47 protein-coding genes and 2 pseudogenes (1 of these 49 running past the window's edge) are annotated in these 57,671 nt (G+C 69.5%); 15 read left to right on the top strand and 34 right to left on the bottom strand.

Annotation, left to right across the window (positions count from 1 at the left end):
* The 3 genes and pseudogenes from ftsY to B3611_RS00235 form a co-directional block, all read right to left on the bottom strand.
* Positions 1-1,414, bottom strand: the 5' portion of a protein-coding gene (ftsY, locus tag B3611_RS00245) for a signal recognition particle-docking protein FtsY (RefSeq protein ID WP_291313076.1). The gene continues 281 nt to the left of window position 1, outside the view; only the first 1,414 of its 1,695 coding nucleotides appear in the window; the start codon lies at positions 1,412-1,414; the stop codon falls past the left edge of the window.
* 78 nt (positions 1,415-1,492) lie between these two features.
* A pseudogene (gene smc, locus B3611_RS00240) lies at positions 1,493-5,002 on the bottom strand (chromosome segregation protein SMC).
* Between the two features lie 42 nt (positions 5,003-5,044).
* Positions 5,045-5,329 (bottom strand): acylphosphatase, encoded by a 285-nt coding sequence (locus B3611_RS00235; protein ID WP_291313075.1) that lies wholly within the window; start codon positions 5,327-5,329, stop codon positions 5,045-5,047.
* A 48-nt stretch (positions 5,330-5,377) separates the two neighbouring features.
* Between B3611_RS00235 and B3611_RS00230 the strand changes: the two genes are divergently transcribed.
* Positions 5,378-5,719, top strand: coding sequence for a hypothetical protein (locus B3611_RS00230; RefSeq protein WP_291313074.1), 342 nt, complete (start codon positions 5,378-5,380; stop codon positions 5,717-5,719).
* Between the two features lie 78 nt (positions 5,720-5,797).
* On the opposite strand, the gene B3611_RS00225 is transcribed toward B3611_RS00230, so the two are convergent.
* From B3611_RS00225 to gdhA, 6 genes are read right to left on the bottom strand one after another with little or no spacing between them, the layout of a single operon-like run.
* Positions 5,798-7,330: an alanine/glycine:cation symporter family protein gene (locus tag B3611_RS00225; RefSeq protein ID WP_291313073.1), complete on the bottom strand. Its 1,533-nt coding sequence runs from the start codon at positions 7,328-7,330 to the stop codon at positions 5,798-5,800.
* Between the two features lie 44 nt (positions 7,331-7,374).
* Positions 7,375-8,220, bottom strand: coding sequence for a bifunctional DNA-formamidopyrimidine glycosylase/DNA-(apurinic or apyrimidinic site) lyase (gene mutM / locus B3611_RS00220; protein WP_291313072.1), 846 nt, complete (start codon positions 8,218-8,220; stop codon positions 7,375-7,377).
* A gap of 2 nt (positions 8,221-8,222) precedes the next feature.
* Positions 8,223-8,996: a ribonuclease III gene (rnc, locus tag B3611_RS00215; protein ID WP_291313071.1), complete on the bottom strand. Its 774-nt coding sequence runs from the start codon at positions 8,994-8,996 to the stop codon at positions 8,223-8,225.
* Positions 8,993-9,529 carry a YceD family protein gene (locus B3611_RS00210; protein ID WP_291313070.1) on the bottom strand — a complete coding sequence of 179 codons (537 nt, stop codon included), beginning with the start codon at positions 9,527-9,529 and terminating at the stop codon, positions 8,993-8,995. Before B3611_RS00210 ends, rnc begins: the two co-directional genes overlap by 4 nt.
* Positions 9,530-9,561: 32 nt before the next feature.
* Positions 9,562-10,359, bottom strand: coding sequence for a DivIVA domain-containing protein (locus B3611_RS00205; RefSeq protein ID WP_291313069.1), 798 nt, complete (start codon positions 10,357-10,359; stop codon positions 9,562-9,564).
* Between the two features lie 52 nt (positions 10,360-10,411).
* Positions 10,412-11,758 carry an NADP-specific glutamate dehydrogenase gene (gene gdhA / locus B3611_RS00200; RefSeq protein WP_291313068.1) on the bottom strand — a complete coding sequence of 449 codons (1,347 nt, stop codon included), beginning with the start codon at positions 11,756-11,758 and terminating at the stop codon, positions 10,412-10,414.
* Positions 11,759-12,014: 256 nt separating this feature from the next.
* Here gdhA and B3611_RS00195 point away from each other — a divergent pair, with 256 nt between their 5' ends.
* Positions 12,015-13,160, top strand: a complete 1,146-nt coding sequence (locus B3611_RS00195; protein ID WP_291313067.1) for a glycerate kinase — start codon at positions 12,015-12,017, stop codon at positions 13,158-13,160.
* On the opposite strand, the gene B3611_RS00190 is transcribed toward B3611_RS00195, so the two are convergent.
* The gene (locus tag B3611_RS00190) at positions 13,130-13,528 is read right to left on the bottom strand and encodes a hypothetical protein (RefSeq protein WP_291313066.1); all 399 of its coding nucleotides are present in this window, start codon (positions 13,526-13,528) and stop codon (positions 13,130-13,132) included. The genes B3611_RS00195 and B3611_RS00190 overlap by 31 nt on opposite strands.
* Before the next feature lie 31 nt (positions 13,529-13,559).
* Between B3611_RS00190 and B3611_RS00185 the strand changes: the two genes are divergently transcribed.
* The 4 genes from B3611_RS00185 (at position 13,560) to B3611_RS00170 (ending at position 19,202) form a co-directional block, all read left to right on the top strand.
* A complete protein-coding gene (locus B3611_RS00185) occupies positions 13,560-14,879 on the top strand; it encodes a DUF4921 family protein (protein WP_291313065.1) in 1,320 nt (439 codons plus the stop codon).
* A gap of 102 nt (positions 14,880-14,981) precedes the next feature.
* Entirely contained in the window at positions 14,982-16,235 is a 1,254-nt protein-coding gene (locus tag B3611_RS00180; RefSeq protein ID WP_291313119.1) for an amidohydrolase, read from the top strand.
* Positions 16,236-16,344: 109 nt separating this feature from the next.
* Positions 16,345-18,747 (top strand): glycogen/starch/alpha-glucan phosphorylase, encoded by a 2,403-nt coding sequence (locus tag B3611_RS00175; protein ID WP_291313064.1) that lies wholly within the window; start codon positions 16,345-16,347, stop codon positions 18,745-18,747.
* Positions 18,747-19,202, top strand: coding sequence for a nucleoside deaminase (locus B3611_RS00170; RefSeq protein WP_291313063.1), 456 nt, complete (start codon positions 18,747-18,749; stop codon positions 19,200-19,202). Before B3611_RS00175 ends, B3611_RS00170 begins: the two co-directional genes overlap by 1 nt.
* Positions 19,203-19,238: 36 nt before the next feature.
* Here the strand turns inward: B3611_RS00170 and pyk are convergent, their stop codons facing one another.
* The 13 genes from pyk to hisD all read right to left on the bottom strand — a co-directional run bounded on the left by pyk (position 19,239) and on the right by hisD (position 31,510).
* Positions 19,239-20,666, bottom strand: a complete 1,428-nt coding sequence (gene pyk / locus B3611_RS00165; RefSeq protein ID WP_291313062.1) for a pyruvate kinase — start codon at positions 20,664-20,666, stop codon at positions 19,239-19,241.
* A gap of 80 nt (positions 20,667-20,746) precedes the next feature.
* Entirely contained in the window at positions 20,747-21,751 is a 1,005-nt protein-coding gene (lgt, locus tag B3611_RS00160; RefSeq protein ID WP_291313061.1) for a prolipoprotein diacylglyceryl transferase, read from the bottom strand.
* 98 nt (positions 21,752-21,849) lie between these two features.
* Positions 21,850-22,677, bottom strand: a complete 828-nt coding sequence (locus B3611_RS00155; RefSeq protein WP_291313118.1) for an indole-3-glycerol phosphate synthase TrpC — start codon at positions 22,675-22,677, stop codon at positions 21,850-21,852.
* Between the two features lie 109 nt (positions 22,678-22,786).
* A complete protein-coding gene (locus tag B3611_RS00150; RefSeq protein ID WP_291313060.1) occupies positions 22,787-23,524 on the bottom strand; it encodes a TIGR02234 family membrane protein in 738 nt (245 codons plus the stop codon).
* Complete coding sequence (gene hisI, locus B3611_RS00145; protein WP_291313059.1) at positions 23,517-23,888, bottom strand: phosphoribosyl-AMP cyclohydrolase; 372 nt, start codon at positions 23,886-23,888, stop codon at positions 23,517-23,519. Before hisI ends, B3611_RS00150 begins: the two co-directional genes overlap by 8 nt.
* Positions 23,885-24,658: an imidazole glycerol phosphate synthase subunit HisF gene (hisF, locus tag B3611_RS00140; protein WP_291313058.1), complete on the bottom strand. Its 774-nt coding sequence runs from the start codon at positions 24,656-24,658 to the stop codon at positions 23,885-23,887. Before hisF ends, hisI begins: the two co-directional genes overlap by 4 nt.
* A gap of 81 nt (positions 24,659-24,739) precedes the next feature.
* Entirely contained in the window at positions 24,740-25,528 is a 789-nt protein-coding gene (locus B3611_RS00135) for an inositol monophosphatase family protein (protein WP_291313057.1), read from the bottom strand.
* Positions 25,529-25,568: 40 nt separating this feature from the next.
* Positions 25,569-26,324, bottom strand: coding sequence for a bifunctional 1-(5-phosphoribosyl)-5-((5-phosphoribosylamino)methylideneamino)imidazole-4-carboxamide isomerase/phosphoribosylanthranilate isomerase PriA (gene priA / locus B3611_RS00130; RefSeq protein ID WP_291313056.1), 756 nt, complete (start codon positions 26,322-26,324; stop codon positions 25,569-25,571).
* Positions 26,325-26,344: 20 nt separating this feature from the next.
* On the bottom strand, positions 26,345-27,019 hold the full coding sequence (hisH, locus tag B3611_RS00125; RefSeq protein WP_291313055.1) for an imidazole glycerol phosphate synthase subunit HisH: 675 nt from the start codon (positions 27,017-27,019) through the stop codon (positions 26,345-26,347).
* A 57-nt stretch (positions 27,020-27,076) separates the two neighbouring features.
* Positions 27,077-28,381: an MFS transporter gene (locus tag B3611_RS00120; protein WP_291313054.1), complete on the bottom strand. Its 1,305-nt coding sequence runs from the start codon at positions 28,379-28,381 to the stop codon at positions 27,077-27,079.
* A gap of 77 nt (positions 28,382-28,458) precedes the next feature.
* A complete protein-coding gene (gene hisB, locus B3611_RS00115) occupies positions 28,459-29,061 on the bottom strand; it encodes an imidazoleglycerol-phosphate dehydratase HisB (RefSeq protein ID WP_291313053.1) in 603 nt (200 codons plus the stop codon).
* Complete coding sequence (locus B3611_RS00110) at positions 29,054-30,172, bottom strand: histidinol-phosphate transaminase (protein ID WP_291313052.1); 1,119 nt, start codon at positions 30,170-30,172, stop codon at positions 29,054-29,056. Before B3611_RS00110 ends, hisB begins: the two co-directional genes overlap by 8 nt.
* Positions 30,173-31,510, bottom strand: coding sequence for a histidinol dehydrogenase (hisD, locus tag B3611_RS00105; protein WP_291313051.1), 1,338 nt, complete (start codon positions 31,508-31,510; stop codon positions 30,173-30,175).
* A 255-nt stretch (positions 31,511-31,765) separates the two neighbouring features.
* Here hisD and B3611_RS00100 point away from each other — a divergent pair, with 255 nt between their 5' ends.
* Positions 31,766-32,839 carry a YbjN domain-containing protein gene (locus tag B3611_RS00100; protein WP_291313050.1) on the top strand — a complete coding sequence of 358 codons (1,074 nt, stop codon included), beginning with the start codon at positions 31,766-31,768 and terminating at the stop codon, positions 32,837-32,839.
* A 19-nt stretch (positions 32,840-32,858) separates the two neighbouring features.
* On the opposite strand, the gene B3611_RS00095 is transcribed toward B3611_RS00100, so the two are convergent.
* The gene (locus B3611_RS00095) at positions 32,859-33,524 is read right to left on the bottom strand and encodes a hypothetical protein (RefSeq protein WP_291313049.1); all 666 of its coding nucleotides are present in this window, start codon (positions 33,522-33,524) and stop codon (positions 32,859-32,861) included.
* A gap of 35 nt (positions 33,525-33,559) precedes the next feature.
* Positions 33,560-34,249, bottom strand: coding sequence for a hypothetical protein (locus B3611_RS00090; RefSeq protein WP_291313048.1), 690 nt, complete (start codon positions 34,247-34,249; stop codon positions 33,560-33,562).
* 229 nt (positions 34,250-34,478) lie between these two features.
* Here B3611_RS00090 and B3611_RS00085 point away from each other — a divergent pair, with 229 nt between their 5' ends.
* The 6 genes from B3611_RS00085 (at position 34,479) to B3611_RS00060 (ending at position 43,336) form a co-directional block, all read left to right on the top strand.
* Positions 34,479-35,036, top strand: a complete 558-nt coding sequence (locus B3611_RS00085; protein WP_291313047.1) for a TetR family transcriptional regulator — start codon at positions 34,479-34,481, stop codon at positions 35,034-35,036.
* 55 nt (positions 35,037-35,091) lie between these two features.
* Positions 35,092-37,299 (top strand): glycogen debranching protein GlgX, encoded by a 2,208-nt coding sequence (gene glgX / locus B3611_RS00080; RefSeq protein WP_291313046.1) that lies wholly within the window; start codon positions 35,092-35,094, stop codon positions 37,297-37,299.
* A gap of 140 nt (positions 37,300-37,439) precedes the next feature.
* Positions 37,440-38,873 carry an exonuclease domain-containing protein gene (locus tag B3611_RS00075; RefSeq protein WP_291313045.1) on the top strand — a complete coding sequence of 478 codons (1,434 nt, stop codon included), beginning with the start codon at positions 37,440-37,442 and terminating at the stop codon, positions 38,871-38,873.
* Between the two features lie 71 nt (positions 38,874-38,944).
* On the top strand, positions 38,945-39,532 hold the full coding sequence (locus tag B3611_RS00070) for a hypothetical protein (protein WP_291313044.1): 588 nt from the start codon (positions 38,945-38,947) through the stop codon (positions 39,530-39,532).
* A 130-nt stretch (positions 39,533-39,662) separates the two neighbouring features.
* On the top strand, positions 39,663-42,227 hold the full coding sequence (gene treY / locus B3611_RS00065; protein WP_291313043.1) for a malto-oligosyltrehalose synthase: 2,565 nt from the start codon (positions 39,663-39,665) through the stop codon (positions 42,225-42,227).
* Positions 42,228-42,352: 125 nt separating this feature from the next.
* Positions 42,353-43,336, top strand: coding sequence for a GTP pyrophosphokinase (locus B3611_RS00060; protein WP_291313117.1), 984 nt, complete (start codon positions 42,353-42,355; stop codon positions 43,334-43,336).
* A gap of 40 nt (positions 43,337-43,376) precedes the next feature.
* On the opposite strand, the gene B3611_RS00055 is transcribed toward B3611_RS00060, so the two are convergent.
* From B3611_RS00055 to B3611_RS00045, 3 genes are read right to left on the bottom strand one after another with little or no spacing between them, the layout of a single operon-like run.
* Entirely contained in the window at positions 43,377-43,766 is a 390-nt protein-coding gene (locus B3611_RS00055; RefSeq protein WP_291313042.1) for an RNA-binding S4 domain-containing protein, read from the bottom strand.
* Between the two features lie 16 nt (positions 43,767-43,782).
* The gene (locus B3611_RS00050; protein WP_291313041.1) at positions 43,783-44,016 is read right to left on the bottom strand and encodes a hypothetical protein; all 234 of its coding nucleotides are present in this window, start codon (positions 44,014-44,016) and stop codon (positions 43,783-43,785) included.
* Between the two features lie 10 nt (positions 44,017-44,026).
* The gene (locus tag B3611_RS00045; RefSeq protein ID WP_291313040.1) at positions 44,027-44,698 is read right to left on the bottom strand and encodes an IMPACT family protein; all 672 of its coding nucleotides are present in this window, start codon (positions 44,696-44,698) and stop codon (positions 44,027-44,029) included.
* An 88-nt stretch (positions 44,699-44,786) separates the two neighbouring features.
* Between B3611_RS00045 and treZ the strand changes: the two genes are divergently transcribed.
* Positions 44,787-46,535: a malto-oligosyltrehalose trehalohydrolase gene (gene treZ, locus B3611_RS00040; protein ID WP_291313039.1), complete on the top strand. Its 1,749-nt coding sequence runs from the start codon at positions 44,787-44,789 to the stop codon at positions 46,533-46,535.
* A gap of 57 nt (positions 46,536-46,592) precedes the next feature.
* Here the strand turns inward: treZ and ilvA are convergent, their stop codons facing one another.
* From ilvA to lspA, 6 genes are all read right to left on the bottom strand, one after another.
* A complete protein-coding gene (gene ilvA, locus B3611_RS00035; protein WP_291313038.1) occupies positions 46,593-47,876 on the bottom strand; it encodes a threonine ammonia-lyase IlvA in 1,284 nt (427 codons plus the stop codon).
* A 50-nt stretch (positions 47,877-47,926) separates the two neighbouring features.
* Entirely contained in the window at positions 47,927-49,135 is a 1,209-nt protein-coding gene (locus B3611_RS00030) for a cobalamin-independent methionine synthase II family protein (protein WP_291313037.1), read from the bottom strand.
* A 106-nt stretch (positions 49,136-49,241) separates the two neighbouring features.
* Positions 49,242-52,802 carry a DNA polymerase III subunit alpha gene (gene dnaE, locus B3611_RS00025; RefSeq protein ID WP_291313036.1) on the bottom strand — a complete coding sequence of 1,187 codons (3,561 nt, stop codon included), beginning with the start codon at positions 52,800-52,802 and terminating at the stop codon, positions 49,242-49,244.
* An 87-nt stretch (positions 52,803-52,889) separates the two neighbouring features.
* The gene (locus B3611_RS00020) at positions 52,890-53,444 is read right to left on the bottom strand and encodes a hypothetical protein (protein WP_291313035.1); all 555 of its coding nucleotides are present in this window, start codon (positions 53,442-53,444) and stop codon (positions 52,890-52,892) included.
* Positions 53,441-54,319, bottom strand: coding sequence for an RluA family pseudouridine synthase (locus B3611_RS00015; protein ID WP_414646273.1), 879 nt, complete (start codon positions 54,317-54,319; stop codon positions 53,441-53,443). Before B3611_RS00015 ends, B3611_RS00020 begins: the two co-directional genes overlap by 4 nt.
* Before the next feature lie 37 nt (positions 54,320-54,356).
* Positions 54,357-54,809: a signal peptidase II gene (gene lspA, locus B3611_RS00010; protein WP_291313116.1), complete on the bottom strand. Its 453-nt coding sequence runs from the start codon at positions 54,807-54,809 to the stop codon at positions 54,357-54,359.
* Between the two features lie 1,208 nt (positions 54,810-56,017).
* Between lspA and B3611_RS00005 the strand changes: the two are divergent.
* Positions 56,018-57,671, top strand: a pseudogene (locus B3611_RS00005) (ABC-F family ATP-binding cassette domain-containing protein); the annotation flags it as partial.

The raw sequence follows: 57,671 nt of genomic DNA, 5'->3' as shown, positions 1-57,671 counted from the left end.
CCTTGCCCAGCTGGTCCATCAGACCGGTCGCGGTGTGAAGCCTTCCCGCCGTGTCCACCAGGACCACGTCCGCGCCCTGGTCCACCCCGGTGGCGACGGCGTCGAACGCGACGGCCGCGGGGTCGGCACCCTCCTTCCCGCGCACGGTGGTTGCCCCCACGCGGCGGCCCCACGTTTCCAGCTGGTCCGCGGCGGCCGCGCGGAAGGTGTCGGCGGCGCCCAGCACCACGGAGTGCCCCATGGACACGAGCACACGGGCGAGCTTGCCGGTGGTTGTCGTCTTGCCCGTGCCGTTCACACCGACAACGAGAATCACGGCGGGCTTGCCTTCGTTGGGCATGGCCTTCAGGGAGCGGTCCATCCCGGGCCGGCCGGCCTCGACGAGGGTCTCGCGGAGCATCGCCCGCGCCTCGGCCTCGCTGGAAACACCGCGCTCGGCGATCTTCTCGCGCAGGCTATCGGTGATGCGCAGGGTGAGCGAGGCACCCAGGTCCGCCATGATGAGGGTGTCCTCGATCTCCTCCCACGCGTCCTCGTCGAGGTCACCCGCAGTGAGGATCCCGAGCAGGCCCTGGCCGATCGCGTTCTGGGAGCGCGAGAGGCGCCCGCGCAGCTTCCCGATGCGCCCCGCCGCGGGTTCGATATCATCTATGGGCTCGGCAGCCGCGGGCTCGGTGACAATCGCATCCTCGGACACGATAGCGTCCCCGCTGCGGGCCTCCTCAACCGCCTCGGCGGTCACAGCGGCGGCCTCCGCCGCTTCCTCGGCCTCCTCCTCGACCGCTTCGTGCTGCTCGATGAGTTCACCCAGATCGTCCCCGCCCTGCTTGTCGACGTCCCCGCTCACGCGCTCCGGGTTATCGGCGGCGGGTTCCCCGTCACCGATGACGTACGCGGGCTCGTCCACATGCCCGGTTCCCGCTGGCGTGCCAGCCGGGGACGAGCCGGAGTGATCGACCGGCTTCTCGAACTCAGGGTCATCCGGGGCGACGGCCCCCCTGGTCCCCCCGGCGGTCTCGTCAGCGGGCTCGGCGGGCGGCTCCGCCACCGGCTCGGCGGGAACCCGCGGTACCCGGCCCGGCCCGGTTTCCGCTTCGTAGCCGTGCGACGGCACCGCGGTACTCCCGCCGCCGGGAGTCTCCCCGGGGGTCTCCGCGGAGGCCCGGCGGGAAGATTCGCGCGGTACGAGGTCCGGCTGAGCCTCAACGGGGGCGAAGTTGAACCCGCCCTTGGCCTGGTAGTTGCCGGACCTGTCCTGCTGGGTCAGCTCCTTCGGCTCCTCGGGTGCGTCGAAGGAGACGGTCTTCGACTGTTTCCGGCGGTTGCCCGCGACGATGATGCCCACCAGAACGAGCACCACCACCACGGCCGCGATGATGATCCACAAAAGGGTCGTGTTAGTCATGGTGTCCATAGTGCCAGCAACCCCGGACACGGCGCGATCACGGACGATCACGGCACCCTCACCGCGCCGTAAACGCGGCGGCCGGTGTCAACCCCCGGCGGCGGCAGGGGAGGCGGGATTCATCCGCTGCGAGATCACGCGGGTGACCCCGTCACCGCGCATTGTCACGCCGTAGAGCACGTTTGCCACGTCCATGGTCGGCTTCTGGTGCGTAATCACCAGGAGCTGGGAGTCCTGCCGCAGCTCCTCGAGCAGGGAGATCAGGCGGCGCAGGTTGACGTCGTCAAGCGCCGCCTCGACCTCGTCGAGCACGTAGAAGGGGCTGGGCCGGGCCCGGAAGATGGCCACGAGGAAGGCGAGCGCGGTGAGCGACTTCTCCCCGCCCGAGAGCAGCGAAAGGCGCTTGACCTTCTTTCCGGGCGGGCGGGCCTCGATCTCGATGCCCGTCGCCAACAGGTCGCCGGGGTCGGTGAGGATGAGGCGCGCCTCGCCGCCCGGAAAGAGCGTCTGGAAGACGTTGGGGAACTCCGCCTCGACATCGCGCCAGGCATCGGTGAACAGCTGGAGAATCTGGGCGTCGACCTCGGTGATCACCCCGGCGAGGTCCCGGCGCGCCTGGATGACGTCGTCAAGCTGCGTGGACAGGAAGCTGTAGCGCTCCTCGAGGGCTTTGAACTCCTCGAGGGCGAGCGGATTGACCTTGCCCAGGGCGCGCAGGTCCTTCTCCGCCCGGGCGAGGCGGTGCTCCTCTGTGGCGCGGTCGAAGTCGGCGCCCGGGGTGTAGCCGGCGAGGAGGTCGGGGATGGAGATTCCGAGGGACTCCGTGACCTTGGCCTCGGCCTCGTCAATGCGCACCTGGGCCTGGGAACGCGCGATGTCCGAGGAGTGGGCGCTGTCGGTGAGACGCTCGAGCTGCTGGCGGGTCGCGCTGACCTTCGCGCGGGCCTGCTGCTGCAGGGCGCGCAGTTCGGCGACGCGGGCGGTGAGCTCGTCGCGCTCGGCGGTGGCCCGCTCGAGGGCGTCGGTGGCGCGGGCGACGATGTCGCNNCCCGGCGACGACGCGGGCGAGCTCCGCCTCGGCGCGCCTCCTGGCCACCGCCGCCTCGTGGCGTGCCTTTGCCTGCCGTTCGTGTTCCGCCTGGCGGCGCAGCGCGTCCCCGCGCCCCGAAACCGCCTCCGCCTGCTGCTGCGCCGAGCGGGAGGCCATGGTGGCCTCCATCTCCATCGCCTTCGCCTGGTTCAACGCGGCGCTGGCCCGGTCGCGCGCGGCTGTGGAGGGCTCCTCCGGGTTGTCGTCACCCTCGACCCGGGCGAGGCGCTCCCGGGTCTCCGCGAGGTCACCCCGCCGTTGGGCGAGGCGGGCTTCGGCCTCCGTCGCGCGCTGGCTGGCGCGTTCGTGCTCGGCCTTGTTGGCCTCGAACTGCTTGGTCAGCCGCTGGTGGTCGCGCCGCCACGCCTCCAGGTTGGTGTCGTGCTCGCGCAGCGCGGCCTTCGCCCCGGCCGCGGCGACACGCGCGTCCTCCGCGGCCAGCTTGGCGNNCCCCCCCCGGCCGCGGCCCCCCGCGCCCCCCCCGCGCCCGGCTTGGCCCCCGGGGGGGGGCCGGAGACCCCGTCAGGTGGGGCGCGGGCCGTCTCCAGCTCGGCCTCCGCCCGGCTGATGTCCCCGCTGAGCTCCACCGCGGTGGCGCGCCCTGAGCCGGCCGCGACCCATCCCTCGCCCACGAGGACGCCCTCCCGGGTCACCGCGCGCAGGCGGGGGTCGGCGGCGACGAGCGCGCGCGCCTCGTCCGGGGTGGCGGCGAGCGCGACGTCGACGAGCAGGCGCGTCAGCGGGCCGCGGACATCGTTGGCGATGTCGATGTGGTCGAGAAGCCAGTCAACGGGCCGGTCGGTGTCGAGGCGCCACGCTCCCCCGCCGACCGGTTCGACGACGACGGTGCGCTCGGCCGCGGCAAGCTTGTCGACGACCTCTCCCCCGTCGCCCCCCTCGGCGACGAGCGCCTCGGCGTGGGGACCCAGCGCCGCTGCCAGGGCGGCCGCCGTCACGTCGCGCGCCGTTAGCTTCCCTGCCAGGGGCCCAAAGCCCTCACCGAGCACATCGGCCGCCGCCACGGTGGGTGTCTGCTCACGCAGGGTGGCGATGCGCGACTCGAGCGTGAACACCGCACGCTCCCGTTCACGCTGCGCCGCCCGGAGCTGCTCCAGGCGCTTCTCGGCGGCGTCCGATTCGGTGTAGGCGCGAACGTGCGCCTCGTCGAGGGGCGCGCGCTCCGCTTCGATGCCCGCCAGGCGCTCGGCGACCTGAGCGGCCTCCTGCTGCGCGGCCCGGGTGCGCTCGCGGGTCTCCTCGAGCACCTCGGTCAGCCGCGCGATCTCGCTCTCCGCCGCATCGACCGCACCCTTCTGCGATTCCTCCTGCGCGAGCAGGCGCACCACGCCTTCGCGCTTGTCAGCGATAGCGCGCACCTGCGCGAGGTGCTCGCGCTCGGCGTCGTCGAAGGCCTCCTGAAGCTCAGCCACCTCCTCGCGGACGGTCTCGAGGCGCTCCGCGGCCTCCTCCGCCAGTTCCACCGCCTCCGCGTACTGTTCGTCCGCTACGCCGGCGCGTGCAAGGAGCTCATCGGGATCCTGGCCGTGGTAGGCGACATCCGCGCCGGCATTGCTCGCGCGCTCCGTCGCGATGCGCACGGTGGCCCCGGCGCGTTCGGCGAGGGTGGACAGGGCGAACCACACCTGCTGGGCCTCCTCGGCGCGCGGCTGGGTCTCCTGCTGATCCTGTTCGATGCGCTCCTGCTGCGCGGTGGCCTCCTCCAGCGCGGCGGTGACCGTGTCCACCTGCTCCGCGAGGAGTTCGGCGGCCCGGGTGGCGTCGTGAAGCTTCGCGCGGAGGGTGACCACCTGGTCCCCCGCGAGCCTGAGCCGGGCGTCGCGCAGGGTGGACTGCACCGTCGCCGCCCGCTTGGCGGCCTCCGCCTGGCGCGCCAGCGGCTTGAGCTGCTTGCCCAGCTCCTCGGTGAGGTCCTGGAGGCGGTCGAGGTTTCCCTGCATGCCCGCCAGTTTGCGCTGCGCCTTCTCCTTGCGGCGGCGGTGTTTGAGCACGCCGGCCGCCTCCTCGATGAAGGCGCGGCGCTCCTCCGGGCGCGACTCGAGGATCTCGGAGAGCTTCCCCTGGCCGACGATGATGTGCATCTCCCGGCCGATGCCGGAATCCGATAGCAGCTCCTGGATGTCCATGAGCCGGGCCTTCGAGCCGTTGATCTCGTACTCCGAGGCACCGTCACGGTACATGCGCCGGGTGATGGCCACCTCGGTGTACTCGATCGGTAGGTGCTTGTCAGAGTTGTCGAAGGTCAGGGTCACCTCGGCGCGGCCCAGGGGCTTGCGCTCCCCGGCTCCGGCAAAGATGACGTCCTCCATCTTGCTGCCGCGGAGGTTCTTCACGCCCTGCTCGCCCATGACCCACGCGAGGGCGTCCACCACGTTCGATTTGCCGGAGCCGTTGGGCCCCACCACGGCGCAGATGCCGGGCTCGAACTTCATGGTGGTCGCCGAGGCGAAGGACTTGAAGCCCTTGAGCGTCAGCGATTTGAGGTGCATTGCGGTGATTTTAGCGGGTGGGCCCCGCCCGCGTCCCGGGAGCTACCGCTCCTCGAAACCGCGCTCCCCCTTCGGCTCGGAGAACTGTTCGACCACCACGTCCACGGAACCCGGCCGGCCCGCGGTCGAGGGGTTCTCCCGCAGGAGGGCCAGAAGCTTGTCGACGTCATCCTGACCGCCCTCGGCGACGACCTGCACGCGCCCGTCGGAGAGGTTTGTCGCGTGGCCCGTCAGTCCCAGCTCAAGCGCGCGCGAGCGCACCCACCACCGGAAGCCGACACCCTGAACGTGGCCGTGGACGAAAGCAGTCATGCGCGTGGAAGTCATGGGCGCGAGTGTAGTGGCCCCAGGAGCGGCCCGGGATAGGATGCGGACATGCAAATTGAATTCTGGGTGTGCGCCCTGGTCACCGCGGTCAGTGCAGGCGTCAGCTTCTCCTACGCCCTCAGCGGCTGGCGTGAGGCGGGCCCGGCTGGACGGACGGCGTCCATGTACGCCTTCTCGCGCAGCCTCGCCCTTCTCGTTGTCGCTCTAGCAGCTCTGCCCGCCCGATCGACACCGTTCCTCGCCGCGATCGCGCTGGCGATGATCGTGGTGCAGGCCGCCGACGCTGTTGGCGGATCGGTGGAGAAGGATCGGTTGAAAACCTTGGGCCCGGCCGCGACCGCCGCCGCCAACGCCGCCGCCCTCGCGTGGGTCTTCTCGGCAGGCGCGTAACTCAACGGCGCGCCGCACCCCCTCGATGACGAAACGGCCCGCGGTGCACACGGCAGGCCGCCGTCCGTTGGGACGCCCCTATCGCTTACGGGCCTCGCGGCCGGTGCGGGCGTCCTCGGCGTCGCGAAGCGTCTGCTTGTCCTCGATGCTGCGGCGCGTGACGGGGTCGGAGCCGTCCCACAGCTCGACGTTCGGCAGCTCGGGGAGCATGTCGCGGTGGAAGACTGGGTCGATGCCCTGGATGCGCTGCTTGTTGTAGTTCTTCAGCAGCTTGATGGCCACCCCGCCCAGCGGGATGATGGCGATGATGTTGATGGTCGCCATGATGCCGGCCATGGTGTCGCCGAGGGACCAGACGAGCGGGACGGAGCCAAAGGCGCCGAAGAACACGAACGCGATGACGCCCACGCGGAAGATCGTCATCACCGTCTTGGATTCGGAGAAGTACTGGACGTTGGCCTGCGCGAGGTAGTAGTTGCCGATCACGGAGGAGAACGCCAGGAAGAAGAGGATGAACGTGATGAAGTGGGTGCCCCATGCTCCCACCGAGTCAGCGAGTGCCGACTGGGTTAGGGACGCGCCCTGGATATCGTCCTTGCCGTAGTTGACCGCCGGCCCGAGGAGAACGATGAAGGCGGTGATGGAACACACCACAAGGGTGTCGAAGTAAACACCGAGGGTCTGAACCAGACCCTGCTTGACTGGGTGGGACACGGTGGCGGTAGCGGCGGCGTTCGGGGCGGATCCCTGGCCGGCTTCGTTGGAGAACAGGCCACGGCGCATGCCCCACATGAAGGCCATGCCAAGGGTAGCCCCTGTCACCTGGCGGATTCCCAGGGCGTGGGTGATGATGGCGGAAATCATCCCAGGGACCTCACGGATGTTTACCACGACCACGATGACACCCAGGAGGATGTACGCGATTGCCATGAACGGGACGACGACCTGGGTGACATTGGCGATGCGGGTGACACCGCCGAAAATGATCATCGCGGTCAAACTGGCGATTAGCACAGCGACGATGGCTTTGAGAGTGGTGGAATCGTTATTGAATGAGCCACTGACCGCCTCAACAATGGAGTTGGTCTGGATCGCGTTGTAGATGAAGCCGTACGTGATTGAAAGCGCAACAGCGAAGATCACGGCGAAAGGCTTCCAACCCAGTCCGCGCGTCATGTAGTACGCGGGGCCACCACGGTAGGTTCCCTCCGGATCACGCGTCTTCCACAGCTGCGCGAGAGTCGACTCGACGAACGCGGTCGCACCGCCAATGATCGCCATGGTCCACATCCAGAACACGGCGCCCGGCCCACCGACCGAAATGGCAAGCGCGACACCCGCGATGTTGCCGGTGCCCACGCGCGATGCGGCCGAGATGGTGAACGCCTTGAAGGCGGAGATGCCGCCGTACTCTTCGTCGAGGTCGCGCCCCTCGCGGTCCTTGCCCTTGGGGGTCTCGGCGACGGCCTTGAGCATCTCGGGGAACAGGCGCACCTGGACGAAGAACGTGCGCAGCCCGAAGTACAGTCCGGCGGCGATGAGCAGCCACGGGACGATGTTCCAGATGGTCCCGTTGACGGTACCGTCAATGAACTCGGTTGCTTTTTCCATGTGGGGAATCTTAAACGTAAATGGGAGATTCACCACACCGGGCGCTACAGAACCTGGCAAGCCGGGCAGTAATGGCTCGAGCGTCCGTTGACCACCACCCGCCGCATGACGGTCCCGCACGCGCGGCATTCGCTCCCCGCCCGCCCGTAGGCATTCAACGAGCGGGAGAAGTAACCCGAGGCCCCGTTGACGTTGACGTAAAGGGAGTCAAAACTCGTTCCCCCCTGCTCCAGCGCCCGAGCCATGACCTCGCGTGACTCCTCGAGCAGGCGCACGGCGTCGCGCTGGCGCAGAGCCCGGGCGCGGCGGGTGGGTTTGACCCCCGCCGCCCACATCGCCTCGTCCGCGTAGATCGAGCCGATACCGCTGACCAGGGTCTGATCGAGCAGGACGGTCTTCACCGCTGAATTCCGGCGCCTCATGGCGCGGGCTGCGCGCACGGGATCGAAACCCGCTTCGAAGGGGTCGGGCGCGACGTGGGCGACCGTCGCGGGGATTGCTCTGCCTGCGGGGTCCCAGGGGTCGTCGATAAGCTGCGCGTACTGCCATGACCCGAAGGTCCGCTGATCGACGAAGGCGAGCTCCGTCTCCCCCAGCCGTGCCCGGATGCGCAGGTGGGGGCTGGACACCGCGCCCGGCTGCCCGACGAGCATCTGCCCGCTCATGCGCAGGTGGACGACGAGCGCGGAGGAGTCGGAGAGCGTGAGCCAGAGGAATTTGCCCCGCCTGTCGGTGCCGGTGACGGTGAGGCCGGGGAGAACGTCAACCAAGTCGACGGCGTTGTTGCGCACCGCGCGGGGGTGCAGGACCTCGACCCCGTCGAACGTCCGGCCGACGAGGTGGGTGTCCAGGCCACGGCGGACAACCTCGACCTCGGGGAGCTCGGGCACCGCTACTTCCCGGCGGGCAGCGCGACGGTCTCTGGATGGTCGTGGAGGAAGAAGACGGCCTCGCGGGCGGCGTTCTGCTCGGCTGTCTTCTTGTTCTGGCCCCGTCCGGTCCCGCGCGCCCGCGTTCCGATGATGACCTCGGCGGTGAACACCTGCTCGTGCTCCGGGCCCTCCACAGTCGCCCGGTACTCGGGCTGCGGCCCGCCCAGCTCGGCCACGCGCTCCTGCAGAACGGTCTTCCAGTCCTGGGTGCGCTGCGCCTCGTCCATCTTCGTGCCGAAGAGCCGGAGGATGACCCCCCGGGCCGTCTCGAAACCGTGCTGGCGGTAGATCGCGCCGAGGACGGCCTCCGTTGTGTCGGCGAGGATCGAGTCCTTGTCGCGGCCGCCCGTGACCTCCTCGCCCCTGCCGAGGAGGATGTGCTCCCCGAGTCCGATGCCGCGCGCGACGTCGGCCAGCGCGTAACGCGAGACCACCCGGGCCCGCATGGGCGAGAGGTCGGACTCGGGCCGCGAGGGGTAGCGCTGGAAAAGCTCGTTCGCGACGGAGAGGCCGAGAACGGCATCGCCGACGAACTCGAGACGCTCATTGTTGGGAAGCTGGTCGTGCTCGTTTGCGAAGGAGCGGTGGGTCAGCGCGAGACGCAGGAGGTCCGCCTCGAGATCGACGCCGAGCGTTTCCAGCAGCGGGCCGTGGTCGACGGCGGCAAAGGCGGCCTCCCAGGCCTCCTCACCGGATATGCGCTGCTTCCTTGACCGCCGGGACCCCCGGCTCACAGGAACTTCTCCAGCCCCGCCCATCGGGGGTCGACGAGATCATTGTCCTCCCCCGCCAATCCATCGGGCTCGGGAACCGCTGTGTCCTCCGGGCACTCCGGCTCGCAGGTGGGGTTGAAGGGCAGCGTCAGACCCATCTCGTCCACGAAGGCCTGTTCGAGGTTGACGGTGGAACCGACCATGACCGGCACCTCGTCGCCCGAACCGAGGTCCTCGTCGCTGGCGGGGTCACCGACGATGAAGTCCTCGTCACCGGCGAACACCTGGTTGACTGAGGCGCTGAACTCCGGCGTGAGACGGGCGAGGCAGCGGACGCACTCCCCCTCGAGCGTGCCGGTTGCCGTGGCATCGACCATGACCCCCGAGCCAAGCGGGGTAACGAATGCCTCGACGGTGACCTCCCCGCCCTCCGGCAGGGCGATCATCTCGGGTCCGATTCGCGACGGGGACGGGCCGGTCTGCGTCAGCGTGACCGGCATGCCGTCGCCGTTGAGCACCTCGGCGACGTCGAAGACAAAGGGGTTAGTAGCCATAACAGCCACTACCCTACAACGATTCTGCGGGCCTAGTAATCCGGGTCCGCGTCCGCCTGCGGCGCCTGCCCCGTGCGCGGGCGGCGGGTGTATTCGTGGCGCTCCGCGCGGTCCGAGCGGCCGTAGCGCTCGTAGCCGTCCCCCGAGACACCCGCGCCCCGGCGCAGAGCCGAGCGGTCCGAGGACACGGTGCGCAGGACGGCCGAGAGGCTTTCCTCGAACTCCGCGAGCTTGGAGTCCACGTAGTCGTCGCACTCGCTGCGCATGCGGGAGGAATCCGTGTGGGCGCTCTCGACCAGTCGGCGGGCCTCCTCGTCGGCGCGGCGCATCACCTCCGACTCGCTGATGAGGCGCTGCTGGTCAGCGAGGCCGTCGTCCACACTGCGCTGGTACTCCTGGTTGCCGCTTTCCACCAGGCGCTCGGCCTCGGTGCGGGCGGCGGCGACCTCGGCATCCGCCTCCTCATGGGCGCGCGCGATGGTGCGCTCCGCATCCTCCTCCGCGTTGGAGACGAGCAGGGTGGCGCGACTCTGGGCGTCGGAGAGCATGCTCTCCGTCTGATTGTGGACGTCGCGCATGATGCGGTCCGCCTCGTCCTCCGCGTCCGCGACCAGGGTGTTGGCACGCTCCTGCGCCCCCCGAAGGATCTCGTCCTGCTGGTCCAGCACATCCTGTGCATCGTCGATCTCGACGGGCAGCGCGTTGCGCAGGTCGTCGAGAAGCGCGAGCATGTCGTTGCGCGGGACCATGCAGTTTGCGGTCATGGGCACGCCGTAGGCCTGCTCCACCGTGCGGACGAGTTCATCGAGGGATTCAAAAACGCGGTACATAACTTCCAAGCGTACTGGTCTCAGGCGCGGGGCCGCGATGGCACGCGCGGGTTTAGATCACACCCTGAGCGAGCATCGCGTCAGCGACCTTCTTGAAGCCCGCGATGTTGGCGCCCACCACGTAGTCGCCCTCGCGGTCGTACTCCTTGGCGGTCTCGTCGGACATCTTGAAGATGTTCGACATGATCTGGTGCAGCCGCTGATCCGTGTAATCGAAGGTCCAGGAGTCTCGCGAGGCGTTCTGCTGCATCTCCAGTGCGGAGGTGGCCACGCCGCCGGCGTTGGCGGCCTTGCCCGGGCCGAAGCTGACCTTGTTCTCGCGGTAGACCTCGATGGCCTCCGGCGTGGACGGCATGTTGGCGCCCTCGGCGACGTATTTCACACCGTTGGAGACGAGCTTCTTGGCGTGCTCGCCGGAGAGCTCGTTCTGGGTGGCGCAGGGCAGCGCCACATCAGCGGAGAGGTCCCAGATGCTGCCGGAGTCGTGGAAGGTTGCGCCCTGGGTCTCATCGACGTATGCGGTGACGCGCTCGCGGCGGTTTTCCTTGACGTCCTTGAGCAGCTCGACATCCACGCCGTTCGGAGTCTCGACCCATCCGGAGGAGTCCGAGAAGCCGACGACGGTGGCGCCGAGCTCCTGGGCCTTCTCGATGGCGTAGATGGCGACGTTGCCGGAGCCGGAGACGATGACCTTGGCGCCGTCGAGGGACTCGCCGCGGGCCTTCATCATCTCGTCGGTGAAGTAGACGCAGCCGTATCCGGTGGCCTCGGTGCGCACGAGGGAACCACCCCATGTCAGCCCCTTGCCGGTGAGGACCCCGGACTCGTGCTGGTTGGCCAGGCGACGGTACTGACCGAAGAGGTAACCGATCTCGCGGCCGCCGACGCCGATGTCACCGGCCGGCACGTCACGGTACTCGCCGATGTGGCGCCACAGCTCAGACATGAAGGACTGGCAGAAGCGCATGACCTCGCCCTCGGACTTGCCCTTCGGGTCGAAGTCGGAACCGCCCTTGCCGCCGCCGATGGGCAGGCCGGTCAGGGAGTTCTTGAAGATCTGCTCGAAGCCGAGGAACTTGATGATGCCCAGGTTCACCGACGGGTGGAAGCGCAGGCCACCCTTGTAGGGGCCGAGCGCGGAGTTGAACTGCACACGGAAACCGCGGTTGACGCGGATGTTGTTGTTGTCATCCATCCACGGCACGCGGAAGATGATCTGGCGCTCCGGCTCGCAGAGCCGCTCGATAAGGCCGTAGTCCGCGTAGTGGGGGTCCTTCTCCAGGACGATTTTGAGGGAGTCGAGAACCTCGGCGACAGCCTGGTGGAACTCGGGCTCGCCAGCATTGCGCTTGAGGAGCTTGTCGTAGTAGCCGGCTACTTCCTGGTCAATGGAGGGCATGTAATGCACCTTTCTACAGCGGAATCATGAGGTGGGCGCGCCCGGTCGGGCCACCCCGTAAACCGAATACCTAACAAACGGCAGGTTTACAACGACCCCAACAATACGCCCGGGAACCGAATGCGCAACAGGTATTCGCCGAAATACTTCGGCCATGCCTGCCGCGTCCGGCCTTCGTGGGGCCGGGTGCGACGGGGCTAACATGTTCCCACCACACCTTTCATGGGACGGACCGTCCCACAACCCGAAGGAAAGTATGACGCAGATCACTTCCGGCGACGCCACGCGGCCGGCCCCCTCCCCCACCGTCATCATCGCCCCGGACGCCTTCAAGGGCTCCGCGAGCGCCGGGGAGGCGGCCGAATGGCTCGGCGAGGGTGTCCGCAGCATCATCAAGGATGCCGACATCACCCTTGTCCCCATGGCGGACGGCGGAGAGGGAACCTCCGGGCTCTTCTCGGGCGAGCGCGTCACCCTCCCCACCACCGATGCCGCGGGGCGGCTCACGGAGGCCACCTACACCTACGACGCCGCCACCTCCACCGCATTCATCGACGTCTCCGCCGCGAGCGGCCTGCCCGCGGTGAAGGACAATCCCGTCCCGCTGCGCGGCGACACCTACGGCACCGGCGTGCTCATCGCCGACGCGCAGACCCGCGGGGCCACCCGCATCGTCCTCGGTCTCGGCGGCTCCGCCACCATCGACGGCGGCACCGGCATCCTCGTCGCCCTCGGCGCGCAACCGGTCAATGCCGCCGGCTACAACCTCACGCCCGGCGGTGGCGGACTCGTCGACCTCGCCGACTTCGACACCGCCACCCTCAACATCCCGGCGGGGTCCGTGGACTGGGTCCTGCTTGCCGACGCCCTCGTCCCTGCAACCGGCGAACGCGGCGCCGCGCGGGTGTTCGGCCCCCAGAAGGGCGCGGACGACGGGGATGTCGAGCTGCTCGACCGCGGCCTGGCCCGGTTGTGCGAAGTCACCGGGGTCGACCCCGCCGCCCCGGGTGCGGGTGCCGCCGGCGGAATCGCCGTGGGCATCACCTGGCTGTCGCGGCTACTGCACGGAAACGACGACCACGTCAGCGTCGTGGCAGGCGCCAAGCTGATCGCCGAAACCCACGGGTTGGGGGAAATGCTGGAGAACGCCTCTCTGGTGGTCACCGGCGAGGGCCGCTTCGACGACCAGAGCCCGGAGGGCAAGGTCGTCTCAACCGTCCTGGACCTCGCCTCGCGGGCCGGAACGACGGCAGCGGTCGCCGCCGGGTCCATCGAACACGACCTGCCGGAGGGCGTCATCGGGGTCGAGCTCGAGGACCTCGACGACACGGCGGAGCAGCTGCGCCGGGCCGGGGCGCGGATCGCCGTGGATTACCTGAGGATCTCGACCGTCCAGGGGTAAATGGAGGCAACTTCGTAACGCTCCTGGAGCATGAGGGCGGCTGGGTCCTTCGGCAGGCTCGCCTTCGGCGTGAGCACGCGCGAGAGCCCCATCGCCAGCCTGTTGTAGCTGTCCGCCCCGCCCGCCTCGATGCGGAAGCGGTGGGCCCGGGCACCATCCGCGTCGGGGTCCGCCCCCCGGTCTGCGCGGTAGACCTCCCTGAGCTGGGAGAGGATGGGGGCGTCGAGAAGCGGCGGCTCCGCGTGCTCCACGCTCCCCGAGGTGAGCATCCCGCGGCGCACGAGGATGTCGAGGGCGCGCTGGAACGCGGCGGCCACCTCGCCGGCGGCCGGGTCGGGGACGAGGACATCGAACTGGATGATCGGCATGGATCCAGGCTAACCAATACCCTTGAGTGTCATGACTTCCTTCATCCACGGACACACCGAGCCGCTGCTGACGATGGCGGACGGGACCATCAAGCAGATCAACCCGTTCTCGGGCACGGAGGTGTGGACCGTCCCCGGGCGGGGGGACCGCCCGCTGAGCAAACCCGTGACGGACGCGCGCCCGCTCAGCGGGGAGGACTTCACCGACACCTGCGCATTCTGCTCCGGCAACATGCTCTCGACCCCGCCCGAGAAGGCGCGCATCGTGCGCATCGGGGAGGACTGGAAGATCCTCCGCCACCTCCTGCCCAGCCAGGTCGCGGCGGAGCCGGCGGAATTCCGGCGCATCCCGAACCTCTTCGAGATCGTCTCCTACACCTACTGGAACAAGAATTACGGTTACGAGCTATCCGACGAGCAGCGCTGGTGGATGGACTCCTACCTCGCCGATCCGGAGGGCCGGGAGCACCTGCTCAAGATCGCCCGCATGCGCCGGGGCGCGAAGGCCGAGGGAGCGAGCGAGGATGAGCTGCTCGGTCTCGCCCCCTCCTTCTTCGGCGGCGGCCACGACGTGATCATCGGGCGGCGCCACTTCGTCGACGGAGCAACCGACGACTCCCAGCTCGCCTCCTCGGGCACCCTCACCCCGGACGAGCACCACGGCTTCATCCTGCTCACCATCGACGCGATACGCGACCTCTACGACCAGAACCGTTACGCGCCCTACGTGGCCGTGTTCCAGAACTGGCTCGCCCCCGCCGGCGCCTCCTTCGACCACCTGCACAAGCAGCTCGTGGCCATCGACGAGCGGGGGGCGCAGAACGACCGGGAGATCGAGAAGCTGCGCCAGAACCACAACATGTACAACGAGTACGGGGTCAACCACGCCTTCTACAACAACCTCGTCATCGCCGAGACGGACCACGCCATCCTGATCGCCGGGGTGGGCCACCGCTACCCGACGATGGTGGTCTATTCCAAGTCCCCGGCGGCCGAACCGTGGGAGCAGAGCCCCGAGGAGATCCGCGGGTTCTCCGACCTCCTCCACGCCGCGCACGCCGCCACCGGCCCGCGGGTGGCCTGCAACGAGGAGTGGCACTACAAACCAATTGACCTCGACATCTCCATGCCTCTGCGCGTGAACCTGAAGTGGCGGGTGTCCACCCTCGCCGGTTTCGAGGGCGGCACGAAGATCTACGTCAACACGCTCTCCCCGCTCGACATCCGCGACCGCATGGTCACCAGCCTCTACGAGCTGCGCGAGGCCGGGCGCATCTCCGAGAACATCCGCATCGCCACCGAGTGCAACCCCGTGCGCAACTGCCTGCGCTACAACCCGGCGCTAGGTTAGGGGGCGCGCATGCCCCGGGCCCGCCGGCCCGGGGTGCGGATGAATGGACGTCGAGAAGCAGCGAAGGAGCCCACGATGAGCGAGACCCCCGAGACCACGGAGATGCCCCCGTTCGCGGACATTTTCGCGGCGCACGAGATCGACCCCGTGTGGCAGCGCCGCCTCTACGAAATCCTCCATTCGCACCCCGAGCTCTCCCTCCAGGAGAAGGAGACGCACCGCCGCATCCTCGCGGAGCTGAAGCGCTTCGACTGCGAGATCATCGCACCCGTCGGCGGGTTCGGGATCGTGGCCGTGTTCCGCAACGGCGAGGGACCCTCGGTGCTCTACCGGGCGGACTTCGACGGCCTTCCCGTCACCGAGGAAACGGGGGTCTCCTACGCCTCCCACAAGGTGGTGGAGGGAAGCGACGGCAAGCAGGTGGGCACCATGCACGCCTGCGGCCACGACATCCACACCACAGCCCTGCTGGGCCTGTGCGACTTCATGGATCACACCCGGGACCTGTGGTCCGGCACCTTCATCGCCCTCTTCCAGCCCGGCGAGGAGATCGGCGCCGGGGCCGACGCCATGATCGATGACGGCCTGGTCTCCCGCATCCCCCGCCCCGACGTGTGCTTCGGCATGCATGTCATGCCGGGGCGCGCCGGGCAGGTGATGAGCAAGGCCGGCCCCCAGTTCGCGGCGTGCGACTCGATCCGCGTGACCATACCCGGCCGCAGCGCCCACGGATCCATGCCGCACGCCGCCATCGACCCGACCTTCACCGCCGCGATGATCATCGCCCGGCTGCAGGGGATCGTCGGGCGCGAGGTGGACCCGAACGACTTCGCCGTGGTCACCGTGGCCCGCATGCGCGCGGGGTCGACCAACAACATCATCCCCGGCGAAGCGGAGCTGACGCTGAACTGCCGTTTCTACAGCGACAAGACCAAGGCCCGGGTGTACGCCTCCATCGAGCGGGTGGTGCACGCGGAGGTGCTCGCCTCCGGCGTCACCGACGCACCGGCAATCGAGTACTTCGCGCACGGGGAGCTGCTCAGCAACGACGCCGTGGTGTACAACAGGGTCCGCCCGAACTTCGACGCCGTCTTCGGCAAAGACTCGGTGAAGGCGCCGCGCAAGACCGTCTCCGAGGACTTCCCCAACATTCCGCTGGCCTTCGGGGTGCCCTACTTCTTCTGGCTCGTCGGCTGCACCCCCCGCGGGCAGTGGGACGCGGCGGTGCGCTCCGACCGGATCAACGAGGACATCCCCGTCAACCACATGTCCACCTTCCTGCCGGAGTACGAGCCCACCATCGATGCCGCCAACCGCGCGGCCGTCGCCGCGGTGTACACGTACCTGGCCAGGTGACGCGGACCCGGCGCGTCGGCTTCCGCCGGTGCGCCCTGTAGGCTCGGTTAGCGTTTCCGGCCCCAACAACCGTAACAACCGTCCCCGAGGCGACCCACGAGGTAGATGAATGAGTAATCCAGCACGCCCGTCCGCGTTCGACACGACCGTTGCGGGGCACGTCCGCAGCTTCTCTGGCGCCACCCCGCGCAATTCAACGGTGAAGAAGTTCTGGACCGGCATGTCCGCCGCCGTCATGGAGCGTATCGCCGACGACTGGGACGCCACCCGCCGGGCCTACGCCGCGACCCGCCAGCAGGCGTACTTCTCCGCGGAGTTCCTCGAGGGCCGCGCCCTGCTGAACAACCTCACCAACCTCGGCCTCGTCGAGGACGCGCGCCGGGCGGCCGCGGAGAACGGCTTCTCGCTTTCCGACGTCCTCGACGCCGAGCACGACGCCGCCCTCGGCAACGGCGGCCTCGGGCGCCTCGCCGCCTGCTTCCTCGACTCCGCCGTGACCCAGGATTACCCCGTCACCGGCTACGGACTGCTCTACCGCTACGGCCTGTTCCGCCAGGAGCTCGTCGACGGTTTCCAGACGGAGCACCCCGACGAGTGGAAGGAGTCCTTCTACCCCTTCATCGTTCGCCGTGGCTCGCAGCAGCGGATCGTCACGTTCGAGGACATGAGCGTGCGCGCCGTGCCCTACGACATGCCGATCACCGGCTACGGCACCCGCAACGTCGGCACCCTGCGCCTGTGGGACGCCAAGCCGATGCACGAGTTCGACTACGACGCGTTCAACCACCAGCGCTTCACCGATGCCATCCTCGAGCGCGAGGCGGTGCACGACCTGACCCGCGTGCTCTACCCGAACGACTCCTCCTACGCGGGCAAGGTCCTGCGGGTGCGGCAGCAGTACTTCTTCGTCTCCGCCTCCCTGCAGGAGATGGTGGACAACTACATCGAGCACCACGGCGACGACCTGCGCGGGTTCCACACCTACAACTCGGTCCAGCTCAACGACACCCACCCGGTGCTGGGCATCCCGGAGCTCATGCGCCTGCTCATGGACGAGCACGGCCTGGGCTGGGAGGAAGCCTGGGAGGTGACCACGCGGACCTTCGCCTACACCAACCACACGGTGCTCCAGGAGGCGCTGGAGACGTGGGACGTGGCCATCTTCAAGCAGCTGTTCTGGCGCATCTGGGAGATCGTGGCAGAGATCGACCGCCGCTACCGCATCGACATGGAGTCCCGCGGCGTGGACCCCGAAACCGCCGACCACTACTCCCCCGTCCACGACGGCAAGGTCCACATGGCGTGGATCGCGGCCTACGGTTCCTACTCCGTCAACGGCGTGGCGGCTCTGCACACGGAGATCATCAAGCGCGACACCCTCGGCTTCTGGTACGGCCTGTACCCGGAGAAGTTCAACAACAAGACCAACGGGGTGACTCCGCGACGGTGGCTGCGCATGTGCAACCCCCGCCTGTCCGCGCTGCTGGACCGCCTCTCCGGCTCCGACGAGTGGGTAACCGACCTGGACAAGCTCGCCGAGCTGCGCGGTTACGCCGACGACGACGAGGTGATGCGCGAACTGCGCGACATCAAGGCGGCCAACAAGGCCGACTTCGCCACCTGGCTTGCTGGCCACCAGGGCGACGTGGTGGACACCGGCTCCATCTTCGACACCCAGATCAAGCGCCTCCACGAGTACAAGCGCCAGCTCATGAACGCGCTCTACATCCTTGACCTGTACTTCCGCATCAAGGAGGACGGGGAGCGCGACGTGCCCAAACGCACCTTCATCTTCGGTGCGAAAGCGGCACCCGGTTACACGCGCGCGAAGGGCATCATCAAGCTCATCAACGCCATCGGCGAGCTGGTCAACAACGACCCCGAGGTCTCCCCGATCATCCGCGTGGTCTTCGTGGAGAACTACAACGTCTCCCCCGCCGAGGAGATCATCCCCGCCACCGACGTCTCCGAGCAGATCTCCACCGCCGGCAAGGAGGCCTCCGGCACCTCCAACATGAAGTTCATGATGAACGGCGCCCTCACCCTCGGCACCATGGACGGCGCGAACGTCGAGATTGTCGAGGCCGTCGGCGAGGACAACGCCTACATCTTCGGCGCCCGCGAGGAGGAGCTCGACACCCTCCGCAGCGGCTACAACCCCCAGGCGACGTACGAGCAGGTCCCGGGCCTGAAGAGGGCCCTCGACGCGCTCGTCGACGGCACGCTTGACGACGCCGGCACCGGCGCCTTCCACGACATCCGGGGCTCGCTCCTCGACGGCCACGGCTGGGAGACCCCGGACGTCTACTACGTGCTCGGCGACTTCGCCGACTACCGCGCCACCCGCGACCGCATGGCGCGGGACTACTTCGACGACCCCCTGCAGTGGGCGCGGATGTGCTGGATCAACATCTGCGAGTCGGGCCGCTTCTCCTCCGACCGCACCATCCGCGACTACGCCACCGAGGTGTGGAAGATCGAGCCGACCCCGCTCGGGGAGCCGGCGCGCTGATGGACTACCTCACCCGGGCGATCGAGATCGCCGAGAGGTCCGCGCGTTCCGGGGGCGGCCCCTTCGGCTGCGTGGTGGTCACCGCGGACGGTGACGTGTTCGAGGGGCGCAACGAGGTTGTCCCGGCGAGCGACCCCACCGCCCACGCCGAGATCCAGGCACTGCGCGCGGCGTGCGCGGCGGCAGGGTCCCCCGACCTCGCCGGAGCGACCGTTTACGCCTCGGCGCAGCCGTGCCCCATGTGTTTCGCGGCCCTGCACTGGGCCAACGTCTCCGGGGTGGTGTACGCGGCCGCGGCGGGGCAGGCGGCGGCCGCCGGCTTCGACGACTCCGCCATCGCCGACATCGCAGCGGGGCGCGCCGAGGACACCATCCCCTTCGTGCACGACCCGCGCGGAAACGACAACGCCCCCTTCGAGGCCTGGGAGCACAACCCCGACAGGGTCGAGTACTAGCTCCCCGGGGCGTCGAAGGGGGCGTCGTAAAGCGGCTTAGAACCTCGGGTTCGCCGTGTTGTCCCCGAGCTGGTGCACGTGGATCGTGTTCGTCGTGCCCGCGACCCCGGGCGGGGTGCCGGCGACGACCACCATCGTGTCGCCCTCGTGGTAGTTGTCCATGGAGAGCAGGCACTCGTCGACGACCTTGATCATCTCGTCCGTGCTGCCCACGGACGGGCAGAGGAAGGTCTCCGCGCCCCACGTCAGTGCCAGCTGCGAGCGCACCTGTTGAACCGGGGTGAACACGAGCAGCGGAAGCTCCGGGTGAAGGCGCGCCACGCGACGGGCGGTGTCGCCCGAGGTGGTGAAGGTGACGATGGCACGGGCGTTGAGGCGCGAGGCGATGTCGTTGGCCGAATAGGAGATGACGCCCCGCTTGGTGCGCGGGATGTGGTTCAGCGGGGGCACGAAGCCCATCGACTCCGCAACCCGGACGATGCGGCCCATGGTGCGCACCACGTTGTGCGGGTCCACGCCGACGGAGGTCTCACCGGAGAGCATGACGGCGTCCGCGCCATCGAGCACCGCGTTGGCCACGTCCGATGCCTCCGCTCGGGTCGGGCGGGAGTTGTCGATCATCGAGTCGAGCATCTGGGTGGCCACGATGACCGGCTTGGCGTTCTCGCGGGCGATCTGGATCACGCGCTTCTGCACCAGCGGTACCTGCTCGAGCGGGATCTCCACACCGAGGTCGCCGCGGGCGACCATCACGGCGTCGAACGCGAGGATGATCGACTCGAGCGCCTCGACGGCCTCGGGCTTCTCCAGCTTGGCGATGACCGGCACACGGCGGCCGACCTCGTCCATGATCTCGTGGACCAGGTCCACGTCGGAGGGCGAGCGCACGAAGGACAGGGCCACCAGGTCGACCCCGAGCTGAAGGGCGAAGCGCAGGTCGTCCTTGTCCTTCTCGGACAGCGCCGGCACCGAGATGTCCATGCCGGGCAGGGAGACACCCTTGTTGTTCGACACGGGCCCGCCCTCGGTGACCTTGGCCACGACATCGTTGCCGTCGACCTCGGTGACCACCAGTGCCACCTTTCCGTCGTCGACGAGGAGGCGGTCGCCCGGCTTCGCGTCCTTGGCGAGGTTCTTGTAGGTGGTGGAGACGCGGTCATGCGTGCCGGGGACATCGTCCACCGTGATGCGGACCTGCTCCCCGGTCTCCCAGAAGGTCGAACCTTCGTCGAAGCGGCCGAGGCGGATCTTAGGGCCCTGCAGGTCGGCGAGGATGCCGACCGCGTGGCCGGTCTTGTCGGTCGCTTCGCGCACCCACCGGTAGTTCTGCTCGTGGTCCGCGTGGTCGCCGTGCGAGAAGTTCAGGCGGGCGACATCCATGCCGTCGCGTACGAGGCCGAGGATGGCCTCCGCGTTGCCCACCGCGGGCCCGAGGGTACAAACGATCTTGGTTCTTCTATCCACGATGCTCCAACTCAACTAGCTTGTGTTCTGTGGCGTTTCGGGAACGTTTTCGGGGACGTCCCGGGAACGCGTTCGTCCGTCTATTTCCGCCGTCCACGGTACCCGGCATCGCGGTGTTGCGCCGTGGCGGCCGGTCCGGCGGTGGCCCGCCCGCCGGTCTCACCAGTGCGCTGCCCCGGAGCCGCGACGCCCGTGAAGGCCCCGTGCTTCGTGGGGTCCGGGTTGAACGCCGGGTCCACCTCGTAGGGGGTCTCGCGGCCCGGGCGCAGGCGGAGGAAGCACACCAGCGCCACGACGAAGAGGATCGCGCTGACCCACGTGTTCACCCGGAGGCCGAGGATCCTCGTGGCCTCGTCGGCCCGCATGAGCTCCACGCCGAAACGGCCCAGGGTGTAACCCGCGACGTAAAGCGCGAAGACACGCCCGTGGCCCAGCCGGAAGCGGCGGTCGGCCCAGATGAGCAGAGCGAAGACCAGGACGTTCCAGATCAGCTCGTAGAGGAAGGTGGGGTGCACGCTGGCGACCACCTCGCCCGTGGAGTGCCCGGACACCGGCGCGAAGCGGCCCTCCGGGTCAACGCGGTAGTAGATGTCCAGCGCCCACGGAACATCCGTGGGCCGGCCGTAGAGCTCCTGGTTGAACCAGTTGCCCAGGCGCCCGATGCCCTGTGCCAGCACGACGCCCGGGGCCGCCGCGTCGGCGAAGGGCGCGAGGGCGATGCCCTTGCGGCGCAGCAGCAGCCACACTCCCAGGGTTCCCAGGGCCACCGCGCCCCAGATGCCCAGCCCTCCCGCGCTGACGTTGAGAGCGGACCAGGGGTTCCTCCCGGGCCCGAAGTACTTCTCGTGGTCCGTGATCACGTGGTAGAGCCGGCCGCCGACGATGCCGGCCGGGATGGCGACGATCGCCGCGTCCCACACCACCTCGGTGTTGCCCCCGCGCGCCCGGTAGCGCCGGGAGGTGATCCACAGCGCGACGAGGATGCCGACGATGATGCACAGCGCGTACGCGCGGATGGGCACGGGACCGAGGTGCCACACGCCCCGCGGCGGGGACGGAATGTTGGCCAGGATCGTTGTTTCCACGCCCCATAGTCTGCCTCACGGCCAGGGCCGGCGCGGGAGGCGGGTGCAGGGCGGGCACGGGCGGGTTTAGCGCGGGGGCATCGCGCGGCAGCCGGGGATCAGGAGCGCGAGGGGCAAGCGGGGTGCTGACCCGCCGCGGCAAGCCGGCGCGTGGCGGCGTAGATGTCGTCCTGGCTCATCACAGCCTCGGCCGCCAGCACCGCGTCGGCGCCGGAGGCCGCGGCATCGATGAGATCGCGCGCGCTGCGCACCCCGCCCAGGCTGATCTTCAACACGTCCGTCGGCAGGCCGGGCGAGATTTCCGCGAAGGCGTCGCGGTTCAGCGCGTTCGTGTTGAAGGTCCACGAGTTCACGGCCACGATGCCCGCGCCGGCGCGCAGGGCCCTGTCCGCCTCCCCGGCGGTGCGAACCTCCGCCATCACGGCCATGCCCAGGCTCTCGGCCCGGTCCAGCAGCGACTCGAGGCGCGCCTGACCGAGTATGGCCACCTGCAGGGGGATCATGTCGGCGCCGAAACACCGGGCCTCGTGGATCTGGTACGGGTCGACGATCACGTCGCGGCAGACCATGGGCAGGTCGACGGCTGCACGCGCCGCGGCCATGTCCGCCAGCGAGCCGTCGAAGCGCAGCCTTTCGGTCTGGCAGGCGATGAGGTGCGCCCCTCCCTCCTCAATGGCGCGGGCCACGTCCTCCACGGTCAACCCGGAGGCGGAGAAGGGGGCGGTCGGCCCGTGGACCGGGGAGGTGCGCTTGATCTCGACGATGACGCCGCACCCTGGGCGCAGCAGCGCACCGCGCACATCGCGCGTGGGCCCCATGTCGCGGGAGCGGGCCTTGATCTCGGTGAAGGGGAGCTCAGCCTCGCGACGCGCGACATCGCGAAGCACACCGGTGACGACACTGTCGACCGCTTCTGCCGCCTGCATCTCCACCACCCCTCCCGTCAGAGGCAACGAATTCGTCCTTGCCTTTAGCGTATCCGCAGGCCAGGAACCGGCGAAATCAAACGGGGGTAGACAAAAGGCGAGGGCCCGCTTATCGACGCCCCTCCGGCGCCCCGCCTGAGGTGTCCGTCGGATCCAGCTCGGCGTCGAGGGCATCCCACATGACGCGGCCCGAGTCCGGGCTGGTGGCGAGGTCGTCCTCGATCTTCTCCCGGCGCACGGCCTCGGTCTCGTATTTGTTCTGCTTTGCGGTGTCTTCGCCGGGGCGCAGGGCGACGAGCACACCGCCGACGGCCGCGAGGACGCAACCCAGCGCCGCAAGTGCCGGGTTGAGCTGGTGCACCGACACATCGGTGACCTGGGCCCAGCTGGCGACTGCATCGGAACGGGCCTGCATGTCCTCGTATCCGGCGGTGAGCAGGGTGTGGACGCGCCCGTAGTCAGGCCCGGAGACGAGCAGCTTCACGGGCGTGTACGCGGCGGCGAGGGCGGCCAACGCCGCGACGCCGCCGACAACCCGCCGGCCCAGGCGGCGCAGCACGAGCGCCGCGATGGCGGCGACGATGAGCAGCAGGGAGACGGCCGAAGCCTCGGTGGACCAGTCGGAGCCGCTGACGTCGGCCACCCCACCACCGGCGCGGTCGTCGTAGTACTGGGCCGTCATCCACGTCAGGCGGGTGAAGCCGGCGACCGTGAGCCCCCCGAGGCCCAGGAGGGCCGCCCCGAGGCGGGAGAAGCGCTTGCTCGCGGGCGCGGCCGCCCGATCACCCCTGCCGGTCATGTCCCCGGCGCTTCTTCCGGTGTTGTCCGCCGTGCCTTTGTCAGTCATCCGATTCCCCCGTGAGCAGCTCGTCGGCGTCGAAGCACGTGTGGTTTCCGGTGTGGCAGGCCCCGCCCGTCTGACGGACGGTGAGCAGCAGGGTGTCGCCGTCGCAGTCCAGGCGCACAGCGGTCACTTCCTGGGTGTGGCCGCTGGTGAGGCCCTTGATCCAGTACTCCCCGCGGGAGCGCGAGTAGTAGGTCGCCCGGCGGGTGGCCAGGGTGTGGGCGAGGGCGTGGTCATCCATCCACGCCATCATGAGCACGTCGCCGGTGCCCTCCTCCTGCGCGATGGCCGGGATCAGGCCGGCGTCGTTACGCTTCAGGCGGGCCGCGATGGCGGCATCGAGCTCGAAGCGTGCGGGATCACTCATCGCACGACCTCCCCTGCCTCGCTCAGCGCGCGCTTCACGTCGCCGATGGACACCTCACCGAAGTGGAAGATGGAGGCCGCGAGCACGGCATCCGCGCCGGCCTCGACGGCGGGCGGGAAATGCTCCGCCTCCCCGGCCCCGCCGGAGGCGATGACGGGGATGTTCACCGCCGCGCGCACCGCCCTGATGAGCTCGAGGTCGAAACCGGTCTTGGTGCCGTCGCCGTCCATGGAGTTCAGAAGGATCTCACCCACGCCGAGGTCCTGGCCGGTGCGGGCCCACTCGACGGCGTCGATACCCGCCGAACGCGTGCCTCCGTGGGTGGTCACCTCGAAGCCCGAGGGCTGGGGCCGGCCGCCCTCCGGCACGCGGCGCGCGTCGACGGAGAGAACAATGCACTGGGCCCCGAACTCCTCGGAGAGGGTGCGCAGCAGCTTCGGGTCGGCGATCGCGGCGGTGTTGACGCTGACCTTGTCGGCCCCGGCGCGCAGCAGTTCCCTGACATCGTCCGGCGTGCGCACCCCGCCGCCGACGGTGAGGGGGATGAAGACCTGCTCGGCGGTGCGCCGGACCACCTCGAGCATGGTCCCCCGGCCCTGCGTGGAGGCCGTCACGTCCAGGAAGGTCAGCTCGTCCGCGCCCATCTCCCCGTAGCGGCGGGCCAGCTCGACGGGGTCGCCGGCGTCGCGGAGGTTCTCGAAATTGACACCCTTGACCACGCGCCCGTTGTCCACGTCGAGGCACGGGATGACACGTACGGATACTCCCACGGCGGTCACCGATTCCTTCCACAAAAGTTGCCGGGCCCGTCCTCACCGGTCTGGCCCGGGCGGTCGCTGGCGTTGCCCCGCTCAGGGGGCGACGGACTTCATCGTACTCAGCGCGATGGCGTGGGCCCTTTCCGTGCCGGCGATTGCGCCGATTGAATCCATGGTCCACGGCTCACCGTCCGGCCCGGTCACCACGGCTCCGGCGCAGCGGGCGAGGAGGATTCCCGCGCTGTTGTCCCACAGGTGCGGCGAGAAACTCACCGCGGCCTGGTAAATGCCCTGCGCGACGAAGGCGAAGTCCACCCCGACGGACCCGGAGATGCGCGGGCGGAGGTTGGTGTCCGAGAGGGTGGACATGATCTGCAGGCGCACGGCCGCGGGGAAGCGCTGGGAATCCGGTGAGCGCATAGACCCGATTCCGACCTGCGCGGCCGAGCGGCACTCCTGCCCGAGCGGGGGCAGGGCACGCCCGTTGAGGTGGACGGGCCCGCCCTCGACACCGGAGAGGCGCATGTTCATCAGCGGGATGTCGGTGACCGCGACCACCGGTTGGCCGTGCTGGATCAGCGAGACGAGGATCGAGCAGTTCGGGTTGCCGGACGAGTAGTTCGACGTTCCGTCGATGGGGTCGACAACCCAGCAGGCGTCTGCGTTGAGCTCGCCGCCCTGCTCCTCGCCGTAGACGGGGATCCCGGTAGCCGCGGTCAGGCGCTCGCGCAGGAGCGTCTCGATCGCCACGTCGGCCTCGGTGGCGAAGTCCCCGCCCCCCTTGAACAGAGCCGGCGCGGATCCGAGGTGCGACACGAAGACTTCGCGTGCCTCGTCGACGATCTCTTCGGCGATCTCGAGGAAGCGACGTGTGGAATCCATAAGCACACCTTAACCTCTCCACCCCATTTATAGGGGCCTTTTAGGCCGGCGCGCCCCGGGACGCGCCACCCACGGCGGCCAGCGCGTCACGCAGCGTGAAGCGCTTCTCGTAGAGGGCCTTGCCGATGATCACGGAGTCGATCCCCTCGTCCGTGTAGCGCGCCAGCGAGGTGACATCGTCGAGCGTGGCGACGCCGCCGGAGGCCGTCACGGCCGCCTCGGTCGCCGCGGAGACGCCGCGCAGAAGGTCTACGTTGGGGCCCGTCAGGGTACCGTCCCTGCTGACGTCGGTGACCACGAAGCGGGCACACCCGGCCCCGTCAAAGAACTCCAGAACCTCCCACAGGTCGCCGCCGTCGGTGGTCCAGCCGTCACCGGAGACGCGGAACTCCCCGTCCTCCTCCCGCACCGCAATATCCACCGCGATGCGCTCGCCGTGGCGGGCGATCGCGCCCGCGGTCCAGTCCGGGTCGCGCAGGGCCGCGGTGCCGATGTTGACGCGCTTCGCCCCCGTGGCGAGCGCCCGCTCGAGCGAGGCGTCGTCGCGGATCCCTCCGGTGAGCTCGACGTTGATGTCCAGCCGCCCGGTGATCTCGGCCATCAGGTCGTGGTTGGAGCCGCGGCCGAAGGCGGCGTCGAGGTCGACGAAGTGCAGCCACTGCGCACCCTGCTCCTGCCAAGTCAGTGCGGCATCCAACGGGCTGCCGTAGCTCTTCTCGGTGCCGGCCTCCCCCTGGTCGAGCCGGACGGCCCGGCCGTCCACGACATCGACGGCGGGAAGAAGTGTGAAATCCATGGGTCAATCCTAACGAAGGGCTAACTCAGCGTCCCCACCCAGTTCTCCAGGAGCGCCAGCCCGGCATCTCCCGACTTCTCCGGATGGAACTGGGTCGCCCACAGCGGCCCGTTCTCCACTGCTGCGACGAAGCGGCTGCGCCCGTGCTCGGCCCACGAGACCTTCGGCGGGGCGATGAACTCGTCCTCGGCCATCTCCCAGTCCTGCACGGCGTAGGAGTGCACGAAGTAGAAGCGGGTGTCCGGGTCGCACCCCGCGAACATCGCGGAGCCCGGGGCCATGTCGACGGTGTTCCACCCCATGTGGGGGAGAACGTCGGCATCGAGCTTGTCGACGACCCCGGGCCACTCCCCCAGGCCCTGGGTGTCCACCCCGTGCTCGACGCCGCGGTCGAACATCACCTGCAGGCCGACGCAGATGCCCAGGACGGGCCGCGAGCCGGCGAGGCGCTGGCCCACGATGCGCGGGCCGTTGACGGCACGCAGGCCGCGCATGCACCCGGCGTAGGAACCCACGCCCGGCACGACCAGGCCGTCGGCCTCGACCGCGAGGGCCGGGTCGCGGGTGACCACCACGTCGGCGCCGACGTGCTCCAGGGCGCGCTGGGCGGAGCGGATGTTGCCTGCGCCATAGTCGAGGAGCGCGACGTGCGCCCTGCCGGAGCCGGTGGACTGGGTGGGGTGCGTGCCTGTCATGGTTGCGTAGTTTAACCCGGGCGCGGGGCGGGGGCCGTCGATAAGCGGGTGCGCGCTCTAGCGCCCGCCGCGCTTGTAGAAGCGCGGGGCCTGCACCGAGCGCAGTCGAACCGCGAGGTTGTTGACCTCGACGACGCGGTTGCGGCCGAGGAAGCGGTCGGTGGTGGTGACCATCACCCCGATGAGGATCACCCCGCCCGCGATGCCGAACATCGGGCCCACGGTCATGGTGCCCAGCAGGAAGCCGTAGAACATCGAGCCCATGCCGGTGCCCGAGTCGAAGGCGATGTTCCACATCGCGGAGGCCTCCGAGATCTTCGACTTGGGCAGGCGGTAGAACAGCTGCGTCAGTGACTCGTTCTGCACCGCCCCGAAGCCGGCGCCGTAGAGGATGGCTGCCGGGACCAGCCACCACACCGAGGCGTCGGCGAGGAGGACGCCGGAGATGAGCAGGATGCCGGCGGCCGCCGCCATTTGGAAGGGGATCATGACGGTGCCGGGCAGGCCGCGGCGGTCGAAGACCATGCCCGCGAAGTAGCGCGCGACCATGGCGGCGAGGTTCATCACCGACAGCAGCACGCCGGCGAAGGCGGCCCCGGAGGCCGGATCGAGGACGCGGACGCTGACCGGCAGGAAGTTCGTCACCGCGCCGTAGGCGGTGGTGACGAAGGTCAGGGCGATCATCGGGACCGCGACGAGGCGCCACACCGGCACCTTGACCGCGGTGAGCTCCTTCTCCTCCGCCGCGCGCGGCGGGATCGTGGGGATGAACGCGCACACCACGAGCCCAACCAGGCCGATCGCGGTGGCGAGGACGTAGACGACCGGGTAGCCCACCTCCCCGGCGAGCCACAGGCCGAGCGGCAGCGCCGTCATCTGGGCCGCACCGACGCAGGCGCCAAAGATGCCCGTGGTGCGCCCGAGCAGGCGCAGGGGCACGAGCTCCGCGATGATGGCCGCTTCGGCCACGCTGAGCGCGCCGAAGCCGACGCCGCGAACGACACTCACCGTGATGACCACCGCGGCGTCCATACCCAGCAGGAACCCCAGCGCGGGCAGGCTGAGCAGCAGCGACGAGACGGCAATGACGGTGCGGTAGCCGAAGACGCGCAAGAGGCGGGGCACGAACACCTGGGTGATCACCGTGGCCAGCATGAACATCCCGGTACTGGTGCCCGCGAGCGATTCGGAGCCGCCCGAGTCCACGATGGCGGTGGGCACTACCGGAAGCAGCAGCGACCACGCGCCGAACGCGGCGGCGATGGCCACGAGGGTGGGTTTGAGGCCCCGGGCCCTCCAGGGCGTGGTGACGGATTCGACCTCGGCGGGGGTGAGAACCCCCGTGGCACGTCCCCGCAGCATCAGAACACGGTTCCGGGCGGGGCTGCCGGGGCCGCGGCGGGCACCGCGGGGCGCGCGGTGCGGGGATCAGGAATCAATTAGAGGGCTCCCTTCGTGGATGGAACGCCCCGCAGCTCGGGGTCGCTGTGCACGGCCTCGCGCAGCGCGCGGGCCACGGCCTTGTACTCGGCTTCGGTGATGTGGTGCGGGTCGCGCCCGTAGCGCACGTTGAGGTGCAGCGTGATCCGGGAGTTCGCCGCGAGGGTCTCGAAGAAGTGGCGGTTGATCACCGTGGCGTAGTGGCCGCCGATGATCTGCCACTGCAGGTGCTCCGGCTCGCCGTTCATCACGAAGTACGGCCGGCCGGAGATGTCCACGACGCCCTCGACGAGCGTCTCGTCCATGGGCAGGAGTGCGGAGCCGAACCGGCGGATCCCCCTTTTATCCCCGAGGGCGTCGAGAAGCGCCCAGCCGAGCGTGATCGCGGTGTCCTCCACGGTGTGGTGGGCGTCGATGTGGGTGTCGCCGTGGGCGCGCACCGTCAGGTCGAAGGCGCCGTGGGTGCCGAAGGCCGAGAGCATGTGGTCGAAGAACGGCAGGCCCGTGTCGACCTCGACCCGGCCGGTGCCGTCGAGGTTGATCTCCACGGAGATGTCGGATTCGGTGGTGGTGCGGGTTGCCCGCCCGATGCGGTTAGCCATTGCGCACGTCCTTCGCTGCGTCGAGGAAAATGTCGTTTTCGCGGTCCAGGCCGATGGTCACCCTCAGGTGGCCGGGCACGCCCACGTCGCGAATGAGCACGCCCCGGTCGAGGAAGGCCTGCCAGGCCGCGTGGGAGTCGTCGAAGCGACCGAAGAAGAGGAAGTTCGACTCGCTGGGAACCACGCTGTACCCGAGGTCGTCGAGGCCCGCCTGCACCCTGTCGCGTTCGCGCGCGAGCTTCTCGACGGTCGCCAGCGTCTCCCCCGAGTGCCGCAGCGCGACCCGGGCGGCCGCCTGGGAAAGCACGGAGAGGTGGTACGGCAGGCGGACGAGCATGACCGCCTCCACGAAGGCCGGCGCGGCGACGAAGTAACCCAGCCGGCCCCCCGCGAAGTCGAAGGCCTTCGACATGGTGCGCGAGACCACGAGCTTGGAGGGGTAGCGCTCCAGCAGGGTCACCGAAGAAGGCGAGGGGGAGAACTCGGCGTACGCCTCGTCCACGATGACGATGCCGGGCGCGGCATCCAGGATGCGTGCGATGTCGGCCAGGTCCGTCACGTCGCCGGTGGGGTTGTTCGGGGTGGTCACCATCACCACGTCCGGGCGCTGCTCCCCGATGGCCGCCAGCGCCACGTCAATGTCGATGCGGAAGTCCTCCCCGCGCGGCACGGCCAGAAACTCGGTCTGCGTTCCGGCCGCGAGCAGCGGGTGCATCGAGTAGCTCGGCGTGAAGCCCATCGCGGTGCGGCCCGGCCCGCCGAATGCCTGGAGGAGCTGCTGCAGCACCTCGTTGGAGCCGTTGGCCGCCCAGAGGTTGTCGCGGGAGACCGCGACACCCGTCTGCGAGGTGACGTAGGCCGCGAGGTCCTCGCGCAGCTCGACGGCGTCCCGCTCCGGGTAGCGGTTCAGCGTGGAGGCGAGCCGGGCGGTTTCGGCCACGAGGTCGTCCACCAGCGCCTGGGAGGGCGGGTACGGGTTTTCGTTGGTGTTCAACGCCACCGGCACCTCGAGCTGGGGCGCGCCGTAGGCGGACTTCCCGCGCAGCTCGCAGCGCAGCGGGAGCTCGTCAAGCCCGGTGCCGGCCGCAAGGGTGTTTTCCCGGAATTCCATCTACTTCCCCTCCCCGTCGGTGGCTGAGCCGGTGCCGATCCCGCGGGCCTTGATCGCCTCACCGTGCGCGGGCAGCTGCTCGGCCGCGGCGAGCGTGATGATGTGCGGGCCGACCTCCGCGAGGGCGTCCCGGTCGTACTCGATGATGTTCACGGGCTTGAGGAAGGTGTGGGTGGTCAGACCCGCGCTGAAGCGCGCCGTGCCCGAGGTGGGCAGGACGTGGTTGGACCCGGCGGCGTAGTCGCCGAGCGGCACCGGGGAAAACGGCCCGACGAAGATCGCGCCCGCGTTGGCGATGCGCCCGGCGACCCCGCGCGCGTCGCGGGTGTGGATCTCCAGGTGCTCCGAGGCGTAGGCGTTGGCGACATCGACTGCGGTGTCCATGTCGTCGACCAGCACAATGCCCGACTGGGCCCCGCCGAGGGCGGAGCTGGCGCGCTCCGAGTTGAGGGTGGCCGCCGCCATGCGCTCCACCTCCGCGGCAACCCCGCGCGCGAGCTTTTCCGAATCGGTGATGAGCACCGAGGCGGCCTGCTCGTCGTGTTCGGCCTGGGAGATCAGGTCGGCCGCGACGTAGGTGGCGTCCGCGGAGTCGTCGGCAAGCACCGCGATCTCGCTCGGGCCGGCCTCGGAGTCGATGCCCACCACGCCGTTGACCACGCGCTTGGCGGCCGCGACGAAGATGTTTCCGGGGCCGGTGATCTTGTCCACGGGCTCGAGGCCGGCACCGTCGTCGCCGTAGGCCATGAGGGCGACGGCCTGCGCCCCGCCGACGGCCCACATCTCGTCGATGCCGAGCAGGGCGCACGCGGCGAGGGTGGTCGGGTGCGGCCACCCCCCGAACTCCTCCTGCGGCGGGGTGCACACCACCATGGACTCCGCACCCGCCTCCTGGGCGGGGATGACGTTCATGAGAACGCTCGACGGGTAGACGGCCTTGCCGCCCGGGACGTAGAGGCCGACGCGGCGCACGGGGGCGAACACCTCGGTGACCGTCGCCCCGGGGCCGAGCGTGGTGGTGTGCGGCTCCGGCTTCTGCTCAGAGTGGACCGCGCGGATGCGGCGGATGGACTCCTCCAGCGCGACGCGAACCGCGGAATCCAGCCCGGCGACGGCCCGCTCCACCACCTCGGCCGGCACCCGCACCGCAGTGGGGCGCACCCGGTCGAACTTCTCCCCGTAGTCGAGGGCGGCCGCGGCGCCGCGCTCGCGCACCTCCTCGACGATGGGCGCCACGGTGGAAAGGACGCCGTTGACGTTCACCCCGCCGCGCGGGAGCACCCGCCGCAGCTCGGAGGTCGAGGGCGTGTGCCCGCGCAGGTCTATGAGATTGAGCAACGTGTCCTCCCGCGGTGGTCAGGTGATTTCCCCGCCATTGTAGGGTGGCGCGGGTGCCCGCGCGCCGTCGGGGCGCGCGGGTTACCCGCGGGCGGTGCCGCTGCCGAACCGGCTCGTTGGTAGCGTGCGGGGACTAGGATCACGACGTGGGGCTTGCGTTGCGGGGCTCATGTCGCGGGCGGGCCCGGCCCCGCGGCGGGGAGGTTCCGCCGCGTGCCGCAGCGCGCTCCACAGACACGACCCGAGGAGGCTGAGATGAGCAGGCACCGAGCTCAGGAAGGGCCCGAGGGAATCGGGGAGGTCCCGGCCGAGGTCACCCTCGAGCGGGTAGCGGATGCCCTGCGCGGGCTCGGGTTCGACCCCCTCGAGGCACCCGACAGGCTGGTCGTGTCCGCCCCCGGTTACGTCACCACCGTGTGGGTGGACCACGAGAAGCCGCTCACCCTCGTGGCGGACTGCCAGCAGCGTGTCCCCGTCGAGTTCGAGTACGGCTCCCCACTTGCACGCTTCATCAACACCTGGAACCACGACAGGGTCGGCCCCGTCGCCTCCTACCGGCTCACGGATGCCGGGGATCTCGACGTGCGCCTGCGCGCGGGGATACTGGCCAAGTTCGGGCTCAGCGACGAGCAGCTTTTCCAGGAGCTTGTCGACGCCTTTGAGCACATGGCCGCGTTCTCCGTTCAGCTGCGGGAGAAATTCCTTCCGGTGGAGTTCGACCACCCCCTGCCGCCGACGCTGACCCGGGCGCAGGACACCGACGCCCTGCTCGGAGCGCACCCCTCGGCACGGCACCTGCCGCGCGGCGGTCACCGCGATGTCTCGGCCGCCCCGGACGAGTACACCCACGGGTTCTTCGGCGGGGCCGAGGGCTCCCCCGCCGCGGAGGTGACGGCCGAAGTGTGCATCACCGATCTCGCGGAAGCCCTGGACATGCTCGACTTCTCCTACGGCCTCACCCCGGAGGAGGTCATCGCCACCGGCGTCAACGGCGTGCCCTTCGCGGTGTGCATCGACGGCGAGGCCTACGCGCGGGTGACCGCGATGTGGGATTCGGGCCGCGATGCCGACACCGGGTTCCTGCCCCTCTGGTTGATGTGCAACAGCGTGAACGAGGAATCGGGCAACCTGAGGGTGTACCTGCACGAGTTCGATGGGGTCCTCCACGTGCACGTGGAGACGACCTGCGTGATCAGCGCCGGGCTGTCCCGCGACCAGTTGAACAACTACGTCATCTCCTCGCTGGTGGCCATCCTCGGGGCCGTGGACACCATCAGCACCCAGAGTCAGGGCACCTCCGTGGTGAACTGGCCCGCCGGCGAAGGGTGAGTGCGGCGCCGGTAAGGGGTTACCCTTCCCGCCCGACGCCCTCCGCGGGGGGTTCCGCGGCGGCCGGCTCCGGTCCGTCGTCGGGCGCCCTCTCCGGGGTGACGAGCGCGAGAAGCCAGTAGGACAGCGCAGCCGTGAATGGAGCCGCCAGCCAACCGATTCCCGGGTGGAGGGCGGGGATGACGTGGAAACGCGCCCCCTCGGTGAGATCGACGTGGCCCGGGGTGTCGGAGAAGAACCCCGCCGCCCACGTTCCGAACGTGAAGACCGCGAAGGAACCCGCGAGCGCGGAGACGATGACCCAGAGCATGGTGCCCGGCGACACCCGCCCGCCCGCACGCGAGTACGCCCGGACGGACAGGACGAGGCCCAGGACACCCGTTATGAGTGCGAACCAGGCGAAGGAGGAGAACTCCACGCTGGCCGGGCTGGCCGCCTGGTCGACGACCGCACCGCCGTCCTGAACCATCACCTCGTATCCGGGGCGCAACGCGCCCCAGACAACTCCGGCGACACTTCCCGCGACGAGCGCGAGCACCAGCAGACCCGCCCCCGCGCCCACCTGCGACCGGCGCCCACCCGGTATCCCGCCGCGGCGCAGGCCGGGAAAGGGAGCTGAATGCACGGGGGAGCCCTTCGTGGATACCGCGGTCGAGCCGGACCCGCCGGAGATGGAGGAAGTCATGGTGCCCTACGCTACTGCGCCCCGCGGCGGCGGGGTTAGTTGCACAGCTTCCAGCGCCCGTCCTCGCGCTCGAAGATCTCCGTCTGGGTCTTTGTTCCGTTGGTGCTGGTCGCGGTGACAGAGGCGGATGCCCGGTTGCCGTCGACCCTGACGTCGTCGAGCGAGACCTCGGTCCGGGGCATCTCGATCCCCTGGCCCGACTGCTGCAGCCGCGCCGCCTGCTCGACCTGGTCGATGTTCATCCCCATCCGGTCCATCTCGGCCTGCACCGAGTCGGCGACCTTGTGGCAGGAATTCTCCAGCAGAACGCGGGTCCACTTGTCGTAGCTGCCGGGGTTCATCGAGTCGTACACCGTCCGCTGCATCTCCTCGCGGTCGGCGGCGCTGGCGGGGTTGCCCTTGTCGAGGGGCCGGAAGGTGGAGCCGGAGTTCGGGTTCCCCAGAGGGTTCGCCAGCGACGGCGCGGCGGCATCGGAACCCCCACCCGGGGCGGCGTCTCCAGTCTGTTTCCCGTCCTGGGCGGCAGTTGCGCCACCCTGGCCCGCAGCACCGGCACCGCCGCCGTGCGCGGCCGATGTGGCACCCGGCGCGCCAGCCGCGGTGGACAGGCCCCCCGATGAGTCCTCGTCACCTGCGCCGCAGGCCCCGAGCCCGCAGGAGAACACGGCGACTGCCGCCGCGGCGAACATGCGGGGGGCGCGGGCGGGGCGGGTGCTGGGTGTCACGGTTGTCTCCTCTTCGGTGGGTGTCCCCCGCGCGGTGCCCGGAGCCCTGGTTCGGATCCCCGGGCCGCTCGCGTGAAGAACGCCACTTTGCGGGCCACTTGGTAGCTCACGCCATCTAACAAGGGCAAACTGACCGGCCGTTTAGCCGGCCGTGACAATATTCTGGGCACTTTCTGTGAGAACAACCGGAGAAATGGCGCGCCCGCACAACCCAGTAAGGTCGTGACACATGCAGCTTTCCCGCGGAGCGATCACCCGCGTCGCCCTCGACATCCTGGACGAGTACGGCCTCGCCGACGTGTCCATGCGCCGCATCGCCACCGTCCTCGGTGTGGCGCCGGGCGCCCTCTACTGGCACATCCAGAACAAGCAGGAGCTGATTTCCAACCTCGCCGCGCTCGTCATCGCCCCGCTTGTCGACGCCCCGCCAGCCGAGCCGGCCGAGGTCTGCGCGCGCCTGCGCGCCGCGCTCCTCGCCCACCGCGACGGCGCCGAGGTTGTCATCGCCGCGGTCAGCCAGCCCGACTCCCCGGTCGGGGCACAGCTGGGTGCCGTGATGCTCGGGGCTTTGGGGGCGGAGTCGGAGGGGGCGTCAAAAAGCGACAGGCTCGCCGCGGTGGAGGGTCTGATGTACATGACGCTGGGCGCGGCGTACGTCCACCAGTCGACGGCGCAGCTTGCTCAGGCGACGGGCGGAGCGGCGGCGGAACGGGCGCCGGGGGACGCTCGGGCCGTAAACCGCGCGATCGGTTTTCTGCTAGCCGGACTGGGCCCCGGCGTCGAGTAACTGGCGCGTGCGTCCGGTGCGGTGAACAGGGTCGGTTCATATACGATTGACCGTCATGACTGACCTGAACTCCACACCGGTTCCGACCCACCTCGTCTGGCCCGGATCCGCCTACCCGCTCGGGTCCACCTACGACGGCGCGGGAACGAACTTCGCGCTGTTCTCCTCCGTCGCGGAGAAGGTGGAGCTGTGCCTCATCGACGACGAGGGCGCCGAAACCCGCGTCCCGCTCGAGGAAGTGGACAACTTCGTCTGGCACGCCTACCTGCCCGGGGTCACCCCGGGTCAGCGCTACGGCTACCGCGTGCACGGCCCCTGGGACCCCTCCAACGGCAAGCGCTGCGACCCCTCCAAGCTGCTTGTCGACCCCTACGCGCGCGCCTTCGACGGTGACTTCGACCAGCACACCTCGCTGTTCTCCTACGACGTCAACGACCCGGAGCCGGGCCGGGGGCGCAACGAGGAGGACTCCCTCGGCCACACCATGCTCTCGGTGGTGATCAACCCCTTCTTCGACTGGGGCGACGACCGCAACCCGAACGTCCCCGACGAGGAGACGATCATCTACGAATGCCACGTCAAGGGCATGACGCAGACCCATCCGGACATCCCGGAAAACCTCCGCGGCACGTACGCCGGCATGGCCCACCCCGCGATGATCGACTACCTCACCGACCTCGGTGTGACCTCGGTGGAGCTTCTCCCCGTGCACCAGTTCCTGCAGGACGACCGCCTGCGCGACCTGGGCCTGCGCAACTACTGGGGTTACAACACCTTCGGCTTCTTCGCCCCGGAGAACAACTACGCCTCCACCGACAACCCGGGCGATGCCGTCGCCGAGTTCAAGGGGATGGTGCGCGCGTACCACGAGGCCGGCATCGAGATCATCCTCGACGTGGTTTACAACCACACCTCCGAGGGCAACCACCTCGGCCCCACCATCGCCTTCCGCGGCATCGACAACGAGGCCTACTACCGCCTCGTCGACGGCGACAAGTTCCACTACATGGACTACACGGGCACGGGCAACTCCCTCAACGTGCGCGACCCGCACTCCCTGCAGCTGATCATGGACTCGCTGCGCTACTGGGTCACCGAGATGCACGTCGACGGGTTCCGCTTCGACCTCGCCTCCACCCTGGCCCGCGAGTTCTCCGACGTCGACCGCCTGGCCACGTTCTTCGACCTGTGCCAGCAGGACCCCGTCGTCTCCCAGGTCAAGCTCATCGCCGAGCCCTGGGACGTCGGCGAGGGCGGCTACCAGGTGGGCAACTTCCCCGCCCTGTGGAGCGAGTGGAACGGCAAGTACCGCGACACCGTGCGCGACTTCTGGCGCGGTGAGCCGGCGACCCTGGGCGAGTTCGCCTCGCGCCTGACCGGTTCCTCTGACCTGTACCAGCACAACGGGCGCCGTCCCACCGCGTCGATCAACTTCATCACCGCCCACGACGGCTTCACCCTCAACGACCTCGTCTCCTACAACGAGAAGCACAACGAGGCCAACGGGGAGGAAAACCGGGACGGCGAGAGCCACAACCGCTCCTGGAACTGCGGCGTGGAGGGCCCGACGGAGGACCCCGAGGTGCTGCAGCTGCGCGCGCAGCAGCGCCGAAACTTCCTCACCACCCTCCTGCTGTCCCAGGGCACCCCGATGATCGCGCACGGCGACGAGTTCGCCCGCACGCAGAACGGCAACAACAACGTTTACTGCCAGGACAACGAGCTGTCGTGGATGAACTGGGACCACCTGGACATCGGCAGCGAGCTGCATGACTTCACCCGCCGCCTCATCGCGATCCGCAAGCGCCACCCGGTGTTCCGCCGCCGCCGCTTCCTCGAGGGAGGTGCCCTGGGCACCGACGTGATCGGCCGTGAGATCGCCTGGCTCGTGCCCTCGGGCAAGCTGATGACCCAGGAGGACTGGGACTTCGCCTTCGGCAAGGCGCTCATGGCCTACCTCAACGGTGACGCGATCACCGAGGCGGACCGCCGCGGCCAGCGCATCACGGACGACTCGTTCATCCTCATGTTCAACGCCCACTACGAGGACATCGAGTTCACCCTGCCGGACAAGAGCCTCGGCTCGAAGTGGGAGGTGCTCATCGACACCACCGAACCCCTCGGTTACCCCGCCGAGAAGGAGAACATCGACGCCGGCGGCACCAAGATCGTCCCGGCGCGCTCGACGGTGATGCTGAAGCAGATCGAGCCGCCGGTCACCGAGGAAGCCGGTGAGGACACGGAGGAGCTCGCGGCCGGGTAGACACCGGTGCCGATCCGGCCGGGACGCGGTCGATGCCGCCCCCGGGCCGGTGACCCCCGCGGGTAGGATGAGCCGGGAACGGCCACGTCCTGCCCGCGGCCGTGTGTACGCCGGATCCGACCCCTCGAGGAGCAGCCCACGTGATTTCCGCCCACGGCGCCACCGTCTCGGTGACCAACTCCGCCCTCATCCTCCAGCCCTCTCCCCTGGAGGCAGCCCTGTCCGGCTCGTCCGGTGGGCGCCGGATCGAGATCGGGGACATCACGGGTGCGGCGGTGGCGCGCGAGGGTGATGCCTGGGACGGTGGCACGGTCGAGGTCAGCACCGGTGGCGCCACGGTGGTCATCGCCTTCACCCCCGGGGATACCGGGGGACCCGCCGAGCTCCTCTCGCTCCTCGACGCAGCCCGCCGCGGCGACGCTCCCGACCAGGCCTCCCCCGCCGGGCGGGCGGGCATCCCGGGTTTCAGCTTTGTCGGATTCGACGTGGAGACCGCCAACCAGCGCTGGGGGTCGATCTGCCAGATGGGCCTGGTCAAGATCGTCGACGGCGAGGAGGTCGAACGCGCGGCGTTGCTGTGCACGCCCCCGGAGTCCCTGGGGGAGTTCGATCCCTTCAACGTCTCCATTCACGGGATCACCGCGGAGGACGTCTCCGGTCAACCCTCCGTGGGCGAGCGCGTCGCCGAGTTCGTCGACTTCGTGGGTGACCTGCCGGTTGTCGCCCACAACGCGCAGTTTGACGCCTCCGCGCTCCGTGACGCCTGCCTCGCCACCGGCCGGGACGTTCCCCCGGTGATGTTCGCCTGCACCCTGGCGCAGGCCCGCGCCACCCGTCTCGAGGTACGCGACCACAAGCTTCCCACCCTCGCCGAGCACTTCGGAGTCCCCCTCGACAACCACCATGACGCGTGCGCCGACGCCGCGGCATGCGCCGGCATCATGGTCGAGATGGCCCGGGCCGCCGGCCACGAGGGCTCGCTCATGAGCTTCGTGCACGACACCGGCTTCGCCCTGGGGGTCATCGCCCCGGAGCGCGTCACGCCCGTGCTGCGGGACCGCTCGGGTGCCACCCGCGCCCTGCAGGCCGAGGCCGTGCGCGGGCCGGTCCCGACCGCGGTGGCCGCCGCTGCCGTGGAGCCCCGGGGCAGCAATCAGGCCGGGCCGGGATCCGGGCAGCCGGGTGCCCGTGTGGAAGCTGACGAGCCCACCGAGAAGCCCCGTCCCGCACGCGGGCCCGCCCCCTGGCAGTCCGTGGCCACACCCGACACGGTCCCGGAGCCGAATCCCGAAGCCGACCCCTCGTCCCCCCTGTACGGGCAAAACGTCACTCTGACCGGCGAGTTCGATCCCTACGACAAGGGCACCCTCTGGGCCGGGATCGCCGACCAGGGCGCCACCGTGGGAAAGAACGTGACCAAGAAGACGACGGTCCTGGTCACCGGCGAGTGGGCCACGATGACCTCCAAGGAAAAGCGCGCCCGCGAGCTCATGGACAAGGGTCAGGAAATCGAGATCTGGACCGCCGCGCAGCTTTACGACGTCCTCGGCCTCTCCGCGGAAGCACCATTCTGATTCACCGCCGCCGGGCGGCAGGTACGCACTACCGCGGAACCACCCGGGGGTCACTGCCGTCTAAATAGGCCATGACGACCGCCACCGCACCCGCCCCCGCTGCCCCCGCTGTCCCCTCCCCGGGCTTCTTCCCGCCGGATGCCCCGTTCCTGCCCCGCCTGGCCCTGCGGAGGGACGTGGCGGGCGGCGGGCGCGGGTTCGCCTCCTCGGCGGCCTTCATCGCGCTTTCGCCCGCTCTGGTGTGCGTGCTCGACTCCCCAACCGCCTCCGCCGCGACGCACCAGGAGATCGGCGCCGCAGGGTTCACCGTCCACCAGGCGTGGAACCGGGCGGCGGAAGTGCTGCTCGAGGCGGCCAGCGCCTCCGCCGGCGCCGAGTTCTGGGTGCGCGGCGCCCAATCGGTTCTGGGTGATGCCGCCCCGCCCGGTCTGCAGGTCCGCGGTGACGCCGCCCGGTGGCTCGCGCACCCGCGCCTGTTCAGCGTCCTCCATTCCCATTTCAGCGAGGTCCTGCGCCCGGAGCGCGGGTTGACGTACCTGACCCGCGACTGTCGCGAGCTGTTCGTCTTCGACGCCCCGGCCGGGGCACTGGCGCGGGTCGCGGGATCCCCGTCCGTAATGCGCTACTCCCTCGGTTTTCCTCTCCTGTTGGCCGCGTGACGCAACCCCCGGCGGCGCCCGGTGGTGGTGCCCCGCGATGACGCACCGTGCGGGTGGGAGCAACTAGGGTTGCTAGGGGCGCCCGGAACGGCCGGGCACACACTCCCGGAAGGAACACGGAGGAGACAACATGCGCCGCCCGATTACCTCGACGTACCGCCTGCAGCTCAGGGGTGCCCACGCGGACCCCTCGGGGAGGCGCTTCGGTTTCGAGGAGGCGAAGCAGCAGATCCCCTACCTGCGCTCGCTGGGGGTTTCCCACCTCTACCTGTCCCCGATCTTCGCCTCCGTCAAGGAGTCGAACCACAACTACGACGTGACCAACCCGACTCTGGTCAACCCGGAGCTGGGCGGGATTGACGGCCTGCGGGAACTCGCCGCAGCGGCCCACGAGGCGGGGCTGGGGATCATCCTCGATGTCGTGCCCAACCATCTCGGCGTGGAGACCCCCATGCTCAACAAGTGGTGGTGGGACGTGCTGAAGAACGGCACCGACTCGGAGTTCGAGATGTACTTCGACATCGACTGGCACGAGGACAACGGCGCGGGCGGGAAGCTCGGCCTCCCCGTTCTCGGCCGGGAGGGCGACGAATCCGAGTTCGCACTCGTTCACCACGACGAGATCGACGAGGATGTGCTGAAGTACTACGACAACTATTTCCCCCTCGCCCCCGGGTCCTACTCCGGCCTCGGTGACGATCCGCGCGAGGTGTACGAGCGACAGCATTACCGTCTCATGTACTGGCGGGACGGTGTGATCTCCTACCGCCGTTTTTTCTCCGTCAACGGTCTCGCCGGCGTGCGCCAGGAGGACCCGCTGGTCTTCGAGCAAACCCACAGGGTCCTGCGGCAGCTCATCGGCGAGGACCTCATCGACGGCATCCGCGTCGACCACCCGGACGGGCTCGCCGATCCCTTCGACTACCTCACGCGCCTGCGCGACCTCATCGGCGAGGGCCGCTGGCTGGTGGTGGAGAAGATCCTCGGGGTCAACGAGCCTTTGGACCCCCGCCTGTCGGTGGACGGCACGACCGGCTACGACGCGATGCGCGAGCTCGACGGGGTCTTCGTGGACCGCTCCTCCGAGGACCACTTGAGCATGCTCGCCCTGCAGCAGACCGGCTCCACCTGGGACGAGGCCGCCATCAACGCTGCCGAACACCAGCTCAAGCGCGACGTGGCGCGCAGCGAACTCGGGGCCGAGGTGCGCCGCCTGACCCGCGCCATCCGACGCGACAACTTTTCCACCGCGGGCTCCACGGTGTCCGACGAGGAGCTGACCTCCACCGTCATCGAGCTCGTGGCCGCCATTCCCGTCTACCGCGCGGATTACATCTCCCTGTCCCGCATCACCTCCTCGGTGGTCGCGGAGATGTCGCGCAGGTTCCCGTCGAGAAGCGATGCGCTTGATCTCATCTCCGCGGCTCTGCTGGCGAACGGCGAGGCGAAAACGCGATTCGCCCAGGTCTGCGGAGCCGTGATGGCCAAGGGAGTCGAGGACACGCTGTTCTACCGCGCGAGCCGCCTCGTCGCGCTGCAGGAGGTCGGCGGGGCACCCGGGCGCTTCGGCGTCTCCGCGGCGGAGTTCCACCTGCTCCAGCAGGAGCGCTGCAACCTCTGGCCCCACGCGATGACCGCGCTGACCACGCACGACACGAAGCGCACCGAGGACACCCGCGCGCGGATACTCGAGATCACCGAGGCCCCCAGCGACTTCGCCGAGCTGGTGCGCCAGGTCAGCGCCATCGTCCCCGCTCCCGACGCCGCGGCGGGGCACTTCCTCCTGCAGAACATCCTCGGGGTCTGGCCGCACGACGGCAACGTCACCGATGCCCTGCGCGAGCGCCTGCACGTCTACGCGCTCAAGGCCAGCCGCGAAGCGGGGGTGAACACCACGTGGTTCGACAACGACCAGGGGTATGAAAAGGCGGTTCTCGACTGGGTCGACGCCCTGCTCTACGGGCCGGCGACCAGCGCGATCACCGAATTTGCCGCGACACTTCACCGCGGGGCGATTCAGGTTTCCCTGGGCCGCAAGCTCCTCCAGCTCGTCGGCCCCGGCGTCCCGGACACCTACCAGGGCCAGGAGTTCTTCGACCTCTCCCTCGTCGATCCGGACAACCGGCGCTTCGTGGACTACACCAACCGCTCCCAGACGCTGGACCGCTACCTGGAGCTCAAGAAAGAGGGCGGCAACGCACTCGAGTCCTTCCTGTGCGAGGCCGCGGAGGCGGACACCGCGGGTGACGACGGCGCACCCGGCAACGAAAACCACCGCGAGGCGCCCGGAATGTACCCGGACCTCGCCGAGGTGGTCGACCGGGCCAAGCAGGTCGTCGTGCGCGAGGCGCTCTCCCTCCGGCGGGAGCACCCGGATGTCTTCCTCTCGGGGGACCACCAGGCCGTGTTCGCCGTCGGCGACGCGGAGTCGCACCTCGTGGGCATCGCCCGCGGGGACGGGGACGTGCGCGGGGACGCGGGGTTGAGCGTGATCGCACTTGCCACCCGCATGCCGCTGCAGCTTGAGCAGTGCGGTGGATGGCGTGAGACCACCGTGACCCTCCCCGAGGGCACCTGGACCGATCGTCTGACCGGGCGCGCCTTCGAGGGCGACGCGCTGGTCGCCGACATCTTCGCCACCCTTCCCGCCGCCCTCCTCGTTTCCGAGCGCCTCGACAACGCGGTGTCGTTGTAGCGGGGTGCGCCAGGGTGACAAAGAACGAGCGCGGGCGCAGGCCCGCCGGAAAGGGGGACGGTGCCCCCGAGAAGCGCGCCGAGAAACGCCCCGACAAGCGCACCGACCGGGTCCCGGACGCGGTCATCGCCCGGCTGGGCTCGACGTACTTCGCGTGGCTGGAGAAGCATCCCGATGCCCAGACCGCCTTTGAGCAGGTGCTCACCGAGCTGCTCGGCGATGCCGGGGTGAACTTCGACCGCATTGACGTGCGCATCAAATCCTGGCCCTCGCTCAAGGCGAAGGCGCGCAAAACCCGCGACGGGGCCCCGGTCTACCCCGACCCGTGGCACGACATCCGCGACATTGTGGGCGCGCGCATCACCGTGCTGCACTCGACGGAAATCCCGTCGGTGCTCACGCTGCTCGCGGGCGCCTTCGACGTGCTGCGCAGCGTGGACAAGGCCCAGGAGACCCGTGTCTCCGGCGGCTTCGGCTACGGTTCGCACCACCTCGTGCTGCGGGTTACCGAGCGCACCGAGAGCCTGGAGAGTTACGCGGGCACCGTCTTCGAGGTGCAGATCCGCACCGTCCTGCAGCACGCCTGGGCGGAGTTCGAGCACGACATCCGCTACAAGCGCGCCCGGGGCACCGCCCCGGACCCGCAGGTGGACCGCGCCTTCACCCTCGCCGCCGGACTCATCGAGCTGGCGGACCAGCAGTTCGACCAGATCGCGGGCGTGACCCACCCCCAGCCCAAGGTGGACGCGGGTGTGGATGCGGAACTCACCCCGGAAACCCTGCCCGGTGTGCTCACTGTTCTGCTGGGCAGCCGTTTCCCCGTCTCGCGACTGGAGGACTACCGCTTCCTGCTGGAACTCCTGCGGGCGCACGGCATCGAGAAGGTCTCGCAGTTGGCGGAGCTGACCAACGCCGCCGACGTGGAGGCGGTGTCCAACACCCTCGACTACGCCTTCGCCCCCGGCCAGGTCCGCATCGTGGACGACCTCTTGCTCAACCGCTACGGCCAGGAGCACATCCAGCGCACGGTCGACTCGGGCAACCGCCCGAAGCTGCGCCGCAGCCGCCTGGCCAACCGGCTGGCCACACTTCGCCCGGGGCGGGACTGAGCCAGCCCGGCCCCGGCGGGCTGCCCGGTTCAGCGCCCGCCTACTCCGCTCCCCGCAGACGGTCGATGGCGCGGCGATCCTTCTTCGTCGGTCGCCCCGCGCCACGGTCGCGCACGGGCAGGGAGGCGAAGATGTCGCGCGGGGGCGGCGGCGGGGACATGTCGATGTAGAGCGTTCGCGCCACGGGTGCTCCGACGCGTTTCTTCGTCGTCCCCGTGATCTCGTACTCGAGGTAGCGGTGGTCCTTCCACACGCGCACGTGGTCGCCGGGCACGACCTGGGCAGCGGGTTTGACGGTCTGGTCGTTGAGCTTCACATGCCCCGCGCGCACCGCCTCGGCGGCTTGGGAGCGGGTCTTGAACACGCGGACGGCCCACAGCCACACGTCGACGCGGACCGTTCCGCCGTTGTCGGGCACCCCGTTGATCATGCGTGCCTCCCGCCGCCTAGTACTGGTCGCGGTGGTTGATGATCTTCTGCACCTTGCTGTAGTTGATCCACCCACCGGCGACGGCGGCGACGAGGCCGAGGGTGAGGAAGAACCACGAGCCGAAGAGGAGCGAAAGGGCCGCGCCGCCGACAACGCCTCCCCCGACCCACACTGCGGCGTTGCGGGAGTAGGTGCGCACAGCCTGCTTGCGCTGTTCAATCGGGTTGTTCGGGCGGGGCTGGAGAGTCATGTGGGTGATTTTAGCCCGTTTCTTCCTCCACCCAGGTGCGGCCCGCCCCGGTGGCGGGTTCGGGGGCCAGGGCGGCGCTGCCGTGGGTGGAGGCGGCGAGGAGGGCGTCGACAAGCGGGCGATCCCCCGGCTCGAAGGCGAGCGTGTAGCGGGCCGCGGGACCGTACTCGACGGCAAGGACCGTTACCCCCGCCGCGCGCAGCTCGGCCTCGATGCGCCCGGCGTCGGCGTGCGGCAGGTCGGCGGTGGCGGTCTCGCGCATGCGGCGGGTGGCGCGGGGCACGTCGGCGAGAGCGTGGGACACTGAAGTGGAATACGCGCTGACCAGCCCGCCGGTGCCGAGCTTGGTTCCCCCGAAGTAGCGGGTGACCACGGCGGCGACGTCGAGAAGCCCGGAGCCCCGGAGGACGTCGAGCATGGGTTTCCCGGCTGTCCCGGAGGGCTCCCCGTCGTCGGAGGAGCGCTCGACGGGCTGGGCGCCGTCGACCCGCAAGATGTAGGCCGAGCAGTGGTGCCGCGCGTCGGGGAAGTCGGCGCGGGCGGCGGCGATGAAGGCCCGGGCCGTCTCCTCCGTCTGCGCGCGGCCCACGCGGGCGATGAACCGCGAGCGCTTCACCACGTGTTCCCGCTCGACGGTCGCGCCCGCGCGGGGGAGCTCGTAGCTGATGGGGTGTTCGGCCATGGTGGAACCGATGCTACCTGGGGCCCGGGTGAGCCCCCTCACCTCCCGCGATTGGTACCCGGGCGGGTGCGTCCATAAGGTGTGCTTTATGGCTACACCGGCGCAATTTGATATCTGGGCCCCTTTCGCGCACGACATGCGCATCACCGTGGACGGCCAGTCCTTCCCCATGCACCGCGACGACGCCCGCACCGGGTGGTGGGTGGCGGCGCCCGCCGATGTCGCGCCGAGAGCAGGGCAGCGATACACCTTCTCCCTTTTCAACGGCACCGAGTGGTCCAAGCCGCTGCCGGACCCGCGCACGCGCGCGCAGCCGGACGGGGTGCACGGCCCGTCCGAGGTCGTGGACACGCGGTTCAACTGGACCGACCGCGAGTGGCACGGCCGCCAGCTGCGCGGGCAGGTCATCTACGAGCTCCACGTGGGCACCTTCAGCCCCGAGGGAACCTTCACCGGGGTGATCGACAAGCTCGACTACCTGGCCGAGCTTGGTGTCACCGCGATCGAGCTCATGCCGGTCCAGCCCTTCGGCGGCACGCGCAACTGGGGCTACGACGGGGTGGACTGGTTCGCCGTCCAGCAGTCCTACGGCGGGCCGCAGGGGCTCAAGGAGCTCATCAACGCCGCCCACAACGCCGGGCTGGGGGTCATCCTCGACGTGGTGTACAACCACTTCGGCCCGGACGGCAACTACAACGGCCAGTTCGGCCCGTACCTCACCGCCGGGCGCACCGACTGGGGCGACGTGATCAACCTCTCCGGGCCAAGCTCGGACGAGGTGCGCTCCTACATCCTCGATGCCGTGCGCCAGTGGTTGGGCGAGTTCCACGCGGACGGCCTGCGCCTCGACGCGGTGCACGCCTACGACGACCGCCTCGCCTACTCCATCATGGAGGAGATCCGCGCCGTCTCCGACGACGTCGCCGCCGCGACCGGCATCCCGCGAATCATCATCGGTGAGACCGACCAGAACGACCCCCGCATCATCAACGACGAGACCGTCGGCGGCTACGGCCTGTCTGCGCAATGGCTCGACGACGTCCACCACGCCATCCACACGCTGGTCACCGGGGAGCGCCAGGCGTACTACGTCGACTACGGCACCATCGAGATCCTCGCCGACTGCCTGGCCAACGGTTACCGCTTCCGCGGCGATTACTCGGAGTACCGCCGCCACACCCACGGCCGGCCCCTCGACCTGGACAAGGTCGCCCCGTGGCGGCTGATCACCTACACCACGACGCACGACCAGACGGGCAACCGCGCCTCGGGCGACCGCCCTTCGCAGAACCTCACGCCGGCCCAGCTGGCGCTCAAGGCGGCGGTGGTGCTCTTCTCCCCGTTCACGCCGATGCTGTTCATGGGCGAGGAGTTCGCGGCGAAGACGCCGTTTCCCTTCTTCATCTCCCACACCAACGACGACCTGAACCGCCTGACGCGCGAGGGCCGCTTCGCGGAGTTCTGCCGCCTCGGCTGGAAGCCGGAGGATGTGCCCGACCCGGCCGACCCGGAAACCTTCGAGAGCGCCCGCCTGGACTGGCAGTTCGATGCGGACCAGGACGAGCTCTTCGAGACCTACCAGGCGCTGATCGGCATGCGCGAGCAGTACGAGCTTGCCCGCGACGACCTGCGCGAGCTCACCGTGGAGCACGGGAAGACGTGGCTGACCATGGGATACGACCACATCCTGCTCGCCGCCAATTTCAGCGACTCCCCGGCCACGGTGCCGGTAGGCGGCACGCTGGTCTACTCCTTCAGCGACCCCGAGGTGGGCGAGGCGGAAACCACCCTCGGGCCCTGGGAGTTCGCGGTCATCGAGCCCGGCGCGCGCCACTAATCGACGCCCCCGCCCCCGCCGCCGGAAGCGCGCCCGCGGGACCGTCCCGGCGGGGGCCTAACCGGAGACGATGAACTCGTATTCGTCGGTGCCCGGCATGAGCCGGCGGCACTCGATGGGCGAGGCGTCCATGCGCTCCAGCAGCGGGCCGAGATCCTCCGCCCGGCTGAGCTCCAGGCCGACAAGGGCCACGCCGGTTTCGCGGTTGTTCTTCTTCAGGTACTCGAACAGGACGATGTCGTCGTCCTCGCCGAGGATGCTCGTCAGGAACACCCGCAGCTGACCCGGCTCCTGCGGGAAGTTGACCAGGAAGTAGTGCTTCAGGCCGCGGTGCACCAGCGAGCGCTCCATGACCTCCGCGTAGCGCAGCACGTCGTTGTTGCCGCCGGAGACGACGCACACGACGGTGCTGCCCGGCTCGAGCTCCGCACCGTGCAGGCCCGCCACCGACAGCGCGCCGGCGGGCTCGGCGATGATGCCCTCGTTCTGGTAGAGGGCGAGCATCTCGGTGCAGACCTCGCCCTCCTCACTGACCAGCAGGCTGATGCGACCGAGGTTGGCGGAGATGATGTCGTAGGGGAATTGGCCCGCGCGTTTGACCGCCGCTCCGTCGACGAAGGGATCGATCGATTCGAGGGTCACGGGCCCGCCGTTCTGCAGTGCCGCAGCCATCGACGCGGCGCCGGCGGGCTCCACGCCGACCACCGAGGTCAGCGGCGACATGTCCGCGAGGTAGGAGACCATCCCGGCCGCGAGGCCGCCGCCGCCGACGGGGACGATGAGGGTGTCCAGCTCCCGGCCCAAGCCCGTTAGCTGTGTGAGGATCTCAGCCGCGACGGTTCCCTGGCCGATGACAGTGGTGCGGGCGTCGAAAGGCTCGATGATGGTTGCCCCGCGCTCGGCGGCGTCGGCGCGCGCGGCCTCGGCGGCCTCGTCGAAGGTGTTTCCCGTGACGACGAGCTCGATGCTGTCCCCGCCGTGGACGCGGATCCGGTCGCGCTTCTGCTTCGGGGTGGGTTTGGGCACGAAGATCCTGCCCCGGATTCCCATGGCGCGGCACGCATAGGCCACCCCCTGCGCGTGGTTGCCGGCGGAGGCGGCCACGACACCCGCGGCCTTCTCCTCCGGGGAGAGGGAGGCGATGCCGTAGTAGGCGCCGCGGATCTTGTAGGAGCGCACGTCCTGCAGGTCCTCGCGCTTGAGGTACACCTCAACCCCGTACTGCTGCGACAGACGCGGGCAGTACTGCAGCGGGATGGGCTCAATGACGGAGGAAATCTTCGCCTGGGCCGCCTGGATGTCCGCCGCGTGCACTGCCTGGGTCGTGGTGGGTGAACTCATGGTGCACCAGTCTATCCCCTGCCCCCGCCCCCCGGACCGGTACCGGCCGACTACCCGAAAAGCTCCGCCGACGCGATGCGCGCACCCTCCACGAGCGAACCCAGCTTCGCCCACGCGATCTGGTGGTTGAGGCGCCCGCCCAGACCGCAGTCGGAGGAGGCGATGACGTTCTCGGGCCCGACGACCTCCGCGAACTGGGTGATCCGGTCGGCCACCAGCCGGGGGTGCTCCACCGCGTTGGTGCTGTGGGAGATCACCCCCGGGTAAATGACGCTGCCCTCGGGCAGGCGATGGTCGCGCCAGACGCGCCACTCGTGGGCGTGGCGCGGGGATGCCGCCTCGAAGGAGAATCCGCCCACCTCGGCGCGCAGGATCTCCTCGGCGATGTCTGCGAAGGCCACGTCCGTGACGTGCGGGCCGTGCCAGGAACCCCAGCAGATGTGCAGGCGGGTGCGCTCCCGCGGGAGGCCGGCGAGGGCGGAGTTGATGGCGTCGACGCGCACCCGCAACCAGGCCCGGTAGTCCTCCAGGGTCGGCTCCGGGTTGATTTGGTCCCACGACTCGGCGAGATCCGGGGCATCGAGCTGCACGGTGAAGCCGGCGTCGGTGATGGCCCGGTACTCCTGCGCCATGGCGCCCGCACAGGCCTGCACCAGCTCCCCGTCCGTGGCGTAGTACTCGTTCCTCAGCCGCGCCGCCGACCCCGGTGACAGCGCCGCGACGAAGGCGTCACCCGCGCCCGCGCCGTTCACCGCGCGACGCAGGAGGGCGGTATCGCGCGCCACCTCGTCGCCTCCCGTGTAGGTGACGGGACCGGTGAACTTGGGGTTTCCCACCTTGGCCCTGCCCGCGAAGATGCCGGAGTGCGGGTCCTCGTAGGCCTCGGAGAACAGGTGGCGGTCCCGGCGGTCCCTCATGCTGGTCAGCCTGATGTTGCCCGGGGTGGAGCGCACCTCCTCCCGGCTCGCCCAGCGGTCCTCGTCGGTCATTGTCAGCCCGCCGAGACGCGAAAACGAGTAGTTCCACCACGCGCCGTAATCGACCGCTCCGGATGTGATGTGGCCGTACTCGCCGTCGTTGACGATGTCGATGCCCAGCTCCACCTGGCGGGCCACCACGTCGTCGACGGCGTCCCGGAGGATCGCCTCGAACTCCTCCCCGCCGATCTCCCCGGAGGCGCGGCGCAGGTTGGCGTCGAGAAGCTCGGGCGTCCTCGGCAGCGAGCCGACGTGGGTCGTGCGGATTCTGTTCTGAGCCATGGGACCCTCGTTTCTGTTCGGCGATAGTTTCAGGGTGTCGCCGAGCCTAACGGGGCCCCTCGGGGCGGGCCAGGAAACGGGCGGTTTATATTCACCGCCCGCCGCCTCAGGCCAGGATCCCCGCCCCCATGTTCGCCTTGAGGTCACCCATGAGGCTGGCGGAGCGCTCCACGCGCAGGTGGTCGCCCAGCACCATGAGCTGCGCCTGGTCGCCGTGGACGAGGTTGAGGTAGACGTCCGAGTCACCCGGGTTGGCGGTGAGGACGCTCTTCAACCGGCGGATGTTCTCCAGCGTGCACTGCTCCGTGCGCATGGTCAGCCGCAGGGGCAGGCCGGCGCCGTTGCCGGGGCCGAGCTCGGGCACCTTCACGTCGTCACCGAACAGGCTCATCCGGTCGTCGCGGATGGACACGTGGGCCTTGACCAGGATGATGTTGTCCTCCACGATCTGCGGCGCGACCAGCGCGTAGACCTTGTTGAACAGCAGAACGTCCACCTGGGCGCCGTGATGGTCCTCCACCGTGACGATGGCCCAGGGCGAGCCGTCCTTCTTGGAGAACCGCCTGTCGACGCTCGAGATCAGCCCGCCGATGGTCACCTCCGCCCCGTTGCGCATCTCCCCGGAGAGGATGTCCGTGAGCCGGGTGTCCGTTTGCGCGTCCAGGGCCTCCTCGTAGCCGTCGAGGGGGTGGCCGGAGACGTAGAGCCCCAGCATCTCGCGCTCGAGCGCGAGCTTGTGCTTGCGGTCCCACTCGTCCTCCGGGATGTCGATGGCGAAGGCCGAGGGGCTGTCCCCGGCGTCGCCGCCGAGGCCCGCAAAGAGGTCGAACTGCCCCTTGTCCGCGGCCTTCTTCGTGGTCAGGACCGAATCGACGGCGTCTTCCTGGATGAGCATCAGCCCCTTGCGCGGGTGGCCCAGCGAGTCGAAGGCACCCGCCTTCACCAGCGATTCCGTGATGCGCTTGTTGCACGGCAGGAGGTCGATCTTGTCCAGGTAGTCGGAGAAGCTGGAGAACTGCCCCTTTGTCCGGCGGGTTTCCTTGATGGACTCGACCACCTCCAGGCCGACGTTGCGCACGGCGGCCAGCCCGTAGCGGATGTCCTCACCGACTGCCATGAAGTTCTCCTCCGACTCGTTGATGTCGGGCTGGAGGACGCTGATGCCCAGGTGCCGGCAGTCCGAGAGGTAGATCGCGGACTTGTCCTTCTTGTCGCCCACCGAGGTCAGGAGCGCCGCCATGTACTCGGCGGTGTAGTTCGCCTTCATGTAGGCCGTCCAGTAGGACACCAGCGCGTAACCCGCGGCGTGGGACTTGTTGAACGCGTAGGAGGCGAAGGGCTCGATGGTTCCCCACAGCGCGTCGACCGCGGCCTTGGAGTAGCCGTTCTCCGCCATGCCCGCGGAGAACTTGGTGTACTCCTTGGCCAGCACCTCCGGCTTCTTCTTGCCCATGGCCTTGCGGAAGCCGTCCGCCTCGCCGGCCGTGTAGTTCGCCACCTTCTGCGAGATCCTCATGATCTGCTCCTGGTAGACGATGAGGCCGTAGGTCTCGTCGAGGATCTCCCGCAGCGGCTCCTCCAGCTCCGGGTGGATCGGGGTGATGGGCTTGCGCCCGTTCTTGCGGTCCGCGTAGTCCCAGTGGGCGTTCACGCCCATCGGCCCCGGCCGGTAGAGGGCCAGGGAGGCGACGATGTCGCTGAAGCCGGTCGGGCGCATGCGCTTGAGCAGCTCCTGCATGCCGCCGGAGTCGAGCTGGAACACGCCGAGGGTGTCGCCGCGGGAGAGCAGGTCGTAGACGGCGGCGTCGTCAATGTCCAAGGTCTCGAGGTCGATGCTCTCCCCGCGGTTCTTCTTCACGTTCTCGAGGGCATCGCCGAGCACGGTGAGGTTGCGCAGGCCGAGGAAGTCCATCTTCAGCAGGCCGATGGCCTCGCACGCCGGGTAGTCCCAGCCGGTGATGATCGCCCCGTCGGCGGGGCGCTTCCACATCGGGATGTGGTTCATCAGCGGTACGGACGCCATGATCACCGCGCAGGCGTGTACGCCCGCCTGGCGCACGACGCCCTCGAGGCCGCGGGCGGTCTCGTAGATCTTGGCCACGTCGGGGTCCGTCTCGATGAGCGAGCGCACCTCCGCGGCCTCTGGGTAGCGCTCGTGCTCCGGGTTGGTGATGCCGGACAGGGGAATGTCCTTCGCCATGATCGCCGGCGGCAGCGCGCCGTTGATCCGGTCGGCCATCTGGAAGCCGGGCTGGCCGAAGTTGACCTTGGCGGCGTCCTTGATGGCCTGCTTCGTCTTCACGGTGCCGAAGGTGATCACCTGGGCGATCTTGTCCTCGCCCCAACGCTCGGCGGCGTAGGTGATCATCTCACCGCGGCGGCGGTCGTCGAAGTCGATGTCGATATCGGGTGCGGAGGGCCGCTCGGGGTTGAGGAACCTCTCGAAGAGCAGGCCGTGCTCCATCGGGTCGATGTTGGTGATGGTCAGCGCGTACGCCACGAGGGACCCCGCCGCCGAGCCACGGCCCGGCCCGACCCGGATGCCCACCTCACGGGCGTGCTTGATCAGCTCGGCAACGATGAGGAAGTAGGACGGGTAGCCCTTCATGGCGATGACGTCGATCTCGTAGTCGGCGCGCTCGGTGTACTCGGCGGGCACCTCGCCGCCGTCGAAACGCTCCTTCAGGCCCCGGTGGACCTCCTTGCGCAGCCACGACGTCGGGGTCTCCCCCTCGGGCACGTCCGCGATGGGCATGCGGTCGTGCGGGTGCTCCTCCCACAGCTCACCGTAGTCACCGACGCGCTCGGCGATCCACAGGGTGTTGTCGCAGCCCTCGGGCACGACGGAGTCCCACAGCTCGCGCATCTGCTGCGCCGACTTGATGTAGTAACCGGTGCCGTCGAACTTGAAGCGGTCCGGGTCGAGCAGCGTCTTGCCGGTCTGCACGCACAGCATCGCCTCGTGCGCGGGCGCCTGGGACTCGAGGACGTAGTGGCAGTCGTTGGTCACCAGCGGCGGCAGGTCCAGGGCCTGGCCGATGCGCAGCAGATCGTCGCGCACCCGGCGCTCGATGTGCAGGCCGTGGTCCATCAGCTCGAGGAAGTAGTTGTCGCGGCCGTAGATGTCCTGCCACATCGCCGCGGCCTCGAGTGCGGCGTCGTACTGGCCCAGGCGCAGGCGCGTCTGCACGTCACCCGAGGGGCAGCCGGTGGTGGCGATGATGCCGTCGGCGTGCTCGGCGATGAGCTCCGCGTCCATGCGCGGCCACTTGCCCAGCTGGCCCTCGTAGGAGGCCAGGGAGGAAAGCCTGAAGAGGTTGCGCAGGCCCGTGGCGTTCTCCGCCAGCATGGTCTGGTGCAGGTATGCACCCGAGGCGGAGACGTCGTCGGACTTCTGGTCGGGCGTGCCCCACAGCACGCGCTTCTTGTTGAAGCGCGACTCCGGCGCCATGTACGCCTCGATGCCGATGATGGGCTTGACCCCGGCATCGACCATCCGACGGTAAAAGGCGTTCGAGCCGAACATGTTGCCGTGGTCCGTCATTCCCACCGCGGGCATGCCCTGGCGGACAACCTCCTCGGCGAGCAGGTCCACCTTGGCCATTCCGTCGAGCATCGAGAACTCTGTGTGGTTGTGCAGGTGGACGAAAGAGGAGTTTTTGGCCATGCGCGTCATCATATCCGCGCGCGAGCACCGCCCGAAACCCCCGAATCACACAGGTGTGGGCCGGCGGAAATGCCCGGCCGGGCGGACCTAGTGGGCCGTCGGCGCGATGCCGAACGCACCCCACACGGCATCGGCGGGCAGCGTCTCGACGGCACCCACCCCGGCACGGCCCGCCACGCTGCGCAAGGTGTCGCCCGTGTCGTGGACCACCGCCGCGCTCATCGCGTCCGGCGTGTAATCCGCCCCCGCCGCACCCGCCGCCCGGCCCGCCTGCCGCGCCTCGCGGGCGAACACGCCCGCGCGCCCCTCGCCTGCGACGGGCTCCGGGACGGCACGCGCCGCCATTACGGGAAAAACAACCGCGTCGACGCGCCCGACGCCGTCGAGCACGGCCGCGGCGTCGGCGAAACCCGCCGGGCGGTCAAAGGTGACCAATGCAAAGACCGGGGTTCCACCCGGCACCCCGCCGAGCGACGCCCCCGCCCTTGCTCGGTAGTCGTCCCAGCTCTCCCCGTGCTCCATGCCCAGGTGGTCGCCGGCGGGAACGGAGTCGTGCTGCGCGTGTGCCCCGAGGACCCCCAGCCCGGCCAGGCCCGCCAGGGCCGCGAAGGCGGCTGCGGCGGGTGCGGCGAGCCCCCTCACCGGCGCAGCACCTCCAGCGCGTGCGTGAGGTCCTCCGGGTAGGGGGACTCCACCTCCATCCACGTGTTGGTGCGCGGGTGCATGAACCCCAGCCGGGTGGCGTGCAGCCACTGCCGGATCAGCCCCACGCGTGCGGAGAGGTTCGGGTCGGAGCCGTACATCGGGTCGCCGACGCAGGGGTGGCCGATGGCGGACATGTGCACGCGGATCTGGTGGGTGCGCCCCGTCTCCAGGTGCACCTCCAGCAGGGAGGCCTCGCGGAACGCCTCGAGCACCTCGTAGTGCGTCACCGAGTGGCGCCCGTCGGCGGTGACGGCGAACTTCCAACCGGATGAGGGGTGGCGCCCGATGGGCGCGTCGACGGTGCCGACGATCGGGTCGGGCAGCCCCTGGACCACGGCGTGGTACGTCTTGTCCACGGTGCGCTCGCGGAAGGCGCGCTTGAGCACCGAATAACCCTGGACGCTATTGGCCACGACCATCACGCCGGAGGTGCCCACGTCCAGGCGCTGCACGATGCCCTTGCGTTCGGGCGGCCCGGCGTCGGGAAGCTCGAAGCCCATGGCCTGCAACCCGCCGACGACGGTGGGCCCCTCCCACCCCAGCGTCGGGTGCGCGGCCACGCCGACCGGCTTGTCGACGGCAATGACGTCCGCGTCGGAGTAGAGGATGTTCAACCCCTCGACGTGCTCCGCCTTCGGCGCGGGCGGGGTTTTCGGGGCGGGCAGGGTCGCCTCGAGGAGGGCACCGGCGCGCACGCGGTCGGACTTGAGCACCGGCGTGGCGTCGACAAGCACGGCGCCCTCGGCGATGATCTCGGCCGCCGCGGCGCGGGAGATGCCGAAGAGCTTCGCGACGGCCGCGTCCACGCGCATGCCGTCGAGACCCTCCGGGACGGGAAGGGCGCGAAACTTACCGTCCACGGCCGCCCTCTTCCTCGTCTCCCCCAGCGAACAGCGCCAGGATGAACACCGCGACACCGACGGTGATCGCGGCGTCCGCCAGGTTGAACACCGCGAAGCGCCCCACGGAGATGTAGTCCACCACGTGGCCGAACCAGAACCCGGGCGGGCGAACGAGCCTGTCGGTGAGGTTGCCCAGCGCCCCGCCGGCGATGAGCGCGAGCCCGGCAGCCTCCCACGGGTGGGTGATGCGCGGGGCGGCGACGAGCGCGCCGACGACGAACGCCAGCTGGATCGTGGTGAACAGCCACGTCGTGCCCTGCCCCATGGAGAAGGCCGCGCCGGGGTTGAACAGAAGAAGCAGGCGGAACCAGGAGCCGACAACCGCGACGGGCTCCCCGGGTTGCAGCGTCGAGAGCACCAGCTGCTTGACGGCCTGGTCCGCCGCCGCGATCGCGAGCATTGCACCGACGATCGGCCGAACGAACCGCCGTCGCGCGCCTTCTGTCCCGTTGTGCGCCCCGGTGGGCGAAGTCTGCTCTTCCATCGACTGATTACTGTAGCCCCACCGCCGCGCGCCGCACCCCCTGGCTGGTGCGGTAGGTTCAGAATGTGATTTCCCCGCGCACCCGCCCCCCCGCCCGCCGCGCCGCCCCCCCGCCCCTCACCACCCCGGGANNCCGCCGCCCCGCCCGCCGCGCCGCCGCGGCCCTCACCCTCGCCGCCCTCATCCCGGCCACCGGCCTGGCCGGGTGCTCCCGCGGCGGGGATGATGCCCTCAAGGGCGTGCCGGCTTTTCCCGTGGACGGCTCCCGCGTCACACTCCTCAACGCCGGCCGCGATGCCCGGGTTCTCGCGTTTTCCGCCTCGGAGGTCAGGGACCGCGAAACCAGGGTGGCCGTCTCTCACGGCATCGCGCAGAACGTCGCCGCGGCGGACGCCGTGGACACAACCGCGCCCGCGGGCGGTGACGTGGGCACCACGACGCTCCCCCTGTCCGTCAGCGCCGGCAAAGCACCCGCGCCGGGCAAGGGCGAATCGGATACCGACCGCATAGTGACCCTGCGCGCCGGCGCGCCGGAGTTCTCGGACCTGGCCGCGGGGAAGGATGCCTCGGGCGCCGAGGGCTTCCTCATGTCCTGGCGGGCCGCCCTGAGCGGCGCGGTGGGCACCGTGAAGCTCCTCGCCCCCGAGAAGGCCCCGGAGCAGGGGCGCCGTGCCGTGGAATCGGCGCTTCTCACCGTGATGTCCACCAATGTTGTCTTTCCCACCCAGCCGGTGGGCGTGGACGGGTCGTGGACGGTGGAGAACCGCGTCACGGGTGACGCCCCGATGGTGCGCACCGCGACGTACCGCATCGACCGGATCGACGGGGACCGCGTGACCCTCGACGTCAGCGTGGAGGAGAGGCCCACGGAGCAGAGCGTGGACATCGGCAACTCCGCCGCCGGCGCCCTCAACGGCCAGAAGCTCACGGTCGAGCACGCGTCGACCACCTCGGAGGGGCGCATCGACGTCGACCTGGGCGACCCGCTGCCCGTGGGCGGCCACGTGGATGCCACGACGCGCGTCGTGTACGCGGGCCCGCAGGCGGCCGGGGCGGTGGGGACCGCCAACAGGGTGGTGCAGGACATCACCACCGCCGTCGAGTACGGGAAGTAGACTTTTCCCATGGTTGCACCACTGCACATCGGGCTTGACGGAGTCTCCTTTTCCTACCCGGGGGGCCGCCGCGTGCTCACCGACGTCTCCTTCGCCGTGCCCTCCGGTTCGGTGACCGGCCTCATCGGGGAGAACGGCGCCGGGAAGTCGACGCTGCTCGCCCTCATCGCGGGGGACCTTCAGCCGGACGCGGGCACCATCATCACCCCGCCGGTGACCGGATTCATCGCCCAGGAGACCTCCCTGCCCTTCTCCGAACCGGCGTCCGCCCTCGTCGAGGCGGCCGTTGCGGAGCTGCGCAGCATCGAAACCGACATCACCCGCCTCTCCGAGGACATGGTGACGGACCCCTCCGCCGCGGACGCCTTCGACCGCGCGCTGGCCCGCGCCGAGAACTCGGGTGTGTGGGAGCTCGACGCCCGCATCTCCACGGTGCTCGCCGGCCTGGGCCTGGCCAACGTCCCCCTCTCCACGCCGCTGGGCGAGATGTCCGGCGGGCAGCGCCGCCGTTTCGCGCTGGCCACCCTCCTTCTGCGCCCGGTGGACGCGATGGTGCTCGACGAGCCCACGAACCACCTCGATGACGAAGCGGTGGACTTCCTCGTCGGGGAGCTGGACGCCTTCACCGGCCCGGTGCTGGTGGCCAGCCACGACCGCTACTTCCTTGACGCAACCTGCGACGGCCTCGTCGACCTCGACCCCGGCCTCGGCCCCGAGGGGGGCTTCGGCGAGGAAACCCGCCAGGGCGCCCGCTTCAGCGGCACCTTCTCCGACTACCTGAAAGCGCGCGAGGCCCGCCGCCGGCGGTGGGAAACCGACTACGCCGCGCAGGAACACGAGCGCGAGCGCCTGGAAAAGGCAGCCGCCACCGGCGCGGAGGACGTCTTCCACTCCCACGAGACGAAGAGCGAGACCCGCGCCTCCGCGAAGTTCTACGCCGACCGGGCGGCCAAGACCGTGGGCAGCCGGCGCCGCTCCGCGGAGAACAGGCTGGAGGCCCTCGAACGAACGGAACTTCCCGCTCCCCCGCAGCGCCTGCGCTTTCGCGGGCTGCCTCCCAGCACGGCCACCAGCCTCGGCCTGCCCGCCGTCGTCGCCGAGGACGTCGCGGTGCCGGAGCGCCTCGCGCCCCTGACATTCAAGCTGCAACCCGGCCAGCAGCTGCTGGTCGAGGGCCCGAACGGCTCGGGAAAGTCCACGCTGCTCAAGATCATCAGCGGCGCGCTCACCGATTTCGGCGGCGAGCTCCTCATGCCCGAGGAAATGACCGTCGCCCGCCTGGAGCAGGACGACCAGTGGTCGGATCTCTCCCTCACCGCCGCCGAGATCTTCGCTGCAAGCACGCCCGACAACGTGCCCGACCTCGTCGAGATGGGCCTGTTGTCCGCCGAGCAGGCGAACCAGCCCCTCGGCGACCTCTCGCTGGGCCAGCGCCGTCGCGTCTCCCTGGGCATCATCCTCGCCTCGCCCCCGGACCTGCTGCTTCTCGACGANNCCCACCAACCACCTCTCTCTCGTCCTCGCGGAGGAGCTCGAGGAGGCCCTGCTGGACTTCCCCGGCACGGTGATCATCACCAGCCACGACCGGTGGGTGCGGCGCAACTGGCGCCGCCGCATCGAGCGGAAAGACAGCCGCGCCAAGCTCCTCACGCTGTCCACTCTG

Origin of the sequence: Corynebacterium sp. UBA2622 (assembly GCF_002339505.1) — a bacterium.
GTDB lineage: Bacteria > Actinomycetota > Actinomycetes > Mycobacteriales > Mycobacteriaceae > Corynebacterium.
The sequence above is the reverse complement of the archived record's forward strand: the minus strand, read 5'-3'. Positions and strand labels throughout refer to the sequence as shown.

Coding starts and splice junctions, on each gene's coding strand:
- B3611_RS00235 (WP_291313075.1), bottom strand. CDS start 5,329: ATGACTTCCACGCGCATGACTGCTTTCGTCCACGGCCACGTTCAGGGT.
- B3611_RS00230 (WP_291313074.1), top strand. CDS start 5,378: ATGCAAATTGAATTCTGGGTGTGCGCCCTGGTCACCGCGGTCAGTGCA.
- B3611_RS00225 (WP_291313073.1), bottom strand. CDS start 7,330: ATGGAAAAAGCAACCGAGTTCATTGACGGTACCGTCAACGGGACCATC.
- B3611_RS00210 (WP_291313070.1), bottom strand. CDS start 9,529: ATGGCTACTAACCCCTTTGTCTTCGACGTCGCCGAGGTGCTCAACGGC.
- B3611_RS00205 (WP_291313069.1), bottom strand. CDS start 10,359: ATGTACCGCGTTTTTGAATCCCTCGATGAACTCGTCCGCACGGTGGAG.
- gdhA (WP_291313068.1), bottom strand. CDS start 11,758: ATGCCCTCCATTGACCAGGAAGTAGCCGGCTACTACGACAAGCTCCTC.
- B3611_RS00195 (WP_291313067.1), top strand. CDS start 12,015: ATGACGCAGATCACTTCCGGCGACGCCACGCGGCCGGCCCCCTCCCCC.
- B3611_RS00190 (WP_291313066.1), bottom strand. CDS start 13,528: ATGCCGATCATCCAGTTCGATGTCCTCGTCCCCGACCCGGCCGCCGGC.
- B3611_RS00185 (WP_291313065.1), top strand. CDS start 13,560: ATGACTTCCTTCATCCACGGACACACCGAGCCGCTGCTGACGATGGCG.
- B3611_RS00180 (WP_291313119.1), top strand. CDS start 14,982: ATGCCCCCGTTCGCGGACATTTTCGCGGCGCACGAGATCGACCCCGTG.
- B3611_RS00175 (WP_291313064.1), top strand. CDS start 16,345: ATGAGTAATCCAGCACGCCCGTCCGCGTTCGACACGACCGTTGCGGGG.
- B3611_RS00170 (WP_291313063.1), top strand. CDS start 18,747: ATGGACTACCTCACCCGGGCGATCGAGATCGCCGAGAGGTCCGCGCGT.
- B3611_RS00155 (WP_291313118.1), bottom strand. CDS start 22,677: ATGCAGGCGGCAGAAGCGGTCGACAGTGTCGTCACCGGTGTGCTTCGC.
- B3611_RS00150 (WP_291313060.1), bottom strand. CDS start 23,524: ATGACTGACAAAGGCACGGCGGACAACACCGGAAGAAGCGCCGGGGAC.
- hisI (WP_291313059.1), bottom strand. CDS start 23,888: ATGAGTGATCCCGCACGCTTCGAGCTCGATGCCGCCATCGCGGCCCGC.
- B3611_RS00135 (WP_291313057.1), bottom strand. CDS start 25,528: ATGGATTCCACACGTCGCTTCCTCGAGATCGCCGAAGAGATCGTCGAC.
- priA (WP_291313056.1), bottom strand. CDS start 26,324: ATGGATTTCACACTTCTTCCCGCCGTCGATGTCGTGGACGGCCGGGCC.
- hisH (WP_291313055.1), bottom strand. CDS start 27,019: ATGACAGGCACGCACCCCACCCAGTCCACCGGCTCCGGCAGGGCGCAC.
- B3611_RS00120 (WP_291313054.1), bottom strand. CDS start 28,381: ATGCTGCGGGGACGTGCCACGGGGGTTCTCACCCCCGCCGAGGTCGAA.
- hisB (WP_291313053.1), bottom strand. CDS start 29,061: ATGGCTAACCGCATCGGGCGGGCAACCCGCACCACCACCGAATCCGAC.
- B3611_RS00110 (WP_291313052.1), bottom strand. CDS start 30,172: ATGGAATTCCGGGAAAACACCCTTGCGGCCGGCACCGGGCTTGACGAG.
- B3611_RS00100 (WP_291313050.1), top strand. CDS start 31,766: ATGAGCAGGCACCGAGCTCAGGAAGGGCCCGAGGGAATCGGGGAGGTC.
- B3611_RS00095 (WP_291313049.1), bottom strand. CDS start 33,524: ATGACTTCCTCCATCTCCGGCGGGTCCGGCTCGACCGCGGTATCCACG.
- B3611_RS00085 (WP_291313047.1), top strand. CDS start 34,479: ATGCAGCTTTCCCGCGGAGCGATCACCCGCGTCGCCCTCGACATCCTG.
- glgX (WP_291313046.1), top strand. CDS start 35,092: ATGACTGACCTGAACTCCACACCGGTTCCGACCCACCTCGTCTGGCCC.
- B3611_RS00070 (WP_291313044.1), top strand. CDS start 38,945: ATGACGACCGCCACCGCACCCGCCCCCGCTGCCCCCGCTGTCCCCTCC.
- treY (WP_291313043.1), top strand. CDS start 39,663: ATGCGCCGCCCGATTACCTCGACGTACCGCCTGCAGCTCAGGGGTGCC.
- B3611_RS00055 (WP_291313042.1), bottom strand. CDS start 43,766: ATGATCAACGGGGTGCCCGACAACGGCGGAACGGTCCGCGTCGACGTG.
- B3611_RS00050 (WP_291313041.1), bottom strand. CDS start 44,016: ATGACTCTCCAGCCCCGCCCGAACAACCCGATTGAACAGCGCAAGCAG.
- B3611_RS00045 (WP_291313040.1), bottom strand. CDS start 44,698: ATGGCCGAACACCCCATCAGCTACGAGCTCCCCCGCGCGGGCGCGACC.
- treZ (WP_291313039.1), top strand. CDS start 44,787: ATGGCTACACCGGCGCAATTTGATATCTGGGCCCCTTTCGCGCACGAC.
- ilvA (WP_291313038.1), bottom strand. CDS start 47,876: ATGAGTTCACCCACCACGACCCAGGCAGTGCACGCGGCGGACATCCAG.
- B3611_RS00030 (WP_291313037.1), bottom strand. CDS start 49,135: ATGGCTCAGAACAGAATCCGCACGACCCACGTCGGCTCGCTGCCGAGG.
- dnaE (WP_291313036.1), bottom strand. CDS start 52,802: ATGGCCAAAAACTCCTCTTTCGTCCACCTGCACAACCACACAGAGTTC.
- B3611_RS00015 (WP_414646273.1), bottom strand. CDS start 54,319: ATGCGCGTGGACGCGGCCGTCGCGAAGCTCTTCGGCATCTCCCGCGCC.
- lspA (WP_291313116.1), bottom strand. CDS start 54,809: ATGCTCGCGATCGCGGCGGCGGACCAGGCCGTCAAGCAGCTGGTGCTC.